Source organism: Aeromonas sp. QDB25, assembly GCF_027707725.1.
GTDB lineage: Bacteria > Pseudomonadota > Gammaproteobacteria > Enterobacterales > Aeromonadaceae > Aeromonas > Aeromonas caviae.
Genome location: NZ_JAPCIZ010000040.1, coordinates 1 through 40,587, shown reverse-complemented (window position 1 = coordinate 40,587; position 40,587 = coordinate 1). Strand labels below are relative to the sequence as shown.

Genomic DNA, 40,587 nt, shown 5'->3' with positions numbered 1-40,587 from the left:
CAGCTGGGGCGCCCTCTGGGAAGGCTGGGAAGCCCTGCAAAGTAAAATGGAGGGTTTTCTTGCCGCCAAGGATCTGATGGCGCAGGGGATCAAGATCTGATCAAGAGACAGCCCTTGCACAGCTCTCCCCTTCGGCGGGATAGGCGCCCGACATGAACGCTAAAGCCACGGGCGGGCACGGTATTGGTTCCCCCTGCAAACCACCGAGTCGAGTTCAACGGGTCAGGAGCGCCATCAGGGATGATGGCGTAGCCGCAGTCGGCATATGGGCCAAATCGGATCAGGGCGAGCACTGCTCGACCCCGATTTGGCGCGAGAACAAGGATGTTCGAAGCGGGCTTTGGCCGAAGCCATGGATGGCGTAGGCCAAAGTGCCGTCTGCGGCGCTCCGTCCGACCCGTTGGACGAGACGAGGGAACCCGCGAAGCGGGCGGTTTGCCGGGGGGAAGACTTTTGGTGTTATTTGCCAAAGAGAGCGGGTCTTTCAAAAGTCACTCGCCCCAGCCCGAAGGGCGGGCGAAACCCCATCGAGGGCAAGGCCCTCGCGTCCTGCATGGCAAAGCCATGCCATCCAAGCGTTGGCTGGCATTTCGCCGAGGAATGATGTTAGCTACCCCTCACCCTGGCCCTCTCCCGCAAGGGGAGAGGGGATCTGAGCGAAGGATGCCGTGGCTTCACGGCAGGGCACAATCAGAAACCGCAGCCTTGAGCTGCGGTTTTTATTTCTATTCCCCAAAGACGCTTTGACCCAAGCCAAAGCCCTATTTCCCCAACCCCTTGCACTGCGCTGCCCCTGCGGCGGGATAGGCGGTGAGTGTCTCATAGAGGGCGGCGCGCAGGCTGCCGGATTGGCAGAAGTCGCAGCTACCGCCAGCGTCGATATCGGTGATACGGGATCCTTGCGGCCCCTCCTTCACCAGATAGGTGCTGACAAAACGGTAGGTGCCGCTGGGGGTGTCGAGCGGGGTGCCCGGCTCGCCAAAGGTGAAACTCACCTTGACCTCGCTGCGATCCCTGCTGCCGGCGATGGCGCGAGACGAGAGTATCTCAGAGCCCAGCAGATGATCCCAGGCATTGGGCAGGAAGGGGTTGCCCTCGACGAAGGGGGGCTTCTCGTCCGGAGCTTCGCGGGTGGCTATTTCGCGCGCCTTGGAGGCGGCATTGAGCAGGCAGAGCAGCTCGGGGGAGAGGATGTTGGGCAACGCACCGCCCAGGTCTGCCTGATAGAGGCCGCTCGGTTTGACTTGGCGCTCCCAGTCGAGAAACTCGGCCACCTTGGCGCGGGCTTGGACCTGCATATCGGGGGCAGTGGCGGCCACAGACAGCCCGGACGCCAGCAGAGGCAGGGCCAGAAACGGCATCCAGTTCAACTTCATGACGTCATCTCCTTGTTATTCTTGAAAAACAGAGCCGCCATCGGGCCGGTTTATGCCGTATATTGGCCCTCTCCCTACCACAAAGGAACAGCCTCTTGAGACCCTATCCCGCTCTGTTGCTCTTGCTGGCAACCACTGCCGTTCAGGCCGAACAGGATTGTACTGCGCCGGTGACACAAACTGACATGAACATCTGTGCGTTTCAGGATTACCAGCGAGCCGATGCCAAGCTCAATGCCGCCTATAAAAAGCGGGTTGCCTCCCTGGAGAAGGCACAGCTGGAGAGGCTGAGAACTGCGCAACGGGCCTGGATCGCCTTTCGCGATGCCCAGTGCCGTTACGAGGCCGGCGTCTATGAAGGGGGATCAATGGCGCCCATGGTCCACAGCAGTTGTCTCACCCAGTTGACCGAGGCGCGCACCAAAGACCTGAACATATTGCCAGACCAGCCATGATCAGAGGCGCCAACCAAGTCAGGTAGGAACTGGGGGCAAGTAACAGATGGCTTGCAGGCACTCCGGCGAGTAATGATGCGAGCCCCCTCACCCTGACCATCTCCCCCAAGGGGCGAGGGGATCAGACCGCAGGATGCCGAGGCTTCGGCAGGCTACAAACAAAAACCGCAGCCCAAGGGCTGCGGTTTTTTTATAGGCTCAACCGGTTGGCGCCAGCAGCGCCACCGGCCTTAGGCACGGCGCCAGCTGGTTTTGCCGGCGCTGTCTTCCAGCACGATGCCCATCTCGGTGAGGCGGTTACGGGCGGCATCCGCCGCGGCCCAGTTCTTGTCGGCGCGGGCCTGATTGCGCTCGGCGATCAGGCGCTCGATCTCGGCGACCTCTTCGTCCGCCTCAATACCCTTCAAGAAAGCGTCCGGATCCTGTTGCAGGATGCCGAGCACGGCGCCCAGTTCGCGCAGGCGGGCACCGAGGCCAGCGGCGACAGCCATGTCTTCGGCTTTCTGGCGGTTGATCTCGCGCACCAGGTCGAACAGGGCGGAGTAGGCTTCCGGGGTGTTGAAGTCGTCGTCCATCGCTTCTTTGAAGCGAGCCACCTGCTCGTCACCACCGGCGGCGGCAGCCGCCGGCAGATCGCGCAGGGCGGTGTACATCCGCTCCAGGGCGGCGCGGGCTTGCTTCAAGTTATCTTCCGAGTAGTTGAGCTGGCTGCGGTAGTGACCGGACATCAGGAAGTAACGGACGGTTTCGGCGTCATAGTGGGCCAGCACATCGCGGATGGTGAAGAAGTTGCCAAGGGATTTGGACATCTTTTCTTTATCCACCATCACCATGCCGCTGTGCATCCAGGTGTTGACGTAGTCGCCACCGTGGGCGCAGCAGGACTGGGCAATCTCGTTCTCGTGGTGCGGGAACTGCAGATCCGAGCCGCCGCCGTGGATGTCGAAATGGTTGCCAAGGTGCTTGGAGTTCATGGCGGAGCACTCGATGTGCCAGCCAGGGCGACCCGGGCCCCAGGGGCTGTCCCAGGTCGGCTCGCCGGGCTTGGACATCTTCCACAGCACGAAGTCGAGCGGATTGCGCTTGGCATCCACCACGTCGACCCGGGCGCCGGCCTGCAACTGCTCCAGATCCTGGCCCGAGAGCTTGCCGTAGTCGGCGTAGGACTCGACGATGAACATCACATCGCCGTTGTCCGCCACGTAGGCGTGCCCTTTTTCCAGCAGGGTTTCAACCAGGGCGATGATCTCGCCGATGTGCTGGGTGGCGCGGGGTTCGATGTCCGGGCGCACCATGCCGAGGGCATCGAAATCCTGGTGCATGTCGCCGATGAGGCGCTCGGTGAGATCGTCACAGGTCACGTGCGTTTCGGCGGCGCGCTTGATGATCTTGTCGTCCACGTCGGTGACGTTGCGCACATAGGTGAGGTCGTATCCTGCATAACGCAGGTAGCGAGCGACGACGTCGAAGGCGACGAAGGTACGGCCATGGCCGATATGACAGTGATCATAGATAGTGACGCCACACACATACATGCCCACCTTGCCCGGGTGGATAGGTTTGAATTCTTCTTTTTGACGAGTGAGTGTGTTGTATATCTTCAGCATCTTATGACCACTGCCTGTGAGTAAAATGGCCTGCCATTCTAACCGCATCCGGTATAGAAAACGAGGCAGAAAAAGCCCCCTCTCCCCCCTGCCATCTATGCCGCAGGGCCTTGATGGGCTAGAATTGCCACCACTTTATGCCATACACCTGCGGGCACCTTGCTGCCCGCGTCAAAATGAAAGGACAACTCATGGTTACTCTGCATACCAACCACGGCGACATCACCCTGACCCTGAACGCGGAAAAAGCCCCGGAGACCGTGGCCAACTTCCTGCAATACTGCCGTGACGGTCACTACGACAACACCATCTTCCACCGCGTCATCGACGGCTTCATGATCCAGGGCGGCGGCTATGCCCCGGGCTTTGAAGAGAAAGAGACCCGCGCTCCCATCAAGAACGAGGCGGCCAATGGTCTGTCCAACAAGGTCGGCACCATCGCCATGGCCCGCACCATGGAGCCGCACTCCGCCAGCGCCCAGTTCTTCATCAACGTGAACAACAACGACTTCCTGGACTTCAAGTCCGCCACCACCCAGGGCTTCGGCTACTGCGTGTTCGGTGAAGTGACCGCCGGCATGGACGTGGTCAACAAGATCAAGGGCGTGAAGACCGGCAACTACGGCCGCATGCACCAGGACGTCCCGACCGAAGACATCGTCATCACCAAGGTGACCCTTGCCGAGTAATCCCTGCCGGCCAGGCTCTGATACCACTGCGGCCCCGGCCGCAGTTTTTCCATCTGCCGCCCCCAACTGGCGCCGCCTCGACTATCTGGCCCAGGGCAACGAACGTCAGCACTCGGCCCACGCCCTGCTGAGCGGCGGCCTGTGGGATGAGCTTGGCCCCCTGTGCAACGATCTGGCCCTGGTGAGCACGATCGCCATCGGGCTGGATAGGCCCGGCAGCGATCTCGACATCCTCTGCCAGCATCCGGACCCGGCCTTCCTTGCCGCGACACTGGCAGCACAAGGCTGGCAGGTGCGAAGCAAGGACGAGCAGGTCTGGATCGCCGAGCAGCGACGCCACGGGCCAGATGGCCAGTGCTGGCCAGTCGAGCTCTACCTCACCCCTGATCCCCTCGAGATGTGTCATGGCTGGCGCCACCTCAGCCTGATGGCCGCCCTGCTTGAGCGCTTTGGCGCCCCCTTCCACCGGGAAGTGCTGCGCCTGCGTTTTGATGAAGGGCTCAAGGGGGAAGCGGCCATGTGCCGCCTGCTGGGTCTGTCCGGCGACCCTTACGAGGCGTTGCTGACCCTGGAGGGCGTCAACCTTGCGGGGCTCTGCTGCCCTTCCCTCCCCCACCCGCTCGACGAGCAAGGTCACAGGCCTTGTCCGCCCCCAGGCGGGACTCTCTTACCATGATGCCCAGGAACTCATGAGCACCCTCTTTATCAGTGACATTCACCTCAGCCAAGGCAGGCCCGACATGACGGCGGCACTGGTGCGCTTTCTGGCCGAAGACGCGCCCGGGGCCGACGCCCTCTATGTGCTGGGGGATCTGTTCGAATTCTGGATTGGGGACGACGACCCCAACCCGCTCCACCGCGAGGTGGCCGATGCCTTTCTCGCCCTGAGCCAGCAAGGGGTGCCCCTCTATTTCATTCACGGCAACCGCGACTTCCTCTTGGGGCGCCAATTTGCCAAACGGGCCGGCATGACCCTGCTCGGCGACCCCTGCGTCATCGAGCTGTACGGCGAGCGGGTGCTGCTGAGCCACGGGGATCTGCTCTGCACCCGGGATGAGGGCTACCAGAAGTTTCGCCGCATCACACAACTCAAGTGGCTGCGCTGGCTCTTCCTGCGCCTGCCGCTCTCGCGCCGCCAGGCCATCGCCCACAAGATGCGCGGCCAGAGCCAGATGGAGAATGCCCACAAGAGCCAGATCATCATGGACGTGACCCCGGAGGCGGTGGACGACATGCTGCGCCAGCACGGCTGCCGCCTGATGATCCACGGCCACACCCACAGACCCGCCATCCACGACTTCACCCTGGATGGGCGTGCGGCGCGGCGCATCGTGCTGGGGGACTGGTTCGAGCAGGGGTCGGTGCTGGTGTGCTCCCCCGCCGGGCAGCGCCTCGACACCCGCGCGCTTGGCTGAAGTCCTCTGCCTGCCATGGTCAGGAGCGAGTCTCATATGACCGTTTCTGACTCACGCCGTGCTGCGGCGGGATACAAGCAGGATGCCTGCATATACTCTGGTTCTCTGCACACAACGAGGAGATGACCATGGGATTTCTTACTTGGGTGGTACTGGGGCTGATCGTCGGCATCCTGGCTAAATGGATCATGCCGGGCAAGGATGGCGGCGGTTTCTTCATGACGGTGATCCTGGGGGTGGTCGGCGCCATGGTGGGGGGCTATGTCAGCACCCTGCTCGGGATGGGAACGGTCACCGGCTTCAACCTGCCGAGCATCATCATCGCCACCGTTGGCGCCCTGATCGTGCTGTTTGTCTACAACAAGCTGCGCAGTTGAGGCGCAGCCACCCATCGATGCGAGGGCGCCACTGGCGCCCTCGCTGTTTTCTGCCCCGCTGGCTCCAGCTTGTCTCGACTACCCGATCTCATCCACTCGTTTCGTCCGTTCGATGCCGCGCTTGCATCATTTCTAGTTGAGGCGTCTAATAAGCCCCATGCAAGCCAATGACCCCCTGCCCCGCCGCCCTCGCGGCCGCCCTGCCCAGCACGGGCACACCTATGCCGACACCCGGGATCTGTTGATCCGCCGGGGCATGGAGCTGCTGACCGAACAGGGCATCGCCGCCACCTCCATCGAGCGGGTGTTGCAGTCGACCGGGATCCCCAAGGGCTCCTTCTATCACTACTTCGCCACCAAGCACGACTTCACCCTGGCGGTCATGGATGCCTATCACCACTACTTCTGCCGCAAGCTGACGCGCTATCTGGAGGATGAGAGCCTGCCCCCCCTGGCCCGTCTTGTTGCCTTCGTCGACAGCGCCTGCCGGGGCATGACCCGGTTTGCGTTCCAGCGGGGCTGCCTCGTGGGCAACCTGGGTCAGGAGGTGGTGCAGCTGTCCCCCGAGCTGCGCCTGCGCCTCGAGCAGATCCTCCTCGACTGGGAGGCGCTGCTTGCCCGCTGCCTGAGGGACGCGGTGACGGCGGGGGAGCTGCCCCCTGATTGTGACTGCCCTGCCCTCGCCCATCAGTTCTGGATCGGCTGGGAAGGGGCCGTGCTGCGCGCACGCCTGGTGGGCGATACCGAGCCCATGCTCTCTTTTCTCAATTTTTTCATGAAGTTAGCAAAGTGATTTTTTTTACGAAGATTAATAGTCAGTCAGTCCAATTAATGGGAGTAGACAAGATGTTCAACGGTATTCTGATCGAGAAAGACGAGGCGGGTTATCGCGCCAGCTACCAGAGCCTCTCCGAGGAGATGTTGCCTGCCGGGGATGTGACCGTGGCGGTAGAGTGGTCTTCCCTCAACTACAAGGATGGCCTGGCCCTCACCGGCGCCGCCCCCGTGGTACGCCGCTTCCCTCTGATCCCCGGTATCGACTTTGCCGGTACCGTGCTGGAGAGCCAGCATCCCGACTGGCACCCCGGCGACAAGGTGGTGCTCAACGGATGGGGCGTGGGCGAGACCCACAGCGGCGGGCTGGCGGAGCGGGCACGGGTCCGGGGCGACTGGCTGGTTGCCCTGCCTGAGCGCTTCCAGCCCCGGGACGCCATGGCCATCGGCACCGCAGGGTACACCGCCATGCTCTGCGTGATGGCGTTGGAGAAGCACAGCATCACCCCCGGTGACGGTGACATTCTGGTGACGGGCGCCAACGGCGGCGTGGGCAGCGTGGCGATCACCCTCCTGGCCAAGCTGGGTTATCGAGTGGTGGCCGCCACCGGGCGGCTGAACGAGGCCGACTATCTGACGTCCCTCGGCGCCGCCGAGGTGATCGATCGCGCCGAACTGGCCACGCCGGGACGCCCGCTGGGCAAGGAACGCTGGGCCGGCGTCATCGACACCGTCGGCAGCCACACCCTGGCCAATGCCTGCGCCACTACCCGCTACGGCGGCGCCGTGGCTGCCTGCGGTCTCGCGGGAGGGATGGACTTCCCCTCCACCGTCATGCCCTTCATCCTGCGCGGCGTCACCCTCTATGGCATCGACAGCGTGATGGCACCGCGCCCGCTGCGCCAGCAGGCCTGGGCCCGACTGGCCGAGGATCTCGACCTGACCCGCCTCAACCTCCTCACCCGGGAAGTGCCCCTTTCCCAGGTCGTGACCCTGGGGGATGCCTTCCTGGCAGGCCAGGTGCGCGGCCGGATCCTGGTCAATGTCCAGGGGTGATGACTGACGCGATATGAGCCGGCTCGCCTGACCAGGTCAGGCGAGCCTCTTTGTGTCCCCCTATTCAGGTCATGGAACTGAGCCGGGATGCAAACCCCATCAGCAGAACGCCTGCCCCGGGGCAGACGTTCGTGAAGGTCAAAACATCAGAAGGCCGCTTCATCAGTGCATAAGGTGCTCAGCTAACCGATCACCGAACAACATGATGACGAGCCCGGTCAGCATGACCAACATTCCACCCAGCTTTATCAAAGATACCGGACGCTGGATGGTGCCAAGCAGACCGAAATGGTCGATGACCTGGGATGAGAGCAACTGTCCGACGATGGCCAATCCAAGCAGGGCTGACAACCCGATTTTCGGTGCGAGCACGACATAGCTGAACAGCGCGCAAGCACCGATCAGGCCGCCGGCCAGACTCCACAGAGGCTGTGATGGAATGGCCGCAAGCGAGGTGAATAATCCGCCACGCAGCAGCGAGAAGACCCCGAGGCTGAATGCACCGGCCGCAAAGGAGAACAATGCGGCGGTGACCGAATCGCCCCCGAGTCCTCGTGCCAGCTGGCTATTCAGAGTTGTCTGCAGCGTGATCCCGAGACCTGCGGCAAAAGCGATGACGTAATACAGTGTGCTCATGGGTTGCATACCTGTCAGTGTGCCTGTGCCAGCGGCAGGAAGGCGTCAGCAAAAATGTCAGGCTCATACCCGGCGGCGGCAAACAGATGCTCACGGGACTCATCAATGGCGGCGCGAAGGCGCGTGCTGTCTACGCCAAGCACCTTGCCATGCTGCTTGACGATGCGTCCACCGATCATGACGGTATCAATGTTGCTGCGCTCTGTCGCATGCACCACGGTGCCAAAGGCATTGCCGGACGGGTAGAGGTTGATATCGCCAACATTGATCAGAATGAGATCCGCCTGTTTTCCTGGCGTCAGGCTCCCTACCTTGTCCAGCAGCCCTGCACAGGCGGCACCATCGACAGTCGCCGATTTGAGAAGTTGGGCAGCCGGCAGCGTGGTCAGCGAGTGGTCGGAGCCGCAGCAGTGCTGCTGATGCATGCCCATCACCCGTTGCAGGTAAAATGCCACGCGCATTTCCATAAACATATCAGTGCTGTAAGAGGTTTCATTGTCGACGCTGAGGCCAGGGTTGATGCCATGACGCTGCGCCGCCTGGATGGCAAACATACCGTCCTCGATGCCATAGTGCGCATCGGAGCGCGGGCAGACATTCACCCGGACACCGGCTTCTCGCAGGATCTTCCATCCCTCATCTGGCAGTGACGTACAGTGATTGAAAATATTGTCCGGGCCGAGCAGACCGCGCCGATGCAGTGACTCCAGCTCAGACGCCATAAAAGAACCAAAGAATTCAGTGACGATCGGCAGTTCCAGCCTGCGAGCCTCGGCCCACAATGCAGGCTCCAGCTGGGCCATGACAGCAAGGGAAACCAGGCTCTCTGGGTTGTCCTTGAAATATTTCTCTTGCAGGCGTTGCCAGTTACCCGGCCAATGAGCCTTGTCCCATTCCCCCGATACCGGTGCGCCGGAGGCGTGTATGGCACGGATCCCTGCATCCAGCAGGGCCTCGACGGCGGCGTCCGAATGGGCTGCGGTGCGGCTGTTATGGGAATTGTCAATGACGGTGGTGATGCCTGCATCAATGCAGCCCAGTGCCGTCAGCAGGTTGCCGATATACATATCGGCAGGGCGATAGTACTTGGCGAAAGAGAAGTGCGTGGCGTTGCTGTAGTCTTCCAGACAAGTGGCATTCGGATTGATGCGGCGCAGTTGTCCCTCCCAGGAGTGGCGATGAGAATCCACCATCCCCGGCATGGCGATCATGTTCGTAGCATTGATGATACGGGCACCATTCGCCTCCAGATTCTCGCCTATGGCCGTAATGGTTGATCCACTGATCAGAATGTCTCCACGTTCAATGTTACCCACGCTCTCATCCATGCTGAGGATCGTGGCCCCCTTGATCAAGATTGAATCTGGTATTACATCTTGATTATTAACAATATTTCTAACTTATCCGGTCATTTCAAGAGCCTCTTTTCTAGCCAATGGCAAAAAGATACGGCACTCTATTACCCTGAAAAAGATGACCAAACTGTTTTCATAATTCATGATCTTCGAATAATCATGGGAACTATCGGTAGAGTTATCGTCTCAAGGGAGAAGGGCTGTGGATCGTATTCAAGCTATGCAGATCTTTATGCGGGTTGCTGAGACCGGAAGCTTCGTGCAGGCAGCAGAGACCCTCTCACTGCCTTCCTCGACAGTCAGCAGTACGATTAAAAACCTCGAAAAATACCTGCAGGTGCGCCTGCTGAACAGAACAACGAGGCGGGTGAACCTCACCCCTGAAGGCCTGCAGTATCTTGGCCAGTGCAGGGAAATACTCTCATTGATTGAACATGCCGAGTCCAGCCTGACGGAGGCTATCAAGCGGCCACAGGGGCGTTTGCGGGTTGATATGCCGAGCGGGATAGCACATTCCATCGTCATGCCGAATCTCAGAGACTTTCACCAACGTTATCCAGATATCTACCTGATGATAGGTGTGAGTGACCGGCAGGTTGATCTTGTTCAGGAAGGTGTGGACTGCGTGATCAGAACAGGAGAGCTGAATAACTCCACCCTTGTTGCTCGTCCCCTTGGCAGGTTTCGGTGGGTAACCTGCGCCTCGCCTGAATACCTTCACGAAAACGGTGTTCCCCAGTCCCCTGAAGAACTGTCTGTGCACCAGGCGGTCCACTACTTTTCGGGCCTCGCCAGGCATGCAAACGAAATGCGCTTTGTCCGCGGTAAAGAGACTCTATCGGTTACTGTGAGCGGCACCGCAGCCGTCAATGACACGGGGCTTTATATCAAGATGTGCCTCGATGGCTTTGGCCTCATCCAGCTTGCCGAGAATGTTGTACTGGAGCACCTGCAGGCAGGAAGGCTCATCGAGGTGCTAGCAGATTGGCAACCGCCATCGGTGCCAGTCACATTGCTTTATCCCCATCAGCGTTTTCTGTCTCCTGCCGTGCGTGCATTTGCTGACTGGATTGCCGAACTTGTCCACAAGACCAGCCCGGGAAAATGAATACAACCATAGGATTCAAATCTGTTTGCTGGCCAACGAAACGCGAGGCCCAGGCGCCATAACAAGCCGCGCTAGCTTCAGTACCAAAGACCATCCCTAGACAACCTCGGCGCAGTGTCAAGACACATGTGCTTGCCTATGTCGGAGCACTCAGCCAGCCGATTACAGCAAATCACAGGGAGCAACAAGTCACCTGGACAGGAAATGGCCAATTCAGCAAAAGTGGGAAAGAAATTCTGGGGGGGGTAAAACAAAAACGACGCAATGAAGCGTCGTATCTGTTTAATCTGTAAGGCTTTTTCTTCAATTTTAATGGTGCCTGAGGCCGGAATCGAACCGGCACGACGCGAACGTCGAGGGATTTTAAATCCCTTGTGTCTACCGATTTCACCACTCAGGCACCGCAATCGGTATCAAGTCCGCGTGCGGGCTTGTCAATATGGAGGCACGTTCCGGAGTCGAACCGGACTAAACGGATTTGCAATCCGCTGCATAACCGCTTTGCTAACGCGCCATGCAAAAGAGAGGAACTCTCTATTGTCTGAATTTGGAGCGGGAAACGAGACTCGAACTCGCGACCCCGACCTTGGCAAGGTCGTGCTCTACCAACTGAGCTATTCCCGCATCGGTCTGGCTGACTGCCTGACTGTGAGAACGCATTCTAGCGATGTTCCCCGCCCAGTCAACCAAAAACATTTAATACGCTGATCGTTCGGGTGTTTTTTACCCTTTTCCCACACTTTTGCAGCTCATGGCCGTTTCTCGGCGCCAGTGGCAGAGAAACGGCCATCTTCCCGTCGGGACTAGAACCGGGAGTGGTAGCTGAGATCGCCCCAGGCGGCCTTCATGTACTGGAACATGGACCAGAAGGTGAGCACGGTGGCCACGTAGAGCAGCACATAGGCGAGCCACACCATCCAGATGTCGTATTGCCAGATGAGGCCGGTGAGCGACACCATCTGGATCATGGTCTTCCATTTGCCAATCCAGCTGACGGCCACCGAGGAGCGCTTGCCAAGCTCGGCCATCCATTCACGCAGGGCGGAGATGATGATCTCCCGGCCAATCATGGTCATGGCGGGGATGGTGACCCAGACGGTGTTGTAGTGCTCGACGATGACCACCAGGGCCGCCGCCACCATGATCTTGTCGGCCACCGGATCGAGGAAGGCGCCAAAGGCGGTGGACTGGTTCAGCTTGCGGGCAAGATAGCCGTCAAACCAGTCGGTTGCGGCCGCCAGGATAAAGACGATGGCCGCCGCCATGTAGGACCACTGATAGGGAAGGTAGAACAGGATGACGAAGACGGGGATGAGCAAAATCCGAAAGAACGTCAGCAGGTTAGGAATATTTGTCATTATTTTCAGCCACTTCTTGTATGCCGCTACATGGTAGCCCCAAGCCGATCGCGGATGCAACCGAACTGGCGCCCGCCTTGGTCCATTAATCCATCAATAACCTCAGGATGCCGGTCATTATGGCATTTGGGAGCCCCCTGCGTCACGGCTCTTGTGCGCAGGCGGCACGCCCTGATGCCCCCTGGCGTGACCACCTTCACACCAAAGGCAGCGTTAGAGCGAGTGCAATGCGTCGTGGATGGACTGGGCCAGCTCCTGGCTGATGCCGGGCACCTTGGCGAGCTCGTCCACCCCGGCTTTTTTCACCTCCTGCAAACCCCCCAGGTATTTGAGCAGCGCCTGCCGCCGTTTCGGCCCCACCCCGGGAATCTCTTCCAGGGTACTGGTGGTGCGGGCCTTTGCCCGCCTGGCCCGGTGGCCGGTGATGGCAAAGCGGTGGGATTCGTCGCGAATGTGCTGGATGAGGTGCAAGGCGGGCATGTCCGCCGGCAAATGCAGCTCTTCGTGGCTGTCCCCCAGGATCAGGGTCTCCAACCCCGCCTTGCGGGTCACCCCCTTGGCGATGCCCACCAGCAGCGGGTATTTGCCGCCGAGAAACTCCAGCTGGCGCGCCAGGATCTCCTCCGCGCGGCGCAACTGGCCGAGACCGCCGTCGATGAACAGCACATCCGGCACCTTGTCCGGCTCCTGCTGCTTGCCAAAGCGACGCTCCAGCGCCTGCTCCATGGCGGCATAGTCATCCCCGCCGGTGATACCGTCGATGTTGAAGCGGCGGTATTCCGAGGAGAGCGGCCCCTCCCGGTTGAACACCACGCAGGAGGCCACGGTGCGCTCCCCCATGGTGTGGGAGATATCGAAGCACTCCATGCGGGCGATGGGGGTCTCGAGCTCCAGCAGCTCCTCCAGCTGATCGTAACGGGCGGTGATGGTGCTCTTGTGGGCGAGGCGCGAGCGCAGCGCGGTCTGGGCGTTGATGGAGGCAAGCTTAATGAAGCGGGCCCGTTGGCTGCGCGTCCGGCTCACCACCCGCACCTTGTAGCCGGCGGTCTGGCTCAGGGTATCGGCGATGACGCTCTCATCCTCCAGCGCCACGTCCAGCAGCACCTCGCTCGGGATCTGCCGTCCCCCCTGCCCCGACAGATAGAACTGCAGCAGGAAGGATTGCACCACCTCGTCAAGCGGGGTATCGGCCGGCACTTTCGGGAAGTAACTGCGCGATCCCAGCACCTTGCCCTGGCGGATGAAGAGCACGTGGATGCAGGCGGTCCCCTGCTCGAAGGCCACCCCCACCACGTCGAGCTCGTCCAGCACGTTGCCGCTCACCGACTGCTGCTCGGTGACCCGGCGCAGGGCCTGGATCTGATCCCGGTAGCGGGCCGCCTCCTCGAAGCGCAGATCGCCGCTGGCGGACTCCATCTTGCCCACCAGTTCGCCGATCACCTGCTGGTTCTTGCCCGCGAGGAACAGCTTGGCCAGCGCCACCTGCTGGGCATATTCGGCCTCGCTCACCAGCCCGGCCACGCAGGGGCCGGCGCAGCGCTTGAGCTGGTAGAGCAGGCAGGGGCGGGTACGGTTGGCATAGACCGCATCCTCGCACTGACGCACCGGGAAGATCTTCTGCATCAGGTGCAGGCTCTCGCGTACCGCGCCACCGGAGGGGTAAGGGCCGAAATACTCCCCCTTCACCTTGCGGGCGCCGCGATGGACGCCGATGCGCGGGTGCCGATGGTCGGTGATGATGATCCAGGGGTAGGACTTGTCATCCCGCAGCAGCACGTTGTAGCGGGGCTGGTACTGCTTGATGAGGTTGTGCTCGAGGATCAGCGCCTCGGTCTCGGTGTGGGTGACCGTTACCTGCACATCGGCAATCTGGCGCACCAGGGTGCGGGTCTTGATGCTGTCGACGTTGGCCCGAAAGTAGGAGGCGAGCCGTTTTTTCAGATCCTTGGCCTTGCCCACGTAGATGACGGTGCCGCCGCTGTCGTACATGCGGTAGACACCGCTCTGGTGGGTGACGGCACTCAGGAATGCCTTGCTGTCAAAATGGGGCTCGGGAGAGAGGGTCATCGGCAACTCGACTCAACGGATGAATGCAAAAAGACGGGGAGAGCATACTGCCCACAGCCTGCAAAAAGCAAAAGGCGGCCGGTGCCGCCTTTGGTGTCCACACGCCCCCGTTACAGGGTATCGGCATCCAGCATGCCATAACGAATGGCCAGATGGGTCAGCTCCACGTCGCCGTTGATCCCCAGCTTGCTGAACAGGCGGTAGCGGTAGCTGTTGACCGTCTTCGGGCTCAGGTTGAGTTGCTCGGAGATGTCGGTCACCTTCTGCCCCTTGGTGATCATCATCATGATCTGCAGCTCCCGCTCGGAGAGGGACTTGAAGGGGTTCTCGTCGGCGGAGGCGAACTGGCTCAGGGCCATCTGCTGGGCGATCTCCGGGGAGATGTAGCGCTGACCGGAGTGAACCAGGCGAATGGCGTGGATCATCTCGTCCGGCGCGGCCCCCTTGGTGAGGTACCCGGCGGCGCCCGCCTGCATCACCTTGGTAGGGAACGGATTTTCTGAATGAATGGTCAGCACTATGATGCGTACATCGGGGCGGATCCGCAGGATCTTGCGGGTCGCTTCCAGACCGCCGATGCCCGGCATGTTCATGTCCATCAGGATCACATCGGGGTGATGTTGCCGACAGAAGGCCACCGCGGTTTCCCCGCTCTGCGCCTCGCCTACCACCTTGATCCCGCGGACGTCTTCCAAAATGCGTCTTATCCCTGTACGCACCAACTCATGATCATCGACCAGGAATACATTAATCACCCAAACACCCCGTTTTTTATCTCGTTATATGCCAGTTAGGGTTAACACGGCGTCTTGCATCATAACCAAACTCGATGATTTGGCAAACCATGGGCGGGAAAAGTTTGAAATTGCTCGTAAAATCCGTTTTAAATCAAATTATTACACAAAGAATCAATTAAAAAACGGCGCCCTGGGGCGCCGTGTTGCATCAAAGCCGTTCCGCCAGCCTCAACCGGCCAGCAGCGCTCGCACCTTGTCGAGATCGGCCTGGGTGTCCACCCCCACCGGCGGGGCTTGCAGCGCCTGGGCCACGTGGATCTTCTCCCCGTACCAGAGCACCCGTAGCTGCTCCAGGGCTTCGACCTGCTCGAGCACGCTCGGCGCCCAGTCCACGTAACGCTGGATGAAGCCGGCGCGATAGGCGTAGATGCCGATGTGGCGCTGGTAGTGATCGCCAATCTGCTCGCGGCTCTGGGCAAAGCGGTCCCGATCCCAGGGGATGCTGGCGCGACTGAAATAGAGGGCATACCCCTCCCGGTCGGTCACCACCTTGACGGCATTGGGATTGAACGCCTCTTCGGCATCCCTGATCGGCACCGACAGCGTCGCCATGGGCGCGCTGGCCGCGGCCAGGTTGTCCGCCACCTGGCGGATGATGACAGGGGGAATGAGGGGCTCGTCCCCCTGCACGTTGACGATGATAGTGTCGGCGGCAAAGCCGTAGTGACGGCACACCTCGGCCAGACGCTCGGTGCCGGACTGGTGATCCGGTGAGGTCATGCACACCTCGAACCCGGCAGCGGCGGCAAAGGGGGCCAGAGCCTGCTGCACCCGCTCGTCATCGGTGGCGACGATCACCCGATCGGCGCCCGATTGCAGGGCCTTCTCCACCACGTGCTGCACCATGGGCTTGCCGTGAATGTCGGCCAGCGGCTTGCCCGGCAGCCGGGTGGAGGCGTAACGGGCAGGAATGACGACGACGAAACTCATGGCTTCAGCTCTTCCAGCGCCAGGTGACGGGCCCGGTTCTCCAGCAGCACCGGGATCCCCTCCTCCAGGGGATAGGCCAGTCTGTCGAAGCGGCAGATGAGCTCCTGAGGGCCCTCGGCGTGCGCTTGATAGTGCAGTTTCCCCTTGCAGACCGGGCAGGCGATGATGTCGAGCAGTTTAATATCCAGTGCCACAACGAAACTCCTTTAACGATTTCCCACAGGCGATCTTGCCTGGCATGTCAATGTGCAGGGCCAGCCCCCGAGTCCGGGCGCTGGCCGTCTGTTCCAATCCGGTGGCGCCCGTCAGGGCGCCTGGTGCCCGTTCCTTCTTCCGGGCTGCGGGCCCAGGGTGCGCAGCAGCGCCTCTCCCAGGGCATCGGGCAGCTCGGCGCTGACCGGCAGATACCACCAGTTGTCCGGGGCGAAGGGGCGGCACTTGACCGCATCCTTCTCGGTCATCAGCAAGGGGCGCTGGCCGAAGCGGGCCAGCAGCTCGGCGGCGTCGAACGCCTGGTGATCCCCGTAGCCGACGCTCTGCACCAGCTCGTAACCAAGGGCGGTCAGGGTGGCGAAGAAACGGGGGGGATGGCCGATGCCTGCCAGGGCATCCACCGGCCCCGAGAAAGGGGCCGTGAGAGGCGCATCGTCGCACACCCGGCGCAGGGTATCCGGCACCAGGCGCATGGCGTACTCGCCACGGGCGGGTTCGCCGCCGTTGCAGATGATGGCGTCCACCCGCTTGAGGCGGGTCGTGGGCTCGCGCAGCGGCCCCATGGGCAGCAGACAGCCATTGCCAAAGCGGCGCGCCCCGTCCACCACCACCAGTTCGATGTCACGGGCCAGGGCATAGTGCTGCAGGCCGTCGTCGGTCACGATGATGTCCACCTCACCGCTTTGCTCCAGCAACCGCACAGCATCAGCCCGTCTGGGGGCCACCGCCACGGGGCAGCCGCAGCGCCTTGCGATGAGCACGGGCTCATCCCCGGCCTCGGCCGGGGTGCTGCTCTCATCCAGTCGATAGGGGTAATGGGGCGCCTTGCCGCCATAGCCGCGGCTGACCACGCCTGGGCGCCAGCCCCGGGCCTGGAGTTGTTCCACCAGCCAGACCACCACCGGGGTCTTGCCGTTGCCCCCCACCGAGAGATTGCCCACCACCACCACCGGCAGGGTGGCCCGATAGGCGCTGAGCCAGCCCCGGCGATACCCCAGACGGCGGACGCCGCTGACCAGGGCAAACAGCAGGGCGAAGGGGGCCAGCCCCCAACGCCAGAGGCTGTTCCCGTACCAGAGTCTGGCCAGCATCAGCCCTGGTTACCCGTGGCTGTATTACCAAACTGAATGGCCCGCAGCTGGGCATAAGTACCATGCATGTCCATCAGGGTTTGGTGGTTGCCGCGCTCGACGATGTGTCCCTCGTCGATCACCAGGATCTCGTCCGCCTTCTCGATGGTGGAGAGGCGGTGGGCGATCACGAGGGAAGTGCGCGCCTTGCACAGCTCGTCGATGGCCGCCTGGATGTGGCGCTCGGACTCGGTGTCCAGGGCCGAGGTGGCTTCGTCCAGCAGCAGCACCGGGGAGTCCCGCAGCAGGGCGCGGGCGATGGCGATGCGCTGGCGCTGGCCGCCGGAGAGGGAGGCGCCGTTCTCGCCGATGACGGTGTCATAGCCTTCCGGCATCTTGCTGACGAAGTCGTCCGCATGGGCGATGCGGGCCGCCTGCTTGATCTCGTCGCGGCTGTACTTCTCTTCCGCCGCGTAGGCGATGTTGTTGGCCACGGAGTCGTTGAAGAGGTGCACGTGCTGGGAGACCAGGGCGTACTGCTTGCGCAGCTCGCTCAGGCGGTATTCGCGGATGTTGACGCCATCCAGCAGAATTTCCCCCTCTTCGATGTCATAGAAGCGGGTCAGGAGGCTCGCGATGGTGCTCTTGCCGGAACCGGAACGCCCCACCAGGGCCACCGATTTGCCTGCCTCCACCTTGAAGCTGATGTTGCGCAGCGCTGGTGTCTCCTTGGTCGGGTAGGTGAAGGTGACGTTGCGAAACTCGATTTCACCTCGGGCACGTTCCAGGGTGCGGGTGCCGGTGTCCTGCTCCGGGGTGGAGTCCAGCAGACCGAACAGGCTCTGGCAGGCGGTGATGCCGCGCTGGAACTGGTTGTTCACGTCGGTCAGGCTTTTCAGCGGCTTGAGCAGCATCATCATGGAGGTGACCATGACGGTGAAGGTGCCCGCAGTCAGGGTCGCCTTGACGCTGTCGATGGTGGCGACATAGAGGAAGACCGCAAGAGCCACGGAGGCCACCATCTGGACGATGGGGCTGCCGATGGCGTCGGCGGCGACCATCTTCATGGTCTGCTGGCGCATCCGGTTGCTCACCTGGTAGAAGCGCTTGTCCTCCACCTCCTGACCCCCGAACATCAGCACCTCTTTGTGCCCCTTGAGCATCTGCTCGGTGGAGGTGGTGATGTCACCCACCGCCTGCTGGATGTGGCGGCTTATCTTGCGAAAACGTCGGCTGATGATGCTGATGAGGATCCCGACCAGGGGCCCCACCACCAGGAAGATCACCGACAACTGCCAGGAGTGCCAGAACATCAGGCCCAGCAGGCCGATGACGGTGGCCCCTTCCCGCACCAGAGAGACCAGGGTCGAGCTCGCGGCGGACGACACCTGACCGGCGTCATAGGTCACCTTGGAGAGCAGGTTGCCGGTGTTCTGGCGGTCGAAGAAGCTCATGGGCATGGCCATCAGGTGGCTGAACACCTGCTGCTGCAGGCGCATCACCACGTGGTTGCCGACCCAGGCCATGCAGTAGTTGGAGAGGAAGGCGGCGCAGCCGCGCAGAGCCACGATGCCGAGGACGAAGAGGGGCATCCACTTGAGCACGCTGCTGTCGTTGCCGTTGAGCCCCTGATCGATGAGCGGTTTGATGGAGTAGACGAAGGTGGTATCCACGGCCGCATAACCCAGCATGCCAATGATGCCGCCCACCAGACCCAGCTTGCGATCCCGGACATAACCGAGCAGGCGCTTGAAGACGGTCCAGCTCTCTTGTGAGGTTTCTTGTTGCATGAATAGCCGTTAATAAGGGAAATGACGGGCTATTCTAGCCAAACCTTGGAGCTACACCAAGCGCCGCTGGCGCGATGGCTACAACCCGGGTCACAAATGAAGGCCGCCCCTTGCCGGGCAGGCTCACCGGACCCTCACTCACTTCCCCATACCTGCGGCTGCCACCAGGGGCCGCCACGCCGGTACCAGGGCCCCTGCTCCCGCTCGGCCCGGATCCTGAGCCCCGCGTCCCCCGGCTCGATCAGGATGGCGCCCGCCTCCCCCGTGACCCACTGCCGCGCCCCCTGGTATCGCGCCACCACCTCGGGGCGGGGAAAGCCCCACTGGTTCATGAAGCCTGCGCTGTGCACAACGAAGGCAGGTTTCACCGCCGCCACGAAGGGGGCCGTGGAGGAGGTGCGACTGCCATGGTGCGGGCTCACCAGCAGGGTGCTGGCCAGCCCCGCGCCCTCCACCTCCTCCAGCGCCAGCGCCTGCAGGCGGCGCTCCGCCTGTTGCTCGATGTCGCCGCTCAGCAGCAGCCGATGGCGCCCGTCGTCCAGCAGCACCACGCAACTGTCGTTGTTGCGCCCCGCCCCGGCTGCCAGGGGCCAGAGCACCCGCACATCCAGCCCCTGCCAGTGCCACTGCTGACCTCGGCGGCAGGCCTGGGTAGCCGGTGCAAAGGGGAAGGAGGAGAGCTCCCGGCGTACCGCCATGCTCTGCAGCAGAGCCTGCCGGTTGCCCGCGTGATCCCTGTCTCTGTGGCTGATGATCAGGGTGTCGATCACCCGGATGCCGAGCCGGTTGAGCAGGGGCAGGATGGCCGCATCCGCCATGTTGTAGCCCCCGGGGTAGCGATCCCCGGTATCAAACAGGATGGCCCGATCCCCCCGGGTGACGAGCACCGAGAGCCCCTGCCCCACGTCCAGCACCCGCACCTGCCAGGAAGCGGGAGCAGGCCAGAGGGCGAGCAGCAGGGCCGCCGCCACCGGCCCCCCCAGGGCGCGCCCTCCCGGCAGGTGCCATCCCGTCCACTGCAGGATCAGCAGGGCGCTGGCGGGCATCAGCCAGCCGGGCACCGGCCACCAGAGCTGCAGGCGATCCGCCAGCTGCGTGAGCCCCCACAGCACCCACTCCAGGCCGAAGGCGGAGACCCAGAGCAGGCCGTGGGCCAGCAACGTGGAGAGGGGCGCCACCAGCACGCCGATGAGCGCCAGGGGAATGATGACAAGGCAGAACAGCGGCAGTGTCAGCAGATTGAGCAGAAACGCCAGGGGCGCCATCCCCTCGAACAGCAGCAGTTGCAGGGGCAGCAAGCCGAGCAGCAGCAGAAGTTGCAGCCGCACCAGGCCGGGGCGATCGTGCAACAGGCTCGCCAGCAACAGCAGGGCCACCGCCAGGAAGGAGAGCCAGAACCCCGCCGAATAGAGGGCGAAAGGGTCCCACAATGTCAGCACCACAAAGGCCCACAGCCAGATCCGGTGGCTCGGCCAGTCCCGCTTTAGCCAGCGCAGCAGGCTCCACACCAGCACCATGATGAGGGCACGCTCGGTGGCCACCGCAAACCCCGCCAGCCAGCTGTAGGTGGCCGCGAACAGGAGTGACACGCAGATAGCCCCGCGCAGCCCGAACAGCCGCCCGAGCCACCAGCCGAGCACCGCCACCAGAGCGATATGCTGGCCCGAGATGGCGATGATGTGGGTCAGGCCGCTGCCGCGAAAGAGTTCCCACTGGGCATCCGTGATCCCCCCCTGTTCCCCGAAGGTGAGGGCTGCCAGCAGGGGGGCCTGCGCCATCCCCTCCCAGGCGCGACTCGCCGCCGCCAGCCAGCGATCGCGCACACCCGGGGGCACGGCATCCAGGGCGATGACCCGGCGCAGGTTGCCGGTGGCGGTGATCCCCTTGCCAAGGAGCAGGCGCCGCCCATCCATCCCCGCTCCGTTGGCCAGGCCATGGGCCGGCTTGAGAGAGGTCACCAGGGTGACGCGGCTGCCGGCAGGCAACGGCGGCAACACCTGATAGGCATTGACCCGCACCAGGGGTGGCACGGTAAGGGGGCGATCGTCCAGGGTGTCGAGGCGCAGCAGCAGGCGCGCAAATTTATCCCCCTCTTTCTCTCCCGAAGACTCCGTACTTTGCACGTGTGCGGTTATGATGTGGCTCGTTTTTTTGCCAAGTTGATCCAGCCAGGCAAGCCGGTAGTGCAAATTCACCTGCATCCAGAGGATGCCGAGCAGCAGAAACAGCAGCCGCCAGCAACGACCACCGGCGAGAGGAAGCGCGAGCAGCAGCATCAGGCCACCCCATTCCCATGAAGGCAGCCATGGCCACAGCAGTGAGGAGCTTGCCCCCAGGGCAAACGACAACAGACGCAGATCCATGGAGCAAGTATTTAGCAAGGTTCAGAACATGCCCAAACGAATCATACAGCGCTGGCTACCCGACCCGGCGACCCTCAAGGAACACAAGCACTTGCGACTCTTTGGCAAGCTGCTGCTGGATACCAATCTCTGGCATCTCAACCGGCGCTCCGCCGCCGGTGCCTGTGCGGTCGGCCTCTTCATGGCCTGGGTGCCCCTCCCCTGCCAGATGCTGCTGGCCGCTGGCGGCGCCATCGCCTGCCGGGTCAACCTGCCCCTCTCGGTGGCCCTGGTCTGGCTCTCCAACCCCCTGACCATGCCACCGCTGTTTTATGGCGCCTATCTGGTGGGCTGCCAGTTGCTGGGGCACCCCTCCCAGCACATCGAGATCACCTTCACCTGGGCCTGGCTGGTGTCGGTGTTCGAGACGGTGGCCCCGCCGCTCTTGCTGGGCTCCCTGGTGCTTGCCCTGCTGAGCGCCCTCGTCGGCTATCTCCTGGTTCGCGCGAGCTGGCGCCTGAGCACGGTGCGCCAGTGGCAAAAACGCAAGGTGGCGCGCCCATGCTGAATCGCTGGTTGGCCCGCTTCAAGATTGACCCCGATACCCTGCGCCAACAGAAGTGGTTCGCCCTCTTTGGCGAGCGACTGCTGACCCCCGCCCTCTGGCAAGGGGGAACACGGGCCCTCTGTGGCGCCGTGGCGGCCGGGCTGTTCGCCAGCTGGGTCCCCATGCCCATGCACTCCCTGGTGGCCGTCGCCCTGGTGCTGGCCTTCAGCTTCAACCTGCCGCTGGCCCTCTTGGCGGTCTGGTTCAACAACCCGCTGACACTCCCCTTCATGTACCTCTACGCCTATCGTACCGGTTGCCTGGTGCTGAACGAGACGCCAGCCCCCTTCCATCTCACCTGGTCCCTGCACTGGCTGGAGCAGGAAGCGGCTATCCTGGTGCCCCCCTTCCTGCTCGGCAGCCTGCTGCTGGCGGTGCTGAGCGCTGCCGCTGGCGCCTTGCTCACCCTGCTGCTGTTGCAACTGGGCAAACTGACCCGCCCCCGCTAGGTTGCCAGCACGCCGTCCTTGTCTCGGGCGGCGTGCCTTGCCATCGTCTGCCTCTGCCACCACACTCCTTGTAACCCGTTGTTTTTCGACCCCCATTCGAAACAAGGAGCCCACCATGGCCGAACCGCTCACGCTGGCCCATGCCAATGGCAACCCCCTCTCCCTGCTCCCCGCCATGGCCAATCGCCACGGCCTTATCACCGGGGCCACCGGCACCGGCAAGACAGTCACCCTGCAGGTGCTGGCGGAGGGGTTTTCCCGCCTCGGCGTGCCGGTCTTTCTGGCAGACGTGAAGGGGGATCTGAGCGGCCTAGGCGCCGCCGGCACCCCCTCTGCCAAGTTGGATGCCCGTCTGGCCCAGCTCGGCCTTCAGGCACCCGACTTTGCCGCCAGCCCCACCCTGTTCTGGGATCTCTTCGCCGAAGAGGGCCACCCGGTGCGGGCCACCGTCTCCGACATGGGGCCTCTGTTGCTTGCACGCCTGCTCGGCCTCAACGACACCCAAAGCGGGGTGCTGGAGCTGGTGTTCAAGGTGGCGGACGACGAGGGGTTGCTGCTGCTCGATCTGAAAGACCTGCGGGCCATGGTGCAGTTTGCGGGGGAGCACGCCAAGACTCTCACCACCCGCTACGGCAATGTGTCGACCGCCTCCATCGGCGCCATCCTGCGCAACCTCCTCACCCTGGAGAGCGCGGGCGGCGATCATTTCTTCGGCGAGCCCATGCTGGACATCCAGGATCTGATGCAGACCGACGGCGCGGGCCACGGCCATATCAATGTGCTGGCCGCCGGCAAGCTCACCCAGTCCAGCCGCCTCTATGCCTGCTTCCTGCTCTGGCTGCTCTCCGAGCTGTTCGAACAGTTGCCCGAGATAGGGGATCCGGAAAAGCCCGAGCTGGTGTTCTTCTTCGACGAGGCCCACCTGCTGTTCAAGGATGCGCCCAGGGCACTGCTGGAGAAAATTGAGCTGGTGGTGCGCCTCATCCGCTCCAAGGGGGTGGGCGTCTATTTCGTGACCCAGAGCCCGGCCGACATCCCCGACAGCGTGCTGGGGCAGCTTGGCAACCGGGTGCAACACGCCCTGCGCGCCTTCACCCCGAGCGATCAGAAGGCGGTACGCATCGCCGCCAACACCCTGCGGGCCAACCCTGCCTTCGACGCCGCCGGAGCCATCACTGAACTGGGGGTCGGGGAGGCGCTCATCTCCCTGCTCGACGAGAAGGGGCGGCCCAGCGTGGTGGAGCGCGCCTTCATCGCGCCCCCGGCCAGCCGCATCGGCCCCCTGAGCGCGGCCGAGCGCCAGGCGCTTATTCAGGGCTCATTGCTCTACGGCAGATACGACACCCAGGAGGACAGGGAGTCCGCGTTCGAGCGACTTCAAGAGACATCGCCCGCCGCCGGTGACGAGACCGCTTCCCCACAGACCGACCAGGGCGGCGGTCTGCTGGATGCCTTGAATGGCATCCTGTTCGGTCGCACCGGCCCCCGTGGTGGCCAGCATGACGGGGTGGTGCAGACCGCCGCCAAGAGCGTGGCCCGCACCCTCGGCAACGAGGTGGGACGCCAGCTGATGCGCGGGGTGCTCGGCTCCCTGCAGGGGAGCAGCAAGCGGCGCCGCTGATGCCTGAAAATGAAAAAGCCCGCCGACACGGCGGGCTTTTTATGGCTGAAGCAAGGCGCTTGGCGCAGATGCTTCTCTCTTACAACACCTTGGCGATGGCGTCGCAGAGGGGATCAATGTTGGCGCGGGTGATGCCTGCCACGCTGATCCGGCCGGAGCCGACGATATAGATGGCGAATTCGCTCTTGAGGCGCTCCACCTGATCCTTGGAGAGACCGGAGAAGGAGAACATGCCGTTCTGTTCGCGGATGAAACTGAAATCCTGGTTCACCCCCCGCTCGGCCAGCTTCTCCACCAGCAGCTCGCGCATCTCGCGAATGCGCACCCGCATGGCGGCCACTTCTTCCACCCACTCCGCATAGAGGGCCGGGTCGCTCACCACGGTGGTGACAACGGCGGCGCCGTGTGATGGCGGGTTGGAGTAGTTGGCACGAATGACGGTCTTCACCTGGGTGAAGGCGACGTCGGCCACCGCCTTGGTCGCGCAGACCAGGGTGAAGGCCCCGACCCGCTCGTTGTAGAGGCCGAAGTTCTTGGAGAAGGAGCTCGCCACCAGCAGCTCGTCGTGGTACTCGGCGAAGATGCGAAGGCCTTCGGCATCCTCTTCGATACCCCGGGCAAAGCCCTGATAGGCGAAGTCAAAGAGCGGCAGCCAGCCGGCGGCGGCACTCTGCCTGGCCAGGGCGCGCCACTGCTCGGTGGTGGGGTCGATACCGGTCGGGTTGTGGCAGCAGCCGTGCAGCAGCACCAGATCCCCCGCCTGCGCGTCAGACAGGGAGGCCTGCATGGCGGCGAAGTCGAGCCCCTTGGTGGCGGCGTCGTAGTACTTGTACCACTTGACGGTCAAACCGGCCGCCTGGAACACGCTGACGTGGTTCGCCCAGGTGGGATCGGAGATCCAGATGGTCTTGGCGAGATTGTTGCGTACCACGAACTCGGCGGCGATGCGCAGGGCACCGGTACCGCCCGGTGCCTGCGCCGTCTTGGCGCGGCCGCTGGTCACCAGGGCGGCATCACGGCCGAACAGCAGTTGCTGCACGATGCGGCCGTATTCGATATTGCCTTCGATACCGAGGTAGTTCTTGGTCTTCTCGTCGGTCAAGAGCTTCTGCTCGGCTTGCTTGACGCAGTGAAGGATAGGAGTGGCACCGGTCTCATCCTTGTAGATACCGACCCCCAGATTGATCTTGTGGCTGCGAGTGTCGGCACGGAAGGCTTCGGTCAGGCCCAGGATCGGATCCGCTGGGGCGGCAACAACCTTTTCAAACATGGTATTCCCTGTAGTCCGTTGAGTTCGTTGGCTGGCAAAGTAGGTTGGCAAACAAAAGCGCCCGTCCAGGGAGCGCTTCGTCAGCTCTTTATACCACTGCCTTCCATAGGGGAAAACCGCTTTCTCGGCGCCGCCTCAACCAATCCCGTGCCAATCCGGTGCCAGGGCACACACCTCGACCGACAGACCCCGATTCGACTCCACCAGATCATTGCACTGTCCCAGCAGCGCACGGGGGATACGGCTCGGCTCCCAGGGCCGACCATCCCCCAGGGGAGCCCCGTAAGCCGCCTTGATGGGCACCAGATCCCGGGGCAGCCACCAGCTCGCCGGTCTCCCCAACCGCTGGGCCAATGCCAGTACTCTGTCGACCCCGGCCGGATCAAGGGCAGTGAGGTGGCTCCAGAGGGTCTGGGGCGGCAAGGCGGCGATCAGGGGCTCCAGCGTGCCGGGATCCTCGGCGGGATACCAGACCAGCAGAGCGTCGGCGGGCAGTGGCAACTCGGCGAAGGCGCCGACGGCATCGGTCGTGATCACCCGCTGTATCTCCCCCTCTCCCCAGAGGATCTTGCCAAGCTGCGCCAGGGTGCGGGCTGGCAGCGCTACCTCCCCCAGGGTCTGGAGCCAGGGGGCGGCATCCAGCAGGGTGCCGCCGCTGAGAAACAGGCTGAACGGCCGTGCGGCCCGCAGACGAAGGGGCAGATCAGTGCAAAGCCGGATCCCCTTGTCTTCGAAGTCGATCTGCTCGATGGGGCTGAAATGACCCTCCCCCTTGCGATACAGGGCCGCCAGCACCCGCTCGTTGACCCTCTCCCCTAGTTGCCAGCCGTGGGATTGCAGCCACTCCTCGGGTTCCGGCGGGGCACTGGCCATCTTCGCCAGCATCAGCTCCCGGGTCAGATAGCGGTGCCCGGCAGAAGTGAGCGCATAGTGATGATTGCCAAGGGCCAGCAGCAACTGGTTGTCCCGAAGCATGCCGATCAGCGGCTGCCATTGACGACCGCGAACAGCCTGGGGACCGCCGCTCAGCAACTGCTGTGCCAGCGCGCGCCACTCGGGGTGGGTGAAATCGATCAAAGACATCCTTCCCTGTCGGCAAACCATCCTTCAACGAATTGAATAATCTAGCGATTTACGACGAAGGAGCCAAGGGCGGAAAAGAGACAACGTGACCTGGCGCAGCACCGGACGTCGAAAGGAAGCGAAAGAGGTGAAAGGCAGATAAAACAAAACGGCCAAGCAAGCTTGGCCGTTTCATCAACTCTTTCACGATTCCCTATGAGAGGGAGCCTTGATTAGAAGTTGTATTGCATACCAACAGTCCACTCGTCATCTTGCTGACTCAGGCCTTGGATTTTGTATTCGGTGTAAGCTTTCAGCTTGGAGTTGAAGGCGTATTCAACACCCATGGAGGTGAAATCTACGGTGTCTTCGTAAGAAGTTACACCTTCCACTTTCGCTTCAGCGAAGTTGTAGCCAGCCAGGAAGGTCCAGGCGTCTACGTTGTAGGAAGCAGCCAGCTCGTAGCCACGCGCCTTGGCATCGTTGAAGCCGTCGAACTTGTAGGTGGATTCGTTATACAGGGCAGCGAAGTAGAAACCCTGATAGGTGTAGCTTGCGGCAACAGCCCAGTCATTCTTGTCGGTCAGATCAGCGCGACTGAAAGTACCGTTTTCGGAAGTGATGGTGAGGCTGGAGGCATCTTCGAAGCTCTTGGACTCGTAACCTGCGGCCAGACCCAGACCAAAGTCGAAGTCATAGGTTGCGCCCAGGGTGTAGCCGTGGTCCATTTTACCTTCAACACCAGACCAGCCAGCGTAGTTCGCATCATAGCTGCCGTTGTTGGTGATGTAGCCACCTTTCAGGCCAAAACCGTTCCACTGACCGTTATAGATAGCCTGACCTTCTTGACGACCATCATAGACGTTGGCCTTGTCACCGTAGTCGTTGAAGATATCGGTCTTGGCGACGGTTGCATTGTAGAAAGCAGTTTCTGTCTGACCAAACAGGAACTGGCCATACTGGGAACCATCGAAGCCAGCATAGATGTGACGAACCTCCAGCTCACGCTTGTCGCTGTCATAGGAGTTTTCGGAGGCCAGTTGCCACTCAGTTTTGGCAACGCCAGACCAGGTGTCATTCAGAGCCATTTTACCGGACCAGCCCAGACGGGCATAGGTGGTCAGCTCACCATCATTCTTGGAGTAAGAATCTGCGTCTGCATCGTAGGAGTCGTACTCGCCGAAGTACTGGGCATGTACACGACCGTAGATGTCGAAGGTGGTACCGTCTTTGTCATAGATGACGGCAGCGTTAGCTGCGGATGCAAACAGAGCCGGGATAGCAATAGCCAGAATTGTCTTTTTCATAGTTTCCAATGCCTACTGTAATTAAACACTAAGTTGTTGTTATTCCCTGTGTTAGCGATGTTCTTTGCATCACTATGGGGCCTGAGACTAGCACCGGGTTTTGCAATCCGCAATGAAAAAACTTGGAACTTTCCCGTGATTCCATAGTCATAGGGGAAAAAATGTGATCCAGGTCCCACCCCATTCCCTCGATGCGAGGACAACGTTTGTAGCGAAAAACGCTGCTTTTTTATGCCGGCTGAGGGGAGTCGTCCATCCCCAACCGCTGTGTTGGCATATTTGGCGGCGGCCATGCAAGGGGCTGTCATCCCTGCCTCGACCCGGGCGCCGGGTTGCGGGTATCCTGTCACTCCAATCCCAGCCATGACCCGCCAAGCCATGTTATCGACCCGTCTCAAAGCCAGTATTCGCGCTACCTATCGCCAGATAGCCGACGGCCTGCCCGGCTTTGTGCCCCGCAGGGAGCAGAACTTCCTGGTGGCCGAGATAGCCAAGACCCTCACCGGGGAGTACGACAGGTCTCGCCGTATCCTGGTGGCCGAGGCGGGCACCGGTATCGGCAAATCCCTCTCCTATGCCCAGGGCGCCATCCCGGTGGCGCGGCTCACCCAGAAGAAGCTCATCATCTCCACCGCCACCGTGGCCCTGCAGGAGCAGCTCATCCACAAGGATCTCCCCTTTTATCACCGTCACAGCGAGCTGCCGTTTCGTTTCATGCTGGTCAAGGGGCGCCAGCGCTACTGCTGCGAGCACCTGCTGGAGCAGGCGGCAAACGGCAGCGAGATGGCCAATTTCGAACTCGACTTCGGCGCATTGAGCAGACACAAGCCATCGGATGCTGACAAAGCGTGCTACCAGGGGCTGTGGCAGGCCTACACCGAAGGCAAGTGGGACGGGGATCGGGACAACTGGCCCAAACCCATTCCAGACCCTTGCTGGGATCGCATCACCGCCGACCGCCACACCTGCAACAAGGCCCTGAGCCACCATCAGCACTGCCCTTTCCATCGGGCCCGCAACGACATGGACGCGGCAGACGTGCTGGTGGTCAACCACGCCCTGCTGCTCTCCGACCTCACCATGGGTGGCGGCATCATATTGCCGCCGCCGGACGAGTGCATCTATGTGCTGGACGAAGCCCATCACCTGCCCACCATCGCCCGGGATCACGGCGCCGCCAGCGCCAGCATCAAGGGATCCCGCCGCTGGCTGGAAAAGCTGGTGCAAAGCGCGGGCAAGCTGGCCAGGACGCTGAACAAGGAGAGCCTGCTCGATCCCCAGCTCAAACTGCAGGATGCCCTGGCCTCTCTCCAGCCGGATCTCAAGGCCCTCGAGCAGTGGCTCGCCAGCAATGATCACCTCTTTGGCGGCGAGCCCCACCACAGATTCGCCGATGGGGTGCTGCCGGATCCCCTGCCCATGCTGGCGGAAAACCTCAAGGAGGCGAGCAAGAAGGCGTTGCGGGCGCTGGACAGAATGCAGGGGGCCATCGGCGAGGCGCTCAAGGATGGCGACATCCGTCGCAAGGAGGCCGAGCCTCTGCTGGCGGAGAGCGGTTTTCACTTGCAACGGCTCGAGAGCTTCTGCGCCCTCTGGGAGATGCTGAGCCGCCATGTTCCCACCGGCAAGACCCCCCTCGCCCGCTGGATGGCCAGAAGCGAGGACGGGGACATTTGGCTGCACGCCTCCCCCATCGAGGTGGGGTATCTGCTGGAGGAGTGGCTCTGGTCCCGCTGTCTCGGGGCCGTGCTGGTGTCGGCGACCCTCACCGCCCTCTCCTCCTTCAGTTATTTTCGCCACCAGGTGGGGCTCAAGGAGCATGACGGCACCCGCTATCTGCGGCTGCGCTCCCCCTTCGACTACCACAAGGCCGAACTCTATCTGCCCAAGATGGCCCATGAACCCAGTGCCCCCGCCTTCACCCAGGAGTTGATCGATACCCTGCCCCGCCTGCTGGCAGGCAAGGAGGCCAGCCTGGTGCTCTTCTCCTCCTATCGCCAGATGAACGAGGTGGCGGTGGGGCTGCGGACCAAGGGGATGTCGCTCCTGGTACAGGGGGAAGCGTCCCGCAGCGCCCTGCTCCTCTTGCACAAACAGAAGTGCGACGGCGGCCAGGCCAGCATCCTCTTTGGCACCGGCAGCTTCTCGGAAGGGCTGGATCTGCCTGGCCACTACCTCACCAACCTGGTGATCACCAAGCTGCCCTTCGCGGTACCGAACTCCCCCGTGGAAGAGGCGACCGCCGAGTGGATAGAGCAGCGCGGCGGCAACCCCTTCCTGCAACTGACGGTGCCGGAAGCCTCCCGCAAACTCATCCAGGCCTGCGGCCGTCTCATCCGCAAAGAGGCGGACCGGGGCCGGGTGACCATACTCGACCGCCGCCTGTTGACCAAGCGCTACGGCAAGGGGCTGCTGGACGCCCTGCCCCCCTTCACCCGGCGAATCGAGTAGGGGTCGACGCCCCCATCGGCAGGAATGCGCCATAAACGGCTATTGCCGCTCCAGGGCAAACCTGTAAAAATGAGCCCCTATTTTTCAGTGGGCAATCGCCTGACTGTTCAAGGAGATGAAATGAAACTGACTGTTCTGGTGCCGGCCCTGGCTGGTCTGTTGTGGGCAGGTAGCGCCCTGGCTAATAGCCAACTGGAAATAACCAATCCCTACGTGGTGCAGCTCATCGATGGCGAGTCCATCAACCCCAAGCTGCTCGACAAGACCAGCACCTTCCCCATCAGCGCCGGCAAGCACCAGGTGGTGGTGGCCTTCGAGGGCAACTACTCCAACCGTAGCGAGATCAAGCTGGTCACCGCCGAGCCCCTGGTGATCAACTTCACCGCAGGTGACAACCAGACCCTGGTGCTGGACTACAAGAAGCCCCGCAACGAGGCGGAAGCCAAGCAATTCGTGAAAGAGCAGAAAGTGGTCCTCAAGGACAAGGTCAGCGGCCAGGCCGTCGAGAACGAGCAGTTCGTCATGCCGACCGTGGGTGGCTTCCAGCTGACCCGTGACTATCAGCAGGAGCTGCTGAAGATGGGCAAGGCCTTCAACCAGCCCAAGACCGTTTCCGTCTCCACCGCCGCCGTGATGGCTGCCGCCAGCGCACCGGTGGAAGTGGCCCCGAGCAAGGCCATGAGCAACCCGGAAGCCCTGACCCAGCTGCAGAGCTGGTACAACAAGGCTGATGCGGAGACCCGCAAAGCCTTCCAGATCTGGGTGATCCAGCAGCAGTAAGGCGCATCGCACGCCTGCATCGAGGGGAGCCTGGCTCCCCTTTTTCATACCCGTTCATGGCCGATGCTTCATGTCACTGCGCATCTTCTATCACCCCCACTACTCCGCCCTGACGCTGCCCGAGCGTCACCGCTTCCCCTTGGCCAAGTACCAGGCGCTGTTTGAACGCCTCGTCGCCCTCGACTATCCGCTGGCACAGGCCGCCCCTGCCAGCCGTGAGCAGATAGAGAAGGTGCACGATGCGGCCTATGTACAGGCCGCCCTCGCCGGCACCCTCGATGAAGGGGCCATTCGCCGGCTTGGCTTTCCCTGGTCTCCCCTGCTGATTGAACGAACCCTGCACTCGGTCGGCGCCACCCTGGCCGCCAGCCGCCACGCCCTTGCGCAGGGCTGCGGACTGCAGATCTCCGGTGGCTACCACCACGCACACCGGGGGTTTGGCAGCGGCTTCTGCCTCTTCAACGATCTGGTGATCGCGGCACGAACCTGCCTGGACGAGGGACTCTGCGAGCGGGTACTGATCGTGGATCTCGATGTCCATCAGGGAGATGGCAGCGCCGCCCTGTGCACGGACAGCCGCGACATCATCACCCTCTCCCTGCACGGGGAACACAACTTCCCCCGCCACAAGCCGGCCTCCCATCTGGACTTTCCCCTGCCAAGCGGCATGGAGGACGACGCCTATCTCGAGACCCTGGACCAGGCCCTCGCCCTGGCTCATCGCCTCTACGCCCCTGACTTCATCCTCTATCAGGCCGGGGTGGATGTGCACCGGGACGACGAGCTGGGCTACCTATCCCTGAGCGACTCCGGCGTGCGCCAGCGCGATGCCATGGTCTTTGACTCTGCACTTCGCCACGGGCTGCCCATCACCGCCGTACCGGGAGGGGGTTACCGGCGAGACTGGCAGCAGTTGATCCCGCTGCACCTCTCGCTCTTTGAAGTAGCAAGGCACCGGTTTGGTTGAGCGGCACCACCCGGCCCATGACGAAAAAGAGGCGACCCTTGGGTCGCCTCTTCTATATCCGTGCACAGGGATGATGACGCCGTCTGCCCTCAGGCATGGGCCATCGGCGTCGGGTGCTCGCCCATCTTGCGCAGCAGCATCAGCAGATAGACCAGGGAGACCCCGGCAATCACCATGAACAGCAGATGATCCGAGTAGTGCTGCATCAGGAGCGCCGTCAGGGTCGGCCCGAGCAGGCTGCCGATGGTGTAGCTCAGCAGCAACGCCTGGTTCATGGCCACCAGTTGATGCTGCTCCACCTTTTCGCAGGCCCAGGCCATGGCCACCGGATAGAGCGTGAAGCCCGCGGCCCCCAGAATGAACAGCGTCGGTCCCATGGCCGCGTTGCCGAGCATCGCCATGGCCCCCAGGATCACCACCAGCACCTGTACCCGCAACACCGGCAGGCGCCCGAAACGATCCGCCAGACGCCCCACCGGCCATTGCCCCAGGATGCCGGCGCTTACCATCACCGCCATCCAGTAGCCGATGGCCCCGTCGCTCACCCCCTGGTGGTTCAGATAGAGCGGCATCAGACCATAAAGCACCCCCAGCACGATGCCGGAGAGGATGCAGCCGTTCACCCCCAGACGCGCCTGACGCAGGCGCAGCATCGGCCAGACCGGAGTCCTGGCCTGGTGGTTGCCTGACGGACTGGCGATGCGGGTGAACAAGAGCGGCAGCATGGCCGCCAACACCAGGGCAGTCACCCAGGGCAGCACCGCCATCAGCGACGTCGGCACCTTGCTCACCAGCAGTTGCCCAAGCACAGTGCCCACGTAATAGACCATCATGTAGGCAGCCAGCAGGCGACCCCGATTGCGGGCGTTGCCGCTGCACATCAGCGCGCTATCCACCACCACCCAGATCATGGCGCAGCCGACTCCGGCGATGAATCGCCAGGCGAGCCAGCTCCAGAACGCCACGGTAATGCCGAGCCCGACGCAGCCTGCGGCAAAGAGCGCACTCGCCAGGTAGTAACTGCGATTGAAGCCGCAGCGGGCGATGAGTCTGCCCGCCAGCAGGGTTCCCAGCAGGTTGCCGGTGAAATAGGAGGAGCCGACCATACCGACATGCCAGGTGGGCAGATGCTCATGGGCGAGCCAGAGCGGCACCAGGGTGTTCAATACCGCGATGGCCAGGGTCAGCAACAGCAGGCCACAGAGCAGGAGCAGCACCGGGCGGGAGTATGTGGTCATGGATAGAACCGTGGGGAGAGGCAAAATGCGAGCGCATCATGCCACCGCCTGTGCCTTTGTCAATCGGCACTGAGGCTGGGTCGCAAGGTTTTTCTGCCCACCGTGATGGCAACGCGGCAAGGCCCTCCCCTGACGGGAGCCTCATCCCCTTGATTGGCCGGCACCTTGGTCATGATAAGGAGAAGCGGGCGGTTGAATATCGACCCTGTGCCTCCCTCACGCCAGAGCGCCATGACCAGAAGAGGCGACCCAGGGCCGCCTCTTCTTTCTATCAAGCACAACCTATCGTGCACAACGCCGGTCAGCGCTGGCGCTTCTTGGCGTACTTGCGACGAGCCCGGGCCTGGCGCTCCTCTTCCCGCTCCGCCTTCTCCCTGGCTTTCTGCTCAGCCTCGGCCTGGGCTTCCACTATCTCGAGGCTCACCATCTCTGGCGTCTCCAGGGAGATCCGCCCCAGCATGCCGGACCGGAATTCATTGACCAGGATTTCCGAGGCCTTGTGCAGATCCGCAAGCCCCCCCTTGCGCATGAAGCCGCGCTGACGGGCAATGAGATCCAGCAGCTCGATCTCGGTCTCCGGCAGCTCGCTCAGCTGGTAGCGTGCCTTGATGCGCTCCGGATAGGCCTTGATGAAGTAGTCGGCGGCAAACATGGCGATGTCGGCGTAATCGAAGACGGTATCCTTGATGGCCGCCGTGATCGCCAGTCGATAACCGCAGGAGGGCGGGTTGAGCTTGGGCCACAGGAAGCCAGGGGTGTCCGTCAGGATGACGTGGTTGTCGAGCTTGATCCGCTGCTGGGACTTGGTCACCCCCGCCTCGTTGCCGGTCTTGGCGATGATCCGCCCCGCCAGGGTGTTGATCAGGGTGGACTTGCCCACGTTGGGGATGCCCATGATCATGGCGCGCACCCCGCGCAGCTCGAAGTTGCGCTCCGGCAGCATCTCGTGGCACAGGGTCAGCAGTTGCTTAATCTTCTCCGGCTCCTGCTGGGTCAGGGGCAGTGCCTTGATCCCCTTCTCCTGCTCCATGTGGGCCACCCAAAGCGCGGTGATCTCGGGGTCGGCAAGGTCTGCCTTGTTGAGCACCTTGATCACCGGCGTCTCCCCGCGCAGCTCCGGCACCAGGGGGTTCTCGCTGGAGAAGGGGATGCGGGCGTCGAGCATCTCGATGATGACATCGACCTGGGGCATGACCTCTGCAATCTCTTTGCGGGCCTTGTGCATGTGGCCGGGGAACCAGTTGATGGACATATCCGTTACTCTCTCATTGGCATGCGGTCCCCTCTCGGGGCTGCGGGCGCTCGGGGTTGCGGGTGCGTGGTGATGCGCCAGACCGCTGGCACTCATCGCAAGGGGGCGCATTTTACCTGCTGCGGCCCCGATTTGACAGGCTATTCTGGCCGGGTGTTGTCACCCGGGTGGCCGGATGCCCACCACGCCAGCGGTAGGTGAGTGGCAAAACACAATCAACATAACCCATTGATATAAGATAACATTTGCAAGGCGCTTTCACCGTATTGTCATCTCTCTTCACTAAAAGTGTCATCTGCCCCCTCTAGGCTGCGCTCAGGTTTCACAAGGAGCGAACCCCAATGAGAAAGATGGCAGGACTTGCAGTGATGATAGGCGCCGCCCTGGCCGCCGGCTGCAACTCCAACAACGACAGCAACACCCCGGAATCCAGCGCCAAGAACGTGATCTTCTTCCTCGGCGACGGCATGGGTCTCAACACCCTCACCGCCTCCCGGATCTATGGCGTCGGCGAAGAGGGCAGCCTCACCATCGACACCCTGCCGGAAACGGCCTTCATCAAGACCTTCTCCCACGATGCTCAGGTGACCGACTCGGCCCCCTCCATGGCGGCCTACATGACCGGGGTCAAGAGCAACAACGGCGTCATCAGCATGGACAGCGACGCCACCCAGGAGAGCGATTGCAGCCAGAGCGGCGGCAAAGCGGTGACCACCCTGCTGGAGCTGGCCAAGGCCGATGGCCGTGGCACCGGCGTGGTCACCACCACCCGGGTCACCCACGCCACCCCGGCCGCCACCTATGCCCATATCTGCAACCGGGATCTGGAGGCTGATATCGCCGTCCAGATGGTGCCGGGGGGCAGCGGTTACAACAGCGCCCTGAAGGAGGGGCTGGATGTGGTGCTCGGGGGCGGCAGCAGCTTCTTCCTGCCCAGTGCCGACAAGGGCAAGCGGACCGATGGCCGCAACCTCATCGACGAGATGAAGGCGAAGGGGTATCAGTTTGCCGCCACCCTGGACGAGCTGAACCAGGCCGATGCGAGCAAGCCGCTGCTGGGCCTGTTTGGCTCAAGCCACATGAAATATGACCTGGACCGGCCCGCCAGCGAGCCGTCACTGGCCCAGATGACCCTGGCTGCCATCAAGCAGCTCAAGGGCAAAGAGAAGGGCTACTTCCTGATGGTGGAAGGGGGGCGTATCGACCACGCCCTGCACGACACCAACGCCAAGCGCGCCCTGCAGGATACCCTCGCCTTCGACAACGCCATCCTGGCCGCCATCAATGAAGTGAAGAAAACCGATCCCGAGCTGAAAAACACCCTGATCGTGGTCACCGCCGACCATGACCACACGCTTGTGCTCAACGGGTACGCCAAGCGCACCGGCAAGACCACGGCAGGCAATGCGGGCGTGCTCGGGCTGGTGAAGAACTACGAGACCGGCGAGCCGAGCAAGGATAGCGATGGCATGCCCTACACCATCATCGGCTTTGGCAACGGCTACAACCGAGTGGATGGCCCGCGCAGCAGCGTGGCGGCCCTCGACGACGCCACCACCTCCGCCGACGACTATCACCAGGAGGTGGTGGTCAAGGTGGGCGAGATAGGCAACGAGACCCACGGCGGTACCGATGTCTTCCTCGGCGCCATCGGCCAGGGGGCGGAGCGCTTCCACGGCTCTCTCGACAACACCGCCGTGTTCGGCAAGATCAAGGCTGCGGCCAAGCTGTAAGGGATTATCAGGATGAACATCACCATGAAAAAGACGCTGGTCTGCACCGCCCTGCTCGGCACGCTTGGCGGCCTCTCCCAGGCGCACGCCGCCGATGCCAAGAACGTCATCCTCTTTATCGGTGACGGCATGGGCCCCACCGTGCTCACCGCCACCCGCCTGTTCAAGGTGGGGGAAGAGGGGGATCTCGAGATGATGAAACTGCCCCAGAGCGCGCGCATCAAGACCTTCTCCCACGATGCCCAGACCACGGACTCCGCCCCCTCCATGGCGGCCTACACCACCGGCGTCAAGATGAACAACGAGGTGATCGCCATGAGCAGCGACACCAGGGCCGTGGCACCGTCCAAGGATGCCAACGGCAACAAGGGCATCAACAACTGCACCAGCGACAACGGGAGCCCGGTGCCCACCATTCTCGAGCTGGCCAAGGCGGCGGGCAAGTCGGTGGGGGCCGTCACGACCACTGAGCTCACCCATGCCACCCCGGCGGCGACCTATTCCCATATCTGCCACCGGGATGCGGCCTACGCCATCGCCGAGCAGGCGGTACCAGGCGGCGCCGGCTTCAATCAGGCACTGGGGGATGGGGTCGATGTGCTGATGGGGGGCGGCGCCAACCACTGGACGCCCTACAGCGCCAGCAACAAGAGCGGCCGGGCCGACGGCCGGGATCTCACCGCCGAGCTGACCGCCCGGGGCTACCGCTATGTCACCACCAAGGATGAGCTATCTGCCGTCAACTCGGGCAAGGTGCTGGGGCTGTTCAGCACCAAGTCCCACCTCGACTACGAACTGGACCGCGTCGCCAAGGGGGCGGCCAGTACCCAGCCGTCCCTCTCCGAGATGACCGCCAAGGCGATCGATCTGCTCAGCCAGAACAGCCAGGGCTACTTCCTGATGGTGGAGGGGGGGCGTATCGACCACGCCCTGCACGCCACCAACGCCAAGCGATCCCTGACCGATGCGGTGGCGCTGGACGAGGCGGTCAAGACGGCCCTCGGCAAAGTGGATTTGAGCGATACCCTGATCGTGGTCACCGCCGACCACGACCACACCATGACCATCAATGGCTATTCCGCCAAGGGCAACAAGGTGCTGGATCTGGTCAAGAACGCCGATGGCTCGACCCAGAACGACGCGGACGGCAAGCCGTTCACTACTCTGGTATTCGGCAACGGCCCCAACCGCCAGGACCAGCGCCCCACCCTCACCAGCGATGAGGTGATGGCGGATGACTACCTGCAGGAGACCGGGGTCAAGCTCGGCTCCGAGACTCACGGCGGCGGCGATGTGATGCTGTTCGCGGGCGGCGCAGGCAGCAGCCAGTTCAAGGGCACCCTCGACAACACCCGGGTGTTCGGCAAGCTCAGGGAGGCCCTCGGCCTGTGATAAAGGGGCCCGGCACCGCGCCGGGCACCTTTTCCGTCGAGCGAGAGACGATGATGAAATATCTGCTTTTTTTATGGCTGCTGGGCAGCGCCCTCTCCTTCCCCCTCCTGGCCGACGAGGTGCCCGATCTGGCCGCCCGCATCCGCTACGTGGACAGGGTGACCGGCAGCGACGGCATCACCCGGGAGAGCCAGTGGCAGGAGAAGTGGCTGCGGGTCGGTGACCAGGTGTGGAGCCAGCGGCTCATTCCCGTTCCCCTGGCCCGTGCCTATCACGCCACCCACGATGCCCGCCCCGGCCACAAACACTTCACTCACCAGATGGCGGCGCGCTGGGTCACCCGCAGCGAGGGAGACGCACTCCAGTTGCGCTACGCCGATGCCTGGCACAACCAGCTGGTGGAGGTGCCGCAGGAGGAGTACGGCCAGGTGGCCTTCAAGCCGGAGTGGGCGCGGATCCGCCACCTCATCAACCCTTCCCTGTTAGAGGGAATGACACCGCTGGATGAGGCCGCCCCCGACCAGGCGAACTGGTATGAGACCCGTGAAGGTCGCCAGCGTACCCGCATCCTCTGGTCGAGCCGCTGGCAGTTGCCCCTGGTGGTGGAGTCGGCAAGCCTCGACGGTTATCGCAGCTACCGGATGGAGGTGACGCTCAAGACGCTGCCAAAGACCCTCCCCTGGCAGCAACTGGCAGGGTACCAGACCTTGGATCTGCGGGATTTCTTCGACTGATCCCCCCAGGCGGCAATCGCCTGGCTGACATGGCGTAACGGGATGTTACACTCTCTGTACTCATCCCGGACCCGAACATCCATGCGCCTTGTTACTCTGCTTCTGCTGCTCTCCCCTCTGATCGTCTGCGCCTTTTCGGCCCGTGCCGTGGTCGTCGTGGCCGCGGACATTCCCCCCTATGTGATCCGCGCCCAGCAGGGTGCGCCCAGCGGCATGGCCATCGAGGTGCTGGAGGAGGCTGCCCGCCGCCTCGGGGAACCGCTCGAGATCGAGTTGATGCCGCTGGCTCGCGCCCTCAGCCAGGCCAGCCACCGCCCGGATGTCCTGTTGTTGCCCCCGGCCCGAAACCCCCAGCGCGAACCACTGTTTCTCTGGATTGCCCCCCTGCTGGAGGAGGCCTTCGTGCTGGTCAGCCATCGCCGTCACCATCCAACGCCGATCTCCATGAAGACGCTGCCAGGCCTCACCGTTGGCGTGATGCGTGGCTCCCATAGCCAGAGCCTGTTCCAGCCGCTGACAGGGGTGACCCGGGAGCTGGTCACCGAGGAGGTCAGCAACGCCAGCAAGCTGGCGCGCGACCGCATCCAGGCATGGGCGGTGGCCTGGAACACCGCCCGTTACAACCAGCAGCGGGCGGGTCTGCCGCTCCCGGACCTGGTGCGGGGCGAGACCTTGCAGCAGAGCACCCTCTACCTGGCCGCCAGTCCCCGCTTCTCCCGCAGCGAGGCGCTGCGCTGGCGCCGGGTCATTCAGGAAATGAGGGAGGATGGTAGTCTCGCGCGCATCCTGCACCAGTACGATTACCAGGCTCCCTGATGAGAAAGTCAGTCCAATTGCCAAACCACCCCAGAATGGTTATGGTATCTCCATGAAAGCAATCATGATTTTTTCCAGTACGCTCACACCCCGCTGAGCCCCCGCCCTCGCCCCGCTGCGCGAGTCGCTCGGGGGCATCGCTGTTGCTGTCTGCTTTTTACACTTGCACCGTTTTTTGTCGACCAGTCTGCCCGTCATCCTGGTCCCTTCAGTCATTGATAAGGAAATACCCTATGAAACAGCCTCATCTCGTCATCTCCAGCCTGGATCTGGATCGCATCGAACAGCTGCTTGGCAACCACCCCCAGCACCTTGCCCTGCAAGAGGAGCTGGATCGCGCCGAGATCCGCGAACCCGCCGACATGCCGCCGGACGTGGTGACCATGAACAGCACGGTGCGCTTCAAGATGCAAAACAGCGGCAACGACTTCTGCCTGACGCTGGTCTATCCAAAGGATGTGCAGGGGGACGAATCGAAGATCTCCGTGCTGGCGCCAGTGGGCAGCGCCCTGCTGGGGCTCAAGGTGGGTGACAGCATCGCCTGGCCGGGGCCGGCCGGTCGCACCATCCAGGTGGAGATCCTGGAAGTGGTCTATCAGCCGGAACGCGCGGGGGAGCTGCACCGCTGACAGGCCGCCAGGCGGCCACTCTGGTCTGATGCGACCAGGTGGCTGACTCGGTATGTCTTTGTCCGGTCGGAGCCGACGGCCACCGGCCGGGCATGACCTGACGGGGGATCAGGCCCCCTGACAGATCCGGTTCTTGCCCTCCCGCTTGGCCTGATAGAGAGCGCGATCTGCCTGGCTGAACAGGGTGTCAAAGTGCCATTCACGGGCGCTGGGCACCCACCCCAGGCTGGCCGTCACCCGGACCCCCTTCAGCTCCAGCGTTTCTATTCCCTGGCGGATCTGCTCGCAGCGCGCCTGCTGGGCCAGGGGGTCCCGCTCGGGCAATAGCAGCACAAACTCTTCCCCGCCGAAGCGGCTGGCCACCAGATCCCGCTGGCCGGCAAGATAGCGACCCACCGCCTCCAGCACCCTGTCCCCGGTCTCGTGACCGTGGCGATCGTTGATCTGCTTGAAGTCGTCGAGATCCAGCACCACCAGCGCCCCCTGCCTTGCCATCGTCACGCAATGATCCATAAAGCCGCGCCGGTTCAGGAGGCCGGTCAGGGGATCCTGGCTGGCCTGTCGACGCAGGGCCAGGGCCCGGTACTGGGTACAGAGCAGCAGCACCCCGAAGGTCGACAGATAGTTGCCCATCAGCTTGACATCCTCCCCCACCTTAGCGCTTCGCGTCACAGGAGGGGGATTCCCATTACTGGGTGATAGCTGCTCGCGCAGTACCGGGTTCCTGCTTCATCGGGCGGCCTGATTGCACCGCGCCTCCACAGGCTAAAACGGCGTGTCCCGCCGCTAAAATATTGCGAGCGCCGTTCACATCGGCGTTCGCCTCATAACCACACGCAGCGCATTTAAACTGGCTTTGCGTCT

The 40,587-nt window shown here is 62.7% G+C and carries 37 protein-coding genes, 3 tRNA genes and 1 pseudogene; 19 read left to right on the top strand and 22 right to left on the bottom strand.

Annotated elements, in window-relative coordinates:
- Positions 1 to 761: 761 nt before the first annotated feature.
- Positions 762 to 1,376 carry a hypothetical protein gene (locus PG883_RS14465; protein ID WP_103859056.1) on the bottom strand — a complete coding sequence of 205 codons (615 nt, stop codon included), beginning with the start codon at positions 1,374 to 1,376 and terminating at the stop codon, positions 762 to 764.
- A 95-nt stretch (positions 1,377 to 1,471) separates the two neighbouring features.
- Between PG883_RS14465 and PG883_RS14460 the strand changes: the two genes are divergently transcribed.
- Positions 1,472 to 1,831, top strand: a complete 360-nt coding sequence (locus tag PG883_RS14460) for a lysozyme inhibitor LprI family protein (RefSeq protein WP_103859055.1) — start codon at positions 1,472 to 1,474, stop codon at positions 1,829 to 1,831.
- A 230-nt stretch (positions 1,832 to 2,061) separates the two neighbouring features.
- Here PG883_RS14460 and cysS read toward each other — a convergent pair whose 3' ends face one another.
- On the bottom strand, positions 2,062 to 3,438 hold the full coding sequence (gene cysS / locus PG883_RS14455; RefSeq protein WP_160837471.1) for a cysteine--tRNA ligase: 1,377 nt from the start codon (positions 3,436 to 3,438) through the stop codon (positions 2,062 to 2,064).
- A 191-nt stretch (positions 3,439 to 3,629) separates the two neighbouring features.
- Here cysS and PG883_RS14450 point away from each other — a divergent pair, with 191 nt between their 5' ends.
- From PG883_RS14450 to acuI, 6 genes are all read left to right on the top strand, one after another.
- Positions 3,630 to 4,127: a peptidylprolyl isomerase gene (locus PG883_RS14450; protein ID WP_052815097.1), complete on the top strand. Its 498-nt coding sequence runs from the start codon at positions 3,630 to 3,632 to the stop codon at positions 4,125 to 4,127.
- A complete protein-coding gene (locus PG883_RS14445) occupies positions 4,117 to 4,803 on the top strand; it encodes a DUF4269 domain-containing protein (RefSeq protein WP_052815098.1) in 687 nt (228 codons plus the stop codon). The genes PG883_RS14450 and PG883_RS14445 overlap by 11 nt, the downstream gene beginning before the upstream one ends.
- Before the next feature lie 13 nt (positions 4,804 to 4,816).
- Positions 4,817 to 5,542 carry a UDP-2,3-diacylglucosamine diphosphatase gene (lpxH, locus tag PG883_RS14440; protein WP_052815099.1) on the top strand — a complete coding sequence of 242 codons (726 nt, stop codon included), beginning with the start codon at positions 4,817 to 4,819 and terminating at the stop codon, positions 5,540 to 5,542.
- 128 nt (positions 5,543 to 5,670) lie between these two features.
- Complete coding sequence (locus tag PG883_RS14435) at positions 5,671 to 5,919, top strand: GlsB/YeaQ/YmgE family stress response membrane protein (RefSeq protein ID WP_010675223.1); 249 nt, start codon at positions 5,671 to 5,673, stop codon at positions 5,917 to 5,919.
- A gap of 157 nt (positions 5,920 to 6,076) precedes the next feature.
- Positions 6,077 to 6,712: an acrylate utilization transcriptional regulator AcuR gene (acuR, locus tag PG883_RS14430; RefSeq protein ID WP_039041196.1), complete on the top strand. Its 636-nt coding sequence runs from the start codon at positions 6,077 to 6,079 to the stop codon at positions 6,710 to 6,712.
- Between the two features lie 53 nt (positions 6,713 to 6,765).
- Entirely contained in the window at positions 6,766 to 7,749 is a 984-nt protein-coding gene (gene acuI, locus PG883_RS14425; RefSeq protein WP_223916003.1) for an acrylyl-CoA reductase (NADPH), read from the top strand.
- Between the two features lie 162 nt (positions 7,750 to 7,911).
- Here acuI and PG883_RS14420 read toward each other — a convergent pair whose 3' ends face one another.
- Positions 7,912 to 8,385 carry a DMT family transporter gene (locus PG883_RS14420; RefSeq protein WP_202904333.1) on the bottom strand — a complete coding sequence of 158 codons (474 nt, stop codon included), beginning with the start codon at positions 8,383 to 8,385 and terminating at the stop codon, positions 7,912 to 7,914.
- A gap of 14 nt (positions 8,386 to 8,399) precedes the next feature.
- Positions 8,400 to 9,740: an amidohydrolase family protein gene (locus PG883_RS14415; protein WP_155488308.1), complete on the bottom strand. Its 1,341-nt coding sequence runs from the start codon at positions 9,738 to 9,740 to the stop codon at positions 8,400 to 8,402.
- 202 nt (positions 9,741 to 9,942) lie between these two features.
- Between PG883_RS14415 and PG883_RS14410 the strand changes: the two genes are divergently transcribed.
- The gene (locus PG883_RS14410) at positions 9,943 to 10,848 is read left to right on the top strand and encodes a LysR family transcriptional regulator (RefSeq protein WP_041213122.1); all 906 of its coding nucleotides are present in this window, start codon (positions 9,943 to 9,945) and stop codon (positions 10,846 to 10,848) included.
- A 313-nt stretch (positions 10,849 to 11,161) separates the two neighbouring features.
- Here the strand turns inward: PG883_RS14410 and PG883_RS14405 are convergent.
- The 11 genes from PG883_RS14405 to PG883_RS14355 form a co-directional block, all read right to left on the bottom strand.
- A tRNA-Leu gene (locus tag PG883_RS14405) sits at positions 11,162 to 11,248 on the bottom strand.
- A 40-nt stretch (positions 11,249 to 11,288) separates the two neighbouring features.
- Positions 11,289 to 11,362, bottom strand: a tRNA-Cys gene (locus tag PG883_RS14400).
- A 34-nt stretch (positions 11,363 to 11,396) separates the two neighbouring features.
- A tRNA-Gly gene (locus PG883_RS14395) sits at positions 11,397 to 11,472 on the bottom strand.
- 179 nt (positions 11,473 to 11,651) lie between these two features.
- The gene (gene pgsA, locus PG883_RS14390) at positions 11,652 to 12,206 is read right to left on the bottom strand and encodes a CDP-diacylglycerol--glycerol-3-phosphate 3-phosphatidyltransferase (RefSeq protein WP_010675229.1); all 555 of its coding nucleotides are present in this window, start codon (positions 12,204 to 12,206) and stop codon (positions 11,652 to 11,654) included.
- Positions 12,207 to 12,419: 213 nt separating this feature from the next.
- Positions 12,420 to 14,273, bottom strand: a complete 1,854-nt coding sequence (gene uvrC, locus PG883_RS14385; RefSeq protein ID WP_198497452.1) for an excinuclease ABC subunit UvrC — start codon at positions 14,271 to 14,273, stop codon at positions 12,420 to 12,422.
- A 110-nt stretch (positions 14,274 to 14,383) separates the two neighbouring features.
- Positions 14,384 to 15,028, bottom strand: a complete 645-nt coding sequence (gene uvrY, locus PG883_RS14380; protein WP_010675231.1) for a UvrY/SirA/GacA family response regulator transcription factor — start codon at positions 15,026 to 15,028, stop codon at positions 14,384 to 14,386.
- A 210-nt stretch (positions 15,029 to 15,238) separates the two neighbouring features.
- Positions 15,239 to 16,000: a 3-deoxy-manno-octulosonate cytidylyltransferase gene (gene kdsB / locus PG883_RS14375; RefSeq protein ID WP_039040278.1), complete on the bottom strand. Its 762-nt coding sequence runs from the start codon at positions 15,998 to 16,000 to the stop codon at positions 15,239 to 15,241.
- Positions 15,997 to 16,194 (bottom strand): Trm112 family protein, encoded by a 198-nt coding sequence (locus tag PG883_RS14370; protein WP_010675233.1) that lies wholly within the window; start codon positions 16,192 to 16,194, stop codon positions 15,997 to 15,999. The genes kdsB and PG883_RS14370 overlap by 4 nt, the downstream gene beginning before the upstream one ends.
- A 111-nt stretch (positions 16,195 to 16,305) precedes the next feature.
- On the bottom strand, positions 16,306 to 17,304 hold the full coding sequence (lpxK, locus tag PG883_RS14365; protein ID WP_198497451.1) for a tetraacyldisaccharide 4'-kinase: 999 nt from the start codon (positions 17,302 to 17,304) through the stop codon (positions 16,306 to 16,308).
- Entirely contained in the window at positions 17,304 to 19,073 is a 1,770-nt protein-coding gene (gene msbA, locus PG883_RS14360; RefSeq protein ID WP_052814643.1) for a lipid A ABC transporter ATP-binding protein/permease MsbA, read from the bottom strand. The genes lpxK and msbA overlap by 1 nt, the downstream gene beginning before the upstream one ends.
- A 134-nt stretch (positions 19,074 to 19,207) precedes the next feature.
- Positions 19,208 to 21,349 (bottom strand): DNA internalization-related competence protein ComEC/Rec2, encoded by a 2,142-nt coding sequence (locus PG883_RS14355; RefSeq protein WP_270807344.1) that lies wholly within the window; start codon positions 21,347 to 21,349, stop codon positions 19,208 to 19,210.
- A 115-nt stretch (positions 21,350 to 21,464) separates the two neighbouring features.
- Between PG883_RS14355 and PG883_RS14350 the strand changes: the two genes are divergently transcribed.
- The 3 genes from PG883_RS14350 (at position 21,465) to PG883_RS14340 (ending at position 24,092) form a co-directional block, all read left to right on the top strand.
- Positions 21,465 to 21,983, top strand: coding sequence for a DUF2062 domain-containing protein (locus PG883_RS14350; RefSeq protein WP_270807343.1), 519 nt, complete (start codon positions 21,465 to 21,467; stop codon positions 21,981 to 21,983).
- Positions 21,977 to 22,471 (top strand): DUF2062 domain-containing protein, encoded by a 495-nt coding sequence (locus tag PG883_RS14345; RefSeq protein WP_042017571.1) that lies wholly within the window; start codon positions 21,977 to 21,979, stop codon positions 22,469 to 22,471. The genes PG883_RS14350 and PG883_RS14345 overlap by 7 nt, the downstream gene beginning before the upstream one ends.
- Positions 22,472 to 22,586: 115 nt before the next feature.
- Complete coding sequence (locus tag PG883_RS14340) at positions 22,587 to 24,092, top strand: helicase HerA-like domain-containing protein (RefSeq protein WP_270807342.1); 1,506 nt, start codon at positions 22,587 to 22,589, stop codon at positions 24,090 to 24,092.
- 79 nt (positions 24,093 to 24,171) lie between these two features.
- Here the strand turns inward: PG883_RS14340 and PG883_RS14335 are convergent, their stop codons facing one another.
- The 3 genes from PG883_RS14335 to PG883_RS14325 form a co-directional block, all read right to left on the bottom strand.
- On the bottom strand, positions 24,172 to 25,362 hold the full coding sequence (locus PG883_RS14335) for an amino acid aminotransferase (protein ID WP_270807341.1): 1,191 nt from the start codon (positions 25,360 to 25,362) through the stop codon (positions 24,172 to 24,174).
- 135 nt (positions 25,363 to 25,497) lie between these two features.
- Entirely contained in the window at positions 25,498 to 26,439 is a 942-nt protein-coding gene (locus tag PG883_RS14330; protein ID WP_183149738.1) for a hypothetical protein, read from the bottom strand.
- 218 nt (positions 26,440 to 26,657) lie between these two features.
- Entirely contained in the window at positions 26,658 to 27,731 is a 1,074-nt protein-coding gene (locus tag PG883_RS14325) for a porin (protein ID WP_270671598.1), read from the bottom strand.
- A 378-nt stretch (positions 27,732 to 28,109) separates the two neighbouring features.
- Here PG883_RS14325 and dinG point away from each other — a divergent pair, with 378 nt between their 5' ends.
- From dinG to PG883_RS14310, 3 genes are all read left to right on the top strand, one after another.
- Positions 28,110 to 30,182 (top strand): ATP-dependent DNA helicase DinG, encoded by a 2,073-nt coding sequence (gene dinG, locus PG883_RS14320; protein WP_183149737.1) that lies wholly within the window; start codon positions 28,110 to 28,112, stop codon positions 30,180 to 30,182.
- 120 nt (positions 30,183 to 30,302) lie between these two features.
- Positions 30,303 to 30,962, top strand: a complete 660-nt coding sequence (locus PG883_RS14315) for a YccT family protein (RefSeq protein ID WP_270807340.1) — start codon at positions 30,303 to 30,305, stop codon at positions 30,960 to 30,962.
- Positions 30,963 to 31,032: 70 nt separating this feature from the next.
- Positions 31,033 to 31,929, top strand: a complete 897-nt coding sequence (locus tag PG883_RS14310; protein ID WP_113070050.1) for a histone deacetylase family protein — start codon at positions 31,033 to 31,035, stop codon at positions 31,927 to 31,929.
- A gap of 89 nt (positions 31,930 to 32,018) precedes the next feature.
- On the opposite strand, the gene PG883_RS14305 is transcribed toward PG883_RS14310, so the two are convergent.
- Positions 32,019 to 33,167 (bottom strand): MFS transporter, encoded by a 1,149-nt coding sequence (locus PG883_RS14305; RefSeq protein ID WP_270807339.1) that lies wholly within the window; start codon positions 33,165 to 33,167, stop codon positions 32,019 to 32,021.
- A 301-nt stretch (positions 33,168 to 33,468) separates the two neighbouring features.
- Positions 33,469 to 34,419, bottom strand: a complete 951-nt coding sequence (ylqF, locus tag PG883_RS14300; protein ID WP_270807338.1) for a ribosome biogenesis GTPase YlqF — start codon at positions 34,417 to 34,419, stop codon at positions 33,469 to 33,471.
- Between the two features lie 341 nt (positions 34,420 to 34,760).
- On the opposite strand from ylqF, the gene PG883_RS14295 reads away from it, so the two are divergent.
- The 5 genes from PG883_RS14295 (at position 34,761) to rnk (ending at position 39,723) form a co-directional block, all read left to right on the top strand.
- The gene (locus PG883_RS14295) at positions 34,761 to 36,152 is read left to right on the top strand and encodes an alkaline phosphatase (protein ID WP_039040264.1); all 1,392 of its coding nucleotides are present in this window, start codon (positions 34,761 to 34,763) and stop codon (positions 36,150 to 36,152) included.
- Positions 36,153 to 36,176: 24 nt separating this feature from the next.
- Positions 36,177 to 37,544 (top strand): alkaline phosphatase, encoded by a 1,368-nt coding sequence (locus PG883_RS14290; RefSeq protein WP_174219053.1) that lies wholly within the window; start codon positions 36,177 to 36,179, stop codon positions 37,542 to 37,544.
- Between the two features lie 50 nt (positions 37,545 to 37,594).
- Entirely contained in the window at positions 37,595 to 38,278 is a 684-nt protein-coding gene (locus PG883_RS14285; protein WP_223915990.1) for a hypothetical protein, read from the top strand.
- Between the two features lie 81 nt (positions 38,279 to 38,359).
- Positions 38,360 to 39,094: a substrate-binding periplasmic protein gene (locus PG883_RS14280; protein WP_174722087.1), complete on the top strand. Its 735-nt coding sequence runs from the start codon at positions 38,360 to 38,362 to the stop codon at positions 39,092 to 39,094.
- 233 nt (positions 39,095 to 39,327) lie between these two features.
- Positions 39,328 to 39,723 carry a nucleoside diphosphate kinase regulator gene (rnk, locus tag PG883_RS14275; protein ID WP_010675253.1) on the top strand — a complete coding sequence of 132 codons (396 nt, stop codon included), beginning with the start codon at positions 39,328 to 39,330 and terminating at the stop codon, positions 39,721 to 39,723.
- A gap of 108 nt (positions 39,724 to 39,831) precedes the next feature.
- Here the strand turns inward: rnk and PG883_RS14270 are convergent.
- Positions 39,832 to 40,359 (bottom strand): annotated as a pseudogene (locus tag PG883_RS14270) (GGDEF domain-containing protein); the annotation flags it as partial.
- Between the two features lie 52 nt (positions 40,360 to 40,411).
- The coding region (locus tag PG883_RS23955; protein ID WP_223939773.1) for a zinc ribbon domain-containing protein at positions 40,412 to 40,587 on the bottom strand (176 nt) is incomplete at its 5' end.

Excerpts from the sequence above, each read along its gene's own strand:
- PG883_RS14350 (WP_270807343.1), top strand. The coding sequence starts at position 21,465 with ATGCCCAAACGAATCATACAGCGCTGGCTACCCGACCCGGCGACCCTC.
- acuI (WP_223916003.1), top strand. The coding sequence starts at position 6,766 with ATGTTCAACGGTATTCTGATCGAGAAAGACGAGGCGGGTTATCGCGCC.
- uvrC (WP_198497452.1), bottom strand. The coding sequence starts at position 14,273 with ATGACCCTCTCTCCCGAGCCCCATTTTGACAGCAAGGCATTCCTGAGT.
- msbA (WP_052814643.1), bottom strand. The coding sequence starts at position 19,073 with ATGCAACAAGAAACCTCACAAGAGAGCTGGACCGTCTTCAAGCGCCTG.
- pgsA (WP_010675229.1), bottom strand. The coding sequence starts at position 12,206 with ATGACAAATATTCCTAACCTGCTGACGTTCTTTCGGATTTTGCTCATC.
- PG883_RS14345 (WP_042017571.1), top strand. The coding sequence starts at position 21,977 with ATGCTGAATCGCTGGTTGGCCCGCTTCAAGATTGACCCCGATACCCTG.
- acuR (WP_039041196.1), top strand. The coding sequence starts at position 6,077 with ATGCAAGCCAATGACCCCCTGCCCCGCCGCCCTCGCGGCCGCCCTGCC.
- PG883_RS14465 (WP_103859056.1), bottom strand. The coding sequence starts at position 1,376 with ATGAAGTTGAACTGGATGCCGTTTCTGGCCCTGCCTCTGCTGGCGTCC.
- PG883_RS14295 (WP_039040264.1), top strand. The coding sequence starts at position 34,761 with ATGAGAAAGATGGCAGGACTTGCAGTGATGATAGGCGCCGCCCTGGCC.
- rnk (WP_010675253.1), top strand. The coding sequence starts at position 39,328 with ATGAAACAGCCTCATCTCGTCATCTCCAGCCTGGATCTGGATCGCATC.
- PG883_RS14310 (WP_113070050.1), top strand. The coding sequence starts at position 31,033 with ATGTCACTGCGCATCTTCTATCACCCCCACTACTCCGCCCTGACGCTG.
- lpxH (WP_052815099.1), top strand. The coding sequence starts at position 4,817 with ATGAGCACCCTCTTTATCAGTGACATTCACCTCAGCCAAGGCAGGCCC.
- cysS (WP_160837471.1), bottom strand. The coding sequence starts at position 3,438 with ATGCTGAAGATATACAACACACTCACTCGTCAAAAAGAAGAATTCAAA.
- PG883_RS14420 (WP_202904333.1), bottom strand. The coding sequence starts at position 8,385 with ATGAGCACACTGTATTACGTCATCGCTTTTGCCGCAGGTCTCGGGATC.
- dinG (WP_183149737.1), top strand. The coding sequence starts at position 28,110 with ATGTTATCGACCCGTCTCAAAGCCAGTATTCGCGCTACCTATCGCCAG.
- kdsB (WP_039040278.1), bottom strand. The coding sequence starts at position 16,000 with ATGAGTTTCGTCGTCGTCATTCCTGCCCGTTACGCCTCCACCCGGCTG.
- PG883_RS14290 (WP_174219053.1), top strand. The coding sequence starts at position 36,177 with ATGAAAAAGACGCTGGTCTGCACCGCCCTGCTCGGCACGCTTGGCGGC.
- PG883_RS14315 (WP_270807340.1), top strand. The coding sequence starts at position 30,303 with ATGAAACTGACTGTTCTGGTGCCGGCCCTGGCTGGTCTGTTGTGGGCA.
- PG883_RS14285 (WP_223915990.1), top strand. The coding sequence starts at position 37,595 with ATGATGAAATATCTGCTTTTTTTATGGCTGCTGGGCAGCGCCCTCTCC.
- PG883_RS14305 (WP_270807339.1), bottom strand. The coding sequence starts at position 33,167 with ATGACCACATACTCCCGCCCGGTGCTGCTCCTGCTCTGTGGCCTGCTG.
- PG883_RS14325 (WP_270671598.1), bottom strand. The coding sequence starts at position 27,731 with ATGAAAAAGACAATTCTGGCTATTGCTATCCCGGCTCTGTTTGCATCC.
- PG883_RS14435 (WP_010675223.1), top strand. The coding sequence starts at position 5,671 with ATGGGATTTCTTACTTGGGTGGTACTGGGGCTGATCGTCGGCATCCTG.
- PG883_RS14335 (WP_270807341.1), bottom strand. The coding sequence starts at position 25,362 with ATGTTTGAAAAGGTTGTTGCCGCCCCAGCGGATCCGATCCTGGGCCTG.
- ylqF (WP_270807338.1), bottom strand. The coding sequence starts at position 34,419 with ATGTCCATCAACTGGTTCCCCGGCCACATGCACAAGGCCCGCAAAGAG.
- PG883_RS14355 (WP_270807344.1), bottom strand. The coding sequence starts at position 21,349 with ATGCTGCTGCTCGCGCTTCCTCTCGCCGGTGGTCGTTGCTGGCGGCTG.
- lpxK (WP_198497451.1), bottom strand. The coding sequence starts at position 17,304 with ATGCTGGCCAGACTCTGGTACGGGAACAGCCTCTGGCGTTGGGGGCTG.
- PG883_RS14450 (WP_052815097.1), top strand. The coding sequence starts at position 3,630 with ATGGTTACTCTGCATACCAACCACGGCGACATCACCCTGACCCTGAAC.
- PG883_RS14280 (WP_174722087.1), top strand. The coding sequence starts at position 38,360 with ATGCGCCTTGTTACTCTGCTTCTGCTGCTCTCCCCTCTGATCGTCTGC.
- PG883_RS14340 (WP_270807342.1), top strand. The coding sequence starts at position 22,587 with ATGGCCGAACCGCTCACGCTGGCCCATGCCAATGGCAACCCCCTCTCC.